Raw genomic sequence first — 57,511 nt, forward strand, 5'->3', positions numbered from 1 at the left:
AGCCCACCACTCCAAACTTAAAGAACTTGAAGAAAAGGTTCTGTAAACTCTCTGACATCCAGTTAATGCTTTGCGTTCTGCACCGGCTACAGCACAGGCGCTACAAAAGTAACAGACTTATGGCAAGAGACAAATCCTTCCGCTTTTGAATCTGTGCCTGAACACTGAATATCACCAGGCACAGGCCACTGGCCACGTTCGTTTCTGTCGACAAAAGGCCTTGGTTGGTATAGTTTATTTTTATATTCGATTTGTATTAACTTACTTCAGAAGGTGCATTTCTAACGCATAACATCAACATCTATATGGAATTAGTTATACAAAACCTCTCCAAGACCTATCCGAACGGAACAAAGGCGCTAAAGAGCATCAACCTGACCATTCCGAAAGGCATGTTCGGTTTACTTGGCCCTAACGGTGCCGGAAAATCATCGCTGATGCGCACCATTGCCACCTTGCAGGAGGCCGACAGGGGCAGCATTATGCTGGGTAGTATGGATGTGCTGCGGGAGAAGGAGGAAATGCGCAAAGTGCTGGGCTACCTGCCCCAGGAGTTTGGCGTTTACCCAAAAGTATCGGCAGAGGAAATGCTGGATCATTTTGCTGTACTCAAAGGCATCAGTAACTCCAAAGAGCGCAAAGAGGTGGTGCAGGCGCTGCTGCAGCAAACAAACCTGTACGATGTGCGCAAGAAGAACCTGGGCGGCTACTCCGGCGGTATGAAGCAGCGCTTCGGCATTGCACAGGCCCTGCTCGGCAACCCGAAGATCATCATTGTGGATGAGCCAACCGCTGGCCTCGACCCTGCCGAGCGCAACCGCTTCCATAACCTATTGAGCGAGATTGGCGAGAACATCATCGTTATACTTTCCACCCACATTGTGGAGGACGTGACAGACCTTTGCCGCAATTTTGCCATCATCAACAAAGGTGAAGTGCTGCTGGAGGGCGACCCGCTACAAGTGATCGACAGCATCCGTGGTCGCATCTGGCGCAAGTTCATCAACAAAGACGAGCTCGTACAGCACCAACTGCAACATGAGGTAATCTCCTCCCGCCTCTTCGCTGGCAAAACTATTATTCACGTGCTCTCCGAAGTACAGCCAGGGCCAGAGTTCGAAGCCGTGGCACCAGACCTGGAGGATGTATACTTCAGCAAGATACACGAGACAGCGCTGCGCGACCAGACTTCGTCTGCCCACGCAATTATGAATTAGAAATTATGAATTATGAATGGACTTGGTGGTGAGCAGGATGCTGCTTAGAAGCTTTTTCAGTTCAATCGCATCCTGATGTACGGATTCGAACGAAGCAGCAGAAATAAAGTCACTGTCTTTTAGCAGCCTTAGCCAGTAAATGGTCTCCCTGGTTTCTTTTGCCGCAATGTTCAACTTGTTGATGAAATCAGCTCTGGAACTGGCAGCAACAGCTTCCTCCACATTGGCTCCGATGGATGTACCGCTTCGCAGCACCTGCTTTGAAAGAATAAACTCCTTCTTTTCAGAACAGAGGTGCTTGTAAAGCTTCACAACGCGAAGCGCAAAGGCATACGATTTATCCGCCACAACATTTTCTTTCATACTTCATCATAATTTGAAGCAAGACACAAATTAATAATTCATCATTCATAATTATTAGAAGATGTTCAAAGAGATATTCCTTTTCGAGCTGAAGTACAGGCTCAAGCGGCCTGCGACTTATATATACTTCGTGCTGCTGTTCCTCATGGCCTTCCTGGCGATGATCAGTTTAGCGGGAGCCTTTGGTGGTGGCGTAATTATTGGTGATGTGAGTGGTGGCAAGGTATTCGCCAACTCACCTTACCAGATCAACTGGATCGTGACGGTGCTAAGCTGGTTTGGCGTGCTGATTACCTGCTCCATGATGGGCACACCCATTTTCCGCGACTTCGAGCATAAAACACACTCACTCTACTATACCACACCAATAACCAAGGCAGGTTATTTATTCGGCCGTTTCTGGGGCTCTTTTCTGATCACGCTGCTGGTATTCCTGGGAGTAGCCGCAGGTGCCATGGCGGGCACGATAATGCCAGGAATAGAGGCCGAGAAGATCGGGCCGTTTAACCTGATGTGGTACCTGCAGCCCTACCTGACCATCATTATCCCGAACCTGCTGCTCACCGGTGCCATCTTCTTTACGCTGGCAACGCTTACCCGCAGCGCGCTCTCCATCTATGTGGGCGGTGTGATTTTCCTGGTACTCTACGGTGTCTCCAACAGCCTCACCGGCGACCTCGACAATGAGATGCTGGCCAACCTGCTGGACCCGATGGGCGCCTCTGCCATTTACTACACTCAGCGCTACTGGACCACAGCCGAGCGCAACACGCTCATGCTTCCGTTCAGTGAGCACATTCTGCTTAACCGCGCGCTTTGGGTAGGTATTGGGGTGGCCTTGCTGGCATTCTGCTACTTCCGCTTCAGCTTCTCGTTTGCGAACAAGGGATTCAAGCTTTTCCGCCGCCGTAGCAGCGCCGAAGAGGTGGGCGCCATCCTTCCTTCCGAGCGTCTGAAGCTGCCGAAAGTACACCAGCATTTCTCCTTCAACCTTAGCTTTAAGATGTTCCTCAAGCTCACCAAGCTGGAGTTCAAGGGCATCGTAAAGAGCGTTTACTTTATTGCGATTGCCGCTGCCGGGGTGCTTTTCCTGTTCGTGGCTGGCGCACAGGTAGGCGAGCTGTACGGTACCACGGTTTACCCCGTTACCTCGTCGGTGCTGATGGTACTGAACGGTACCTTTGCCCTATTCTTCCTGATCATCATCACCTTTTACGCCGGGGAGTTGGTGTGGCGCGAGCGCGACAACCACCTAAACCAGATCTACGATGCGCTGCCGATCCCGAACTGGGTTCCCTTCGTCTCAAAACTGACGGCACTCGCCCTGGTACAGGTGGTGCTGCTGTTCGTTATCATGCTGTGCGGCATCATTATCCAGACCACCAAAGGCTACTACAACTACGAGTTTGGCATCTATTTCAAAGGACTGTTTGGCATACAGCTGATTGACTATGTGCTGCTGTGCGTGCTGGCGATGCTGGTGCAGGTGATCGTAAATAACAAGTACCTTGGCCATTTTGTGATGGTGGTGTACTACCTGCTCAACATCTTTAAAGGCCAGTTGGGCTGGGAGCACAACCTCTACTCTTTCAACTCCGACCCCGGCATTACTTATTCCGCCATGAACGGCTACGGGCATTTTGTATGGCCCTTTACAGTGTACAAAATCTACTGGGGCATATTTGCGCTGCTGCTGGCGGTGCTGGGCAACATGCTGTGGGTGCGTGGCTCTGAGTCGATGCTGAAGTGGCGCTTTAAGTTGGCGGCCCTACAGCTCAACCGCCCTACTCTTACCATGACGGGCGTGGGCATGGCACTGTTCCTGGTAACGGGCGGCTACATTTTCTACAACACCAATATCCTGAACAAGTATCAGACCTCTGATGAGCAGGAAGAGCAGCAAGCTAATTTTGAGAAGACTTACAAGAAGTATGACGGCATTCCGCAGCCACGCATTACAGGTGTAAAGCTGAATGTGGACATTTACCCGGAAGAGCGCAACTTTGCGTTTGAGGGGCACTTCTGGCTAAAGAACAAAAACCAGCAGCCCATCGACTCCATCCACATGATGCTTAGCGACAGAGCCGGTGTGAAGCGGCTGGAGTTTTCAAAAAAGGCAAAACTGGTGCTCCACGATGAGGACAACAACTACTACATCTACAGGCTGGCGAAGCCGCTGCAGCCCGGCGACTCCCTGCAACTGAACATGGACCTGTTTTATGAAACAAAGGGCTTCCGCAACAGCGGCTCTAACACCGGCATCGTGTACAACGGCACGTTCATCAACAGCGAGTACCTGCCGAAAATCGGCTATCAGTCCGGATTTGAGCTGAGCCAGGACGATGTACGCAAGGATTATGGTCTGGCACCTAAGCCACGCATGGCTGATGTGGCAGACTCCACTGCCCGCATGAACACCTACATCAGCAGCGAAGCCGATTGGATTGACTTTGAGGCCACGGTAAGTACGGTGGAGGACCAGATTGCCATTGCGCCCGGTTACCTGCAGCGTGAGTGGAAGGCAAACGGCCGCCGCTTCTTCCATTACAAAATGGATGCGCCCATACTTAACTTCTACGCGTTTCTTTCGGCAGATTACGCTGTGAAGAAGGATAAATGGGTGGGCAAAGACGGCAAGGAAGTCGCCATCGAGATTTACTACCACCCGGGCCACGAGTACAACCTCAACCGCATGATCAAGGGGGTGAAGAAGTCGTTGGATTACTTTACCACCAACTTCAGCCCGTACCAGCACCGCCAGGTACGCATCCTTGAGTTCCCGGGCTACCAGACCTTTGCGCAAGCATTCCCGAACACCATTCCGTTCTCGGAGGCCATCGGCTTTATTGCCGATGTGGATGACAAAGATCCGGAAGATATTGACTACCCTTTCTATGTAACCTCGCACGAGGTGGCGCACCAGTGGTGGGCGCACCAGGTAATCGGGGGCAACGTGCAGGGCTCGGTGCTGATGTCGGAAACGATGAGCCAGTACAGCGCCCTGATGGTAATGAAGAAGGAGTATGGCGAGGAGAAGATGAACAAATTCCTGGAGTACGAGCTCAACACTTACCTGACCGGAAGAACAAGCGAAACGAAAAAGGAACTGCCCCTGTACCGCGTCGAGAACCAGGGCTACATCCACTACCGCAAAGGCAGCCTCGTGATGTACGCGCTGGCCGACTACATTGGAGAGGAAAAACTGAACGCCGCCCTGAAGCAGTATGTGCAGAAAGTCGCCTTTCAGGAGGCGCCTTACACCAACTCGCTTGAGCTTATGAAGTACATCCGCAGTGCCACGCCTGATTCGCTGCAGTACCTTGTCACCGATATGTTCGAGAAAATCACCCTTTATGAGAACAAAACAAACGAGGCGACTTACGAGAAACTGAAGGACGGCAGGTATAAAGTGAAGCTAACGGTGGATGCCAAAAAGTGGTACGCCGACAGCCTGGGCTCTGAAAGCGAAGCCCGCATGGACGACTGGGTGGACATTGGCGTGATTGCCCGCGAGAAAATAAACGGCGAGTGGCAGGACAAGCCGCTTTACATGCAGAAGCACCAATTGAAGTCAGGCGAGAACACCTTTGAGTTTATCGTGAAGGAGAAGCCGCAGAAAGCCGGCATCGATCCATACCACATTTTGATAGACCGCAACCCGGACGATAATACAAAGACATTGACAGCTAGCTAACAAACACCCCCTGTCAATTTAGGCGCATGAATTAAGGTGAGAGTTAAACGTGTCGCCTATCAAAAGCAGAAGCCATACCCGGTGGGTATGGCTTCTTTTATACTTATCTGTATCAGTTTATACTTGCTCTTTACTTGAACAGGCCACCTAGTCCTTTGCTTAGCGAGTCTTTCAGCCCGCCGCCCATCAAGCCGCCTAGCAGATCGGTTTGGCTAACGCCTCCTGAGCTCACCTTGCCGGTTACTTTTTGCATGATGAAATTGATGACGAAAGGCGCTACCTGTTGGGCAACGCTCGCCGGAATTCCCAGTTTGCCCGTCAGGTCAGAAACATACTTGCCGATCATCCCGTCCACGGCGCTGCTTTCGCCGGGTGCCTTGTTGCCCTTGAACACGTCCATCAGGCCTCCGATGTCGCCGCTGGCGGCACGCTGCTTCATTTCGTCCGTGATGTTGTCCTTTGCCAGGTCAACGGACTTGTTGGCGGTGTCGGGCTGTAGGTTATACTTGCTTTGCAGTTCTCCGGTAAGTTGTCCTTTCAGGTTATTGATAATGTCGTTTATCATAGCTAGTGTAATTAGTGAGCTTAAAATCTGTTGTGTATACTTAGCGGGGCCTCAGCGTTGCCCCACTTATATAACGGAGATGCGCGGTATAAGATATTTTTAAAGGCATTTCTGAACGAACTACAAACGGGCAAATGTTTGGCAATAAATTTGCACTTAAGGCCGTAACCGCCACATTGTGCCCGGGATTTTATAGCTTTGCCGAATCAAACACATGAATATGCGATACATTGCCTTTTTAGCTATTATTCTGATTGCCGGAGCCGCTTTTGGCCAGGGAAAACTGAAGAAAACACAGATCAGCAAGGAGGTGACGGTGCAGTTGCCAAAGGATTTCCTGCCGATGCCGGACGATGCTATTGCGCGGGAATACCCGGCCACGACCAAGCCGCTTGCCGTGTACACCAGCCCCAATGGCGAGGTCGACTTTAGCGTAACGCAGAAACGCTCTCAGTTCAAAGAAGCCGACCTGCAAATGCTGCGCGAATTTTATAAGGCAAACCTAATGGAAACCTTTACTCAGGTTGATTTTATAAGACAGGAAGTGAGCCAGATCAAAGGCAAGGATTACCTGGTGTTTGAGTTTGTGAGCAAACTGGCCGATGAGCGCGGCGCTTCCATCCAGAAACCGGTGAATAAGTACAGCATTGTGCAGTACACCATCAAAGGCAATCAACTGTACATCTTCACGATGCACGTGCCTTTTGCCATGAAGAACGACTGGCAGGAAACTGCGCGGGAGATCATGGCCTCTGTCAGCATTAAATAAACCACTACTACCTACCTATCTATTTTGCAGAAGCCCCTCCTATCCGGAGGGGCTTTTTGTTTTATACTTGCCGGCGCGCCTATTTCTTCCTGTTACCTAGCCCAACCAGGTAACTTAAAGTCAAGGCTATGTTCGGATTTTTAGAAGACGACAAACCTTGCGGTTCTACGGCATCAAACAAGTTACTTAAACTATGCGTCACCCTGCTCTCCAGTTGAAAAGTGCCCAGGCCGGTTTTCTGTGCAACGCCAATTCCCAGGTTCAGGCCATACATAAACGAATTAACGACATCTTTATACAGGTAGCCGGTACCCTCTCCACTAACAATGTTCCCGTCTACGCTGCTCTTTTCAGACAGCATATAGGAGGCGTATGGGCCCAGGGTGAGGATGAATCTGGTATTTCTGCTGCCAAGGGCAACCCGCGTCATGAGCGGCAGCTCCAGATAGTTCAGCCTTCTGGTGTAGGAGGTGGTGGAGTCAAGCGTTTCCTCCCATCCACGCTGCACGTAGTTGAGCTCTACCTGAACTCCCAGCTTAGACTGTGCCATGTGCGTGAAGACCAGCCCTCCGGTGGGGGCCAGTATCATTTTATTTTCTATGGCAGGACTAAAGCTAAAGCCTGTGTAGTTCAGGCCACCCCGAATACCAACGGCTGACTCCGGCACAAAAGGCTTTTCAGCCACGCTTATGATGTCCTGGCCCTTAGCGGTGAGGGCGAGCAACAGCAGGGGAATTGCCAATATGTTCTTTAGCATCTTTTAATTTTTATTAGGGCTGATATCGCATATAACGTATAAACCTACACCCTCTGCCTTTCAGCCGAATACGAACTAATGTACTAATTTATGCCGCCCCCTGCAACTGGCGCAGCTGGCGCTCCGACTAATCTGCAGCCCCTGGCACGTCTGTTCAGGAGTATGCTGCTTCGCCTGCCATACTTGCATTTCTGACCTGTTATGGCCAAATTTACTTTATGGCAACAGACTTTTTATCCATCCACAGCGATGAACACTTTATGCAGCAGGCATACCTGCAGGCGCAGTACGCTTACGAAGAAGGGGAGATTCCGATTGGGGCAGTGGTGGTGAGCAACAACCGCATAATTGCCCGGGCCTATAACCAAACCGAGAAACTGAATGACGTGACCGCCCACGCAGAGATGCTGGCGATTACGGCCGCCGCCGAGTACTTGGGCAACAAGTACCTGCACGACTGCTCCCTTTTTGTAACCGTGGAGCCCTGTATTATGTGCGCCGGCGCCAGCTACTGGGCACAGCTAAAACGGGTGGTGTACGGAACATCGGAGCCCAAACGCGGTTATAGAAGAGTAGGCAACCTGCTGCACCCCAAAACCGAGATGGTGAGCGGGATAATGGCGCAGGAGTGCGCTGACCTGATGGCCTCCTTCTTCTCAGCTAAAAGAAATTAACTAACTTTGAAACCAAGACGTACACCCTATTAAGTGTACGAACATCATTTTTCAACCTATAAACCACATAAAACTATGGCTTTCGAACTTCCGAAACTACCTTACGCTTACGACGCACTGGAGCCGCACATTGATGCGCGCACCATGGAAATACACCATACAAAGCACCACCAGGCTTACACGACCAACCTGAACAATGCCATCCAAGGCACTGACATGGAAGGCAAGTCTATCGAGGAAATCATGCGTAGCGTGAAAGAGGACAACAAAGCGGTGCGCAACAACGGCGGTGGCTACTACAACCACAACCTGTTCTGGACCATCCTTTCTCCAAACGGTGGCGGACAGCCATCCGGTGAGTTGGCGGATGCTATCAACTCAGCTTTTGGCTCCTTCGACCAGTTCAAGGAGAAGTTTAACGCAGCTGCTGCCACACGCTTCGGGTCAGGCTGGGCCTGGCTTTGCGTAAAAGACGGCAAGCTGGAAGTATGCTCTACACCTAACCAGGACAACACCCTGATGCCATTCGCTGAGGGCTGCGGCGGACAGCCGATCCTTGGCCTGGACGTATGGGAGCATGCTTATTACCTGAACTACCAGAACCGCCGCCCGGATTACATCAGTGCCTTCTGGAACGTGGTGAACTGGGATGAGGTAACACGCCGCTATAACGAGGCAAAGTAAAATTGGACGCTAGATTTTAGACACAAGACATTAGACTTCTAATGTCATGATTTAAAAAGCCCTGCCGGAAACGGCGGGGCTTTTTATTTAACTGCCTCTCAACAAGACCTCGCAGCGTGCGCAGCTCCTGCGAGCGTCTGGGGCTACGGAGCAACAGACTTTTGAGTGCTCAAATCCTTTCCTGTCAACTTGGAAATATCTTGGTGGCTAAGTATAAAAGCTGTTGCAGCTCGCCCACAAGATCCTTTCAGGATGACAAGAGGGAAAAAAGGAAAATGGGCAAGTATAAAATTCACTCAATCAACCACGCATGTAGCGCTAAACAGACACACGCAGGAGCTGCGCACGCTGCGAGGTCTTTGCAAACTGGCAAAAAGCCCTGCCGGAAACGGTAGGGCTTCTCTGTTAAGAGCCGTGCAATTTTAAAACACGTTGGAAATTTGTAATATAGACGCTGCAACTTAACGCTACCCATGGAAATCACCCTGCTCCTCCTGCTCGTCTTTTTAGTTATCTGGTTTGCCAGCCGGCACTCCGAGAGCCTCCGGGAGCATGGCTATAAAGTACACAAACTGCAGGAAGAGGTGCGCCAGCTCCGGGAGCAGCTCGAGAAGCAGCCACCAGCGGTGGCGGCTCCTACTAGCAAGCGCACAGAAGTATCCAGGGAAAGCATAGAGGAGGTAAAGCAACGCATACAACCCGCTCCTACGCCACTGCCAGCACCTGCTCCTCCTGCTCCAAAGCCATTTATACCTGAGCCGCCACAACCTGTGCGGGAGCGCGAACCGATGGCTGCCTTTTACGCGCCTGCCGAGGAGCCCGCGGAACCTGTAATGCCGGAACCTTCCTTTTTCCAGCGCAACCCAGATTGGGAGAAGTTCATCGGCGAAAACCTTATCAACAAACTGGGCATTGCCATCCTGGTGCTGGGCATCGGCTTCTTTGTGAAGTATGCCATCGATCAGGAGTGGATAAACGAGGTAGGGCGGGTGGCTATCGGCGTACTGGCGGGCGGCGTGCTGGTCGGTATTGCGCACCGGCTGCGGCAGGCGTATCAGGCCTTCAGTTCCGTGCTTATCGGCGGCGGACTGGCCGTTTTATACTTTACCATCGCCATTGCCTTCCACGAGTATGCGCTTTTCAGCCAGACGGTGGCGTTTGTGCTGATGGTGGGCATCACGGGCTTTACTATCTTTCTGTCGCTGGCCTACGACCGGATTGAGTTGGCCGTGCTCGCGCTGATCGGCGGTTTTGGCAGCCCGTTTATGGTGAGCACCGGCGAGGGAAACTATGTGGTGCTTTTTGTTTTTGCTTTAATCCTGAACGTGGGCATTCTGGTGCTCGCCTACTTTAAGAAGTGGAACCTGCTCAACATCATCGCCTACGTTTTCACCATTACGCTCTACGGCGGCTGGCTGAGCACGCGTGTGGTCGGTGTTCCAAATCCGCCATACGTTGGCGCACTTGTTTTCGGTACGCTCTTCTACCTGGTGTTTTTCCTGATGAACATCATCAACAACATAAAGGCGCAGCGCCGGTTTACGGCCCCGGAAATTATGATGCTGCTCAGCAACACGTTCCTGTACTACTCCGCAGGCATGTTTATTTTGGATAACATGGCCAGCGGTGCCTACAAAGGCGTGTTCACGATGGTGCTGGCGATTTTTAACTTTGCCTTTGCTTACCTGCTCTACAAGAACCCGAAAACCGACCGTAACCTGGTGTTCCTGCTCATCGGGCTGGTGCTTACCTTCCTTAGCCTAACGGCGCCGGTACAGCTGGAGGGCAACTACATCACGCTTTTCTGGGCGCTGGAGGCGGTGCTGTTGCTGTGGCTGTCGCAGAAATCGGGCATCAAACTGATTCGCGTAGCCTCGGTGCTAGTGCTGGGCCTGATGGTGTTCAGCCTGATCATCGATTGGCGAATCTACTCCTTCTCGGACATAGCGCTTGCCGTGGAGCTTCCGGTTATATTCAATAAGCTATTCATTACGGGCGTGGTGGCAGTGGCTGCCCTCGCCGCTACCAGTCACCTCCTGAAGAAGGAACAGGAGCAAATCCTGGTGACGCTGCTGCAGGCCGACACGTACCGGGCCTTTGTGCAGGTGCTACTGTTTGTGCTGCTCTACCTGGTGCTGCTCCTAGAGTTGAACTACCAGCTCATCCACTCCACCGCCACCTACGGCACGCGCGCCTTTATACTTGGTTTCTACAATTATTTATACTTGCTGGGGATGATAATCTGGGCCATGCGGCAGCCGAACACAGGCATCAAAAAAGGAGCTGCGGCAGTGGCGGCTGTTAGCTTGGTTGTTTACCTGCTGGTGCTGCACCCGCTCGTCACCGAAAACCGCGACCTGTACGTGCTGGGTGCGGCCGATGCACTCGCCGATTTCTGGTGGCATTACCTGCCACTGCTGCTGGTGCTGGCCGTGCTTGTGCTGTTCCTGCGGCTGATGCACCAGCTGTACAGCTTTAAGCACTCTTTTGGGAAGCTTAGCCTGTGGTTTGCCAGTTTTATACTTGTGTTCGTGGCCAGTGCCGAACTGGAGCACCTGGCGCTGCTCTCCTCTTTCGAACCGGGTAGTCGGCTGGAGGCACAGCTCTCGCAAATCCGCAAGATCGGCTTCCCTATACTTTGGGGTGTGAGCTCTTTTGTGCTGATGATGATTGGGATGCAGCGCAAGCTGAAGACACTGCGCATTATATCGCTCACGCTGTTCTTCCTCACGCTACTCAAGCTGTTCCTGTTTGATATCCGGGGCATCTCTGAGGGAGGCAAGATCGCGGCGTTTATCTGTTTGGGCGTGCTGTTGCTGGTGGTATCGTTTATGTACCAGAAGCTTAAAAGCCTGATCCTGGAGGATGAAACATTGACTGAAAACACACCGACCGATGCTGTGTAGACTACTGTTGTTTTTCCTGTGCCTGTGCGCAGCGCCGGTGGCCGCGCAGCAGGCGTATGAGTGGCAGGCTACCGTGCCCTCCCCGGCGCAGGGAGGCTATCACCGCATCCTGCTGCCTCCGGAAGTTACCGGCCGCCTGCAGCCGCACCTCGGAGACATCAGGCTGTACAATGCGCAGCAGCAGGAGGTGCCGTACCTGCTGCAAAAGGAACAACCGCTAACGTATCGGCAGCTGTATCGCCCTTATACTATCCTGCACTACAAACGCCAGTCCGGCTGCTGCTCTGAGCTGCTCATCGAAAACCCGGAGCAGCGGCAGATCAGCAACCTTAGCCTGCTCATTAAGAATGCCGCTGTGCGGAAACAGGTAAGCCTAAGTGGCAGCGACGACCGCGAAAACTGGTTTGTGCTGAAGGCACAGGATGTGCTGCACCCCATCAACAGCACAGAAAAAACCACCACGCTCAAGCTGCTGGAGTTCCCGCTTAACGATTACCGCTACCTGCGCCTGCAGCTCGACGACTCCTCCAGCGCCCCGCTCAACATTCTGCAGGCTGGCAGCTATTACGGCACACAAACTGCCAATGGCGCCTACACCCTCATTCCGGTGCAGCAAACCACCCGCACCGACAGCGCCGCCACCGAGCAAACCTACATCCACCTGAAATTCGCGCACCCGGTGTACCCCGAGTTGCTGGAACTCGATATCACCGCACCTGAATTATACTTCCGGAACGGGCACATTATACTTGGCAAAGCAACTACCCCCTCCCGCAAAAGACGCCGGAAACGCGACAGAGAGGAGTTGGTACAGGTGCCGTTCAGCATCAGCTCGAAGGAGGCAGCCCGCATAACGCTTCCGCGGCGACAGATGCAGGAGCTGACGCTGGTAGTGGAGAACGCCGACAACCCGCCGCTGGAAATAGCAGCCATCAGGGTTTTGCAACTCAACCGTTACCTGGTGGCAAACCTGGAGGCAGGCACGCCCTATATCCTCCGTTTTGGAAACGCAGAGACAACTGCTCCTACCTACGACCTCACTTTTTTCCGTGACAGCATTCCAAATGAACTTCCTGTGCTGCCGGTGAAGCAGGTTGATGCGGTGCAGGAGCGCCAGAAACCCCAAGGCTCCTCATCCAAAGTATGGTTGTGGGTAGCTATTGGGATAGTAGTGCTGGGATTGGGTTACATGACGGTGCGCCTGCTAAACGAGATGAACAGCAAAAAACAGCCGTAAAGACATCGCAGTGTCCGATGGTCCCACGAGCGTCTTTTATAGTTTTGAATTATTGAATAACTGAATATTGAGTGAGGAGTGAGCAAGTGTAGCCTATGTCATCCTAGAAGGATCTTGTGGGCGAGCTTCATCTACCTTTGCGCTCCGCCACCAGGATCTTTTCAGGTTGACAAAAGGGAAGGGCCAAGTATAACACTCATCCAACATTCGCTCAATCACTCATCCACTCATTCAAAACTCAGTTATTCAAAATTAGCCCAGGAGCTGCGCACGCTGCGAGGTCCAGGCTCTGAAATCCTCCTAAAGTAAAAATCCCTGCTGCAGCACATGGCCACAGCAGGGATTTTTATTTTATACTTAGCTTAACTTACTTCTGTGCTACGCGATCGTGTGTTGCTTTGTAAGCTGCGACACCGGCATCGAGGAAGTTGACAAAGTTCTCCACGCTCAGGTCGTAAGCGATGGGTTTTACCAGCACGTTTTCCTGCGCATCCATCAGCACATAGTAGGGTTGGGCATTCACGTTGAACTTAGTGATCTGGTAGTCCGCATACTTCTTCCCAAGGGTCTTCTTCTCTTTGCCGTCGTAAGCGCTGGTGTACCACTCGCTTTGCGGCAGCTCGGTCCGGTCATCCACATACAGCGCGGCAATCACGTAATCCTTGCGCAGCCGCTTCAGCACCGCCGGGTCCGACCACACGTTGGCTTCCATCTCGCGGCAGTTCACGCAGCCGTGGCCTGTAAAATCAATAAAAATGGGTTTGCCCTGGGCCGCAGCACATGCCTTGGCCTGCTCCAGGTCGAAATAGCCTGTCAGGCCGTGGGGCAGGTTCAGAAACTCATCATACTTTGCAGGTTCACACAGCTCATTGGTAGCCAACACAGCGGTATTTCTACCATTGTTCTGGTGGATAATGCTATTCAGATCGAAATCGTGGGTGGTTTGGGGGGGCAGGTAGCCGGACAGGGCTTTGAGCGGAGCGCCGAACAGGCCCGGAATCAGGTATACCACAAAGCCGAAGGTGGCGATGGCAAAGAATAGGCGCGGAACGCTCACATACTTCAGCTCAGAGTCGTGCGAGAATTTTAGCTTGCCCAGCAGGTAAAAACCCATTAAAGTAAAAATAACAATCCAGAGTGCCAGGTAAATTTCCCTGTCCAGAATGCCCCAATGGTACACCTGGTCGGCCACGCTTAAAAACTTCAGCGCCAGCGCCAGCTCAATGAAGCCCAGTACCACTTTTACCGCATTCAGCCAGCCACCTGACTTAGGCAAGCTGCTTAGCCACGAGGGAAAGATGGCGAACAGGGTAAAGGGCAGGGCAAAGGCCAGCGAGAAGGCGAACATCCCCACAACCGGGCGTATGGTTTCGCCGCCGGCGGAGGCCACCAGTATACTTCCCACTATGGGGCCGGTGCAGGAAAAGGAAACGAGCACCAGCGTAAAGGCCATAAAGAACACCCCGATCCACCCGCCTTTGTCGGCTTGGGCATCCACTTTGGTGAGCCAGGAGCTGGGCAGCGTAATCTCGAACATCCCGAAAAAGGACATGGCAAACACCAGGAACACCAGAAAGAAAAGCAGATTAGGCAGCCAGTGGGTACTGATGAAGTTTGCACCATCAGCACCAAAGAGTTTGGCCACTACCGTTCCGATGATGGTATAAATGGCTATGATCGATAAGCCATACACAAAGGCCTTCAACACGCCTTTTGCGCGGCCGCCGCTGTTTGTAAAAAAGCTCACCGTCATGGGCACCATCGGGAACACGCAGGGCGTGAGCAGCGCCATCAGACCCGCTCCAAACGCGATGAGCATAAATCCCCACAGCCCCTCTTCGCCGTCAGTCTCTGTTACGGGTAAGGGTGCAGCTACAGCTTGCTCAGTAATGGTGGCGGTATTGTCAGAAAAAGCGATGGGCAGTACGGTAGCGGTATCCGTTGCCGCGGAGGTAGTGGCAGTATCCGTTGTTACAGCAGGTGTTTCAGTTGGTTGCGGAGCCGTTGGTTGCTGGCTGGTTGTGGGCTCCCTAGATGCAGTGGCAGGCTTGGCGGCAGGTGCTGCGGCGGCTGTTATATTAATATGTTTATTGGTGAAGGTGAACTCATCATCAAACGGAATGCAGCGGCCGTCCACATCGGTACAAACCTGGTACTCGTAGCTGCCCTTCACCAGCAGGTCGGGCTGCAGCACGCGTATTTTCTGGCGGAACTGAGCTGTGCCGGTAAAGTACGTATACTCTCCGCCCCAGATGTCGTCGTACTTCTTCTTGGGTTTAACCGGCACTATTTTGCCCACCAGCTCGTAGGACGGGTGCTTCTGAAAGGTGAACTCGGTGACCATCGGCCCCAACTCCGGGTCGAAATCGGAGGAGTAGAGGTACCAGTCTTTGTCGATTTTCACGTTAAAGATCAGTTCCACCTCCTCGCCTACAGTCACTTGCTTTTTAGACACGTCGTAGCTCCAGGTAGCGGGCTTAAGTACCTGTGCCTGTGCTGCAAAGCTTAGCGTAAACAGCAGCCACACAATAATTGCCAGCTGCCTTAGGGTGTTTTTTTCGTTCATGGTGATATGTTACTGGCGCGCGGACGGCAGGCCGCCTGCGGCGATGCATTCTCTCTGCAAAAGCACTACAAAAGTATGCAAATTATCGTTGGCACGGCACCCCTGCTTCCGAATGCTTGTCAAACAACAACGCTGGCTTCCTTTATGTTACTGGCCGCACGCTATATAACGTTTCCTACTGCCTGTCTTGTATTTGATGTTTGTCTCACTGTGCCTGCTGCTCATCCAGCTGTTGTCTCCTACTTACACCGTATTTGCTCTCTGCTACTTGGCCTGCTGTTGTAACCCGTGTCAAAAGCAGCCATTTTAGCCAATTGACTAAATAATTAATTATTTTAATATTTTTTAACAAATTTCAAATAACAACGTTAAAATAGCTTAACAGCGATATTTAGATTGTTTACCCTTAAATTACTGGTTTTCACGGATAACCGGAAAAATCTGAAACAAAACAGGAATCTTTGCGGCAGCCAGCTTGTAGACATGTTAACTACCTGAAAATCCCTCTATTTCTTTGCTATGGCTAACAACTTACGCACCTCACACGAGCAGACGATTCGCACCGAATGTGGCAGAACATTCGGGTGCATGTTTCGTGCCATCAAGCTCATGCGCGATGAGAAGCACTGGTTTCATATGATCTACAGAACCTTCGAGAATGAGTACATATACGCAGTGTGCAATCCTTTCCTGGACTCTGATGCTATCACCTATCACTTAATTTCTGAGGCGGAGGCGAAAAGGATATTTCTTCCGAAGCTTTCTGCCGACAATGCCCGCGAATTGTTTCCTGCCCCCACTGCTACGGTGGCTCCAATCCGCCTGTAGGAATACTAAATTTAACGCTGCGTTAAGGTGCTCTTGTGGCACCTTTTTAATTTACAAGCCTTCTCAAATCATGCCAAAACACGGTAATTCAGGCATCCGATACCGGATATAAGTACCAGGACATATACATGTGTAGCAAGCGTACGTATTTTAGTTAATTTTACAGCGCTACCGGAGCACGCGGTATGAAATTAAACTATGGTTCTAGATATACTCCTGACAATATTCCTTGTTTTACTCAACGGCTTTTTCGTGGCAGCAGAGTTTGCCATCGTAAAAGTGCGTTCCTCCCAGATTGAGCTAAGGGCACAGTCAGGCCATACCATGGCGAAGCTGGCGCAGAACATGCTCACCCACCTGGATGCCTACCTTTCGGCCACACAGTTAGGCATAACGCTCGCCTCACTGGGCTTGGGATGGATTGGGGAAAGCGTTGTTTCCCAGATCGTAATCAACATCATGGAATCCTTTGGCTTTACGGGTGGCGAGGTACTGGCCCACCGCATCGCGCTCCCAATCTCGTTTGCCATCATTACCGTGCTGCACATTGTATTCGGTGAGCTGGCGCCAAAGTCGCTGGCCATACAGCGCCCCGAGTCCACTACCCTGGCCACAGCCCTTCCGCTGCGCTTCTTCTATATCTTGTTTAGCCCATTTATCTGGATGCTGAATGGCTTGGCGAACCTTGTGCTGCGTGGTTTTGGCATACAGCCCATGCACGGCGCCGAGGTACACAGTGCCGAGGAGCTTCGGCTGTTGTTTGAACAGAGCGTGGAGGGCGGCGCTATACAGGACGCGCACCACGAGCTGATCGAGAACGTGTTCCATTTTAATGAGCGCATGGTGAAGCAGATCCTGGTGCCCCGCACTAAAATGATTGCCATCGACGTGCACATCGACGACAAGGAGTTGATGGAGATTATCTTTAACGAAGGCTACTCGCGCCTACCCGTGTACGATGGCAACATCGACAACATTGTGGGCATACTGTATGTGAAAGACATACTAAGCGTGATGCGACTCGGCGAGCCGGTGGTAATTGACAAACTCATGCGCCCGGCCTATTTCGTGCCGGAAACAAAAAAGATCAATCTCCTGCTGAAGCAGTTCCAGCGCCGCCACCTGCACATGGCTGTGGCCACCGATGAGTTTGGCGGTGTATCGGGCATTGTCACCATTGAGGATATTATCGAGGAACTGGTGGGTGAGATCCAGGATGAATATGATGAGGAAGTGCCGCTGGTGGAGCGTATCAGCGATTATGAGTATAAAGTGAACGGTTCTGCCGCTATTCCGGATGCGAACGATTTTCTTCCTTTCGCTCTGCCCGAAGGAGAGGATTATGAAACCGTGGGTGGCCTGATGAACGTGATCTACGGCCAGATCCCCGAAAACCTGAACGAGATGGCCACCTTCGACAAGTATGAGGTGCGGGTACTGGAGAAATCAGACCGACGCGTGGAATGGGTGCTGCTTACGGTACGTGAAGAAAACCGCGAGGAGATCAGCTAATGCCTATCAAGCGCCATATAAGCCTCCAGCCGATTTCCCGCCAACACCATGCCGGGCTGCTGACGGCGAGACTGCTGCAACATGGCGCGCCGCCCTATAAAGGCATGCCCACCACGCCAGCCGCAAAGCGCGATTATGTCCTGCAGTTTCTGGAGCGAGAGCTGCTGCCGCATTTTGAGCTGGAAGAAGAAACAGTGTTTATACTTGCCTGTGAGGGCTCAGAAGACCTGCAGCAACAGGCACAGGCACTACAGACTGAGCACCAACTATTGCAGCAGCTTATACTTGGTCTACCTCAAGCCGAAGAAAGCACCCTTCCCGACACACTGCACGAGATTGGCAAGCTGCTGGAGCGGCACATTAGGCAAGAAGAGCGTGTGTTCTTTGAGCAGTTGCAGCAGGCATCAACCAAACAACAGCTACTACAATTACAGGAGCAAATAGCGCAGCACCTGGCTTAGGCTCTACTTTTCTTCTGTAAACCAGCCGCTATACATCACATAGTTGTTGGCTACTTTTTCCAGCCCCGCCACCTGCTCTGCACTTAGCTGCTTTACTTTTTTAGCGGGAATGCCGGCATAGATCCACCCCGACTCACATACGGTATTTTCCAGCACAATAGCGCCTGCCGCCACAATGCAGTTCTTCTGCACCACCGCATTGTCCATCACTATGGAGCCCATTCCTATCAGCACATTGTCTTCCACGGTGCAGCCATGCACAATGGCGTTATGCCCGACAGAGACGTTGCTGCCAATCGTAGTGGCGGCTTTCTGGTAGGTGCAGTGGATCACGGCACCGTCCTGTATGTTTGTTTTGTCGCCGATGCGGATGCTGTTCACGTCGCCGCGAATTACGGCATTGAACCAGACAGAGCAGGCACTGCCAAGAACCACGTCTCCTACAAGCGTAGCGTTTTCAGCCACCCAACAATCAGCGCCTAATTGTGGCGCCACACCTTTTACCGGAAGTACAACAGGCATACTTTAGAATTATGAATTAGAAATCATGAATTAAGAATGGAGAGTAGTTATGAATCCAAAGCATGGTACTAGCACAGCATCAACTACTGGATCATCAGTTGTTAAACGGGAGCAGCCTTTTCCAGGTGCCTTTCAGGTAGTTATACTTGAGGGTGCTGGGCAGGGCTTTCCAGAAGTACTTGTTTAGCTCTACGGCAAAGCTGGGCTGCATGTAGCAGTTGATGGTGCAGCCTTCGCAGGCAGGCAACCGCCCTTCCAGCCGCTTCAGCGCCTCCACTTCGGTGCTCTGGTACAGTTCGTACAGTTTGCCCTGAATAGGAAAGCTTTTGGTGCCGAGGTGGTAGCAGGGCAGCACCAGTTCATTCTCCGGCGAGATAACCAGGGTGGTGCTGGCGGCTTTGCATACGGGTTTGTCGATATGGTTGCCCCCATCGCGGCGCAATTCCACAAAGCCGTCGTTCAGGTACACATACTTGCGCTTGCCAAAATTGCTTAGGAAAGTCAGTTCCTCCTCGGTTAGCTGCTCGCCTGTCTCCACCTCGTTGTAGGCGAAGGCGGGGTTAAGTATGAGCAGCAGCTTGTTCGGAAGTATGATATTCTGGTACAGCTCCTCCAGTTGGTGTAGGTTATGCCGGAAGACGGTGAATAAGATGTCAGGCCGCTCCCCTAGTGCCCGCGCCACTTTAATCGACTCCATCACGAAATCATAGCACGCCACGCCGCGGCCCGTATCATGCTCCTCCCGGTCCGGGGAATCGAGCGAGAAGTGCAGCATGTCCACCTTGCCTTTCAGGCGCTCTGCCAGTTTGGGGTACAGCATGCCGTTGGTGGTGAGCGTGGTAATGAAACCCATGTCGTGTGCCATGCCCAGCATCTGGTCTATCTGGCGGTGCAGCAGCGGCTCGCCGCCCGTAAAGTCAATCACCTCCACGCCCAGCCGCTTCAGGTCGCGCAGGTTCTGAGCAACGTCGTCGAGGGTGATGTAGGGCGAGGGGCGCTCCCAGATGTCGCAGAACGAGCACTTTGCGTTACAGCGGTAGGTAACGTAGTAGTTGCAAAGCACTGGTTTTGATCTGATGCGCATGAGGTAGCAAAAGGTAAAAACCAAATTTAGCCATTATGGCTGGGAAAAGAAGCAAAAGTTTTCCCATTGCTGGACTGTTCTGCCATCCCCTCATCAGGCCAAAGTGTTTTTATACTTTTGGGAACAGCTAAAAAGTACCCGTATCCGCGTAAAAGCTACGTAGAGGGAACATTTATATTTGTATCTCCCTCTGAAGTACGATATATCGAATCTGGCACTTAAGTACCCCTTCTCTCTAAAAGCTACTGCTTTCAGTGCCTGGCGAGAAGCACTACTGAAAATCTAAAAACGCATGATGCTCAAAACTAACGGGTTTTAAGTAACCGCCTCTATTGGCCATGCCTGTGTGCTGTTCTGGCTGCCATTCCGCATGGTTCGTTTTCTCCTGAAAACACGTTCCGCGAAGAGCGCGCTTTCTTCCGCCTGGCCGAACTGTGGTTTTGTCTAGAGAAATTGACTTATGGCAAAGCAGAGGTGGCAGTTTGTATAATTTAACATTGTGGTATTATTCTTGTGCTTACTTTTGCATCAGCTACTTGAAGGGATAGTTTGTTTAAGGTGAGATGTAAATTTGTTATCCCGGATATAACTACTACTTAATACATAAGAAAGACGCCGTGCCACTTGTGCATGGCGTCTTTTTTTATGCCTGTGCGTATAGCTATCTTCTTTTTAACCGTTTACATGTTGCATCAGCACCCACAACCAAACATGTTTTATACTATGAGAAAGATAATTTGCACGTTAACCGCCCTGTTCTGTCTAAGTATGGCAGCGCAGGCACAAACCTTTCAGGCCGGAATCAAGGGAGGCCTAAGCTCCTCAAACGTAACACTGACAGACCTGCAGAACGACCCGATGCAGTACACCAAAGCCGAAAACGTAACCGGCTACCATGCAGGCGCTTTTGCACGGCTGCAAATCCTGGGCATCCTGCTGCAGCCTGAGTTTATACTTGCCACTTCCGGCGGTAAGGTAGAGGTAACCGACAACACAAGCAGCACCAGCGTGCACGTACAGAAGTTCCGCTTTGACCGCATAGATGTGCCGCTGCTGCTGGGTTACAACTTCTTTAAGGTAGCGCGGGTGCAGGCGGGGCCTGTTGCCTCTAACCTGATTACGGCCAAGCAGGAAAGCCGGAACGTTAAAGAGTTCTTTGCCGGGTCAGACTGGGGCTACCAGGCCGGATTGGGCGTAGATATTGGAAACCTGACGCTGGATGTGCGCTATGAAAATATCAACCGAAAGTACACCAATACCGTGCAGCAGAGCGGCGGCAAAGTCAGGAACGAGCAGTTTTTGGTGAGTCTTGGCCTGAAGCTGATCAAGTAAAAAAAGATGCCGCTGGTGTTGTACCAGCGGCATCTTTTTTTACTTGATGTTTATTTTTACTTGTTGCAAGATGCTGTCACCAGCTATGGGGCCTCTAATTTTAAAAAATGTCAGGTAAACTAACGTATCACTTTTAGGAAGACTAAAATAAATCGTTGAGTCTACTGGCGAAGAACCATTAACATCCTTGCTGTTTACTTGAAAATAAAGTGAAGAGGAATGAGACTTAAAATTGTGATGTGCTTTCACTACGTAAAGGATATTGTCTGAATACCCTTCTTTTTGAAACAAGCCTTTGTGATTTATTTTTCTTTCTTGCTCAGACCAGCCTCCAATTAGCATTACACTATCACTGCTGTAGGCAACTATGTCTTCTGAAAACTGCAAGTGGCCTAAAAAGGCTCCGCTTTGTCTCGAGATTGCCGCTGTATCGCTTATCGGTTTAGAATAAATTAACCCAAAAAAACCAAAATAGTAAATGTAAAGACTACCTACTGCAGGAATAAGTAAGCTAGATAGAAAGGCATTCTTAAAATCGTTTTTTTGAGCGAATTTCAATTCAATGAAGATGAGTCCAGTGGCAATAACAAGCCCAAATAGTAAAAAAAGGTTAATAAAGCCAGCACCTGCCATATCATGCGTTCCTCCTGCAAACAGCTTGATAAAAAAGTCATTCAACACGATTGCTACTACAATAAGAAGCACCCTGTATGACAACTTCATTTCAGCCCTTATAAGCACATATGAAACAATCAGAATAACTACTGGAGTAAGCAAAACAGATGCGGGCGCAGCAACATTCCCAATGAAGTTACTGACAGCTATCAAGGCTCCTGCTAAAGTAACTCTAGCTTCGTTTGTCATACTTATAAACTTCTAAATCTCTCACCTATGGCATATACATCTCCGCTCCCGGGCCAATTGGCAGGTCCAGCAGAATCCAGATCACGAGCAGGATTACCCAGCCGATGAAGAATACCACCGTGTAAGGCAGCATGGTAGAAATTACGGTACCGATGCCTGCTTTCTTGTCATAGCGCTGTATAAAAGCCACGATCAACGCGAAGTAGGACATCATCGGAGAAATGATATTTGTCACGCTGTCGCCGATGCGGTACGCTACCTGCGTAAACTCCGGTGTGTAGCCCAGCAGCATGAACATCGGGATGAACACCGGTGCCATGATGGCCCACTTAGCTGAGGCAGATCCCATCACCAGGTTGAGCAGCGCCGCTACAATGATGAAGGTGATCATGAGTGGGATATCACTTAAGCCCAGTGTTTTGAGCACATCCGCCCCGTTGATGGCCAATATAAGCCCGAGGTTGGTCCAGTTAAAGTAAGCTACAAATTGGGCTGCGAAGAATACCAGCACGATGTACGAGCCCAGCGTTTCCATAGACTTGGCCATGCCGCGCATCACGTCGCTGTCGTTTTTGATGGTTCTGGCCCCGATGCCGTACGCGATGCCCGCGATACCAGCCAGCAGGAAAATAAAGGCCACAATACCCGACATGAAAGGCGAGTGCAGGATCTCGTTTGTCTCCGGGTCGCGCAGGTAACCGTTCTCCGGAATCAAGCCACCAAGTATAAAGGCAACCATCAAAAGTATGGCAATGGTAGCGTAAAGTATACCGCGCTTTTCCTGTGGGTTCAGGCGGTCGATGGTCTGTGGTTTCTCATCGCCCTCATACTCTCCCAGCCGCGGTATCACCACCCGCTCCGTAACCCAGGTGCCCAGGCCAGCAATTAAAAAAGTGGATACAAACATGAAGTAGTAGTTGGCGGCCGGGTTAACAGCATACCCCGGATCAATAATTCTGGCAGCCTCGGTAGAGAGGCCGGCCAGCAAGGGATCGACGGTACCCAATAGCAGGTTAGCGCTGTAACCACCGGACACACCGGCAAAGGCAGCAGCCAGACCAGCCAGCGGGTGGCGACCAGCCGCCAGAAAGATAACCGCAGCCAAAGGCACCAGCAGCACATAACCTACTTCGGAAGCGGTGTTCGAAATAACGCCGGCAAATACGATCACAAAGGTGAGCAGGCGCTTCGGCGATGACAGTACCACCATGCGCAGCACCGCACCGATCAGGCCCGTACCCTCCGCAATGCCAATGCCCAGCAACGATACCAGCACCGTGCCTAGCGGCGCAAAGCCCGTGAAGTTCGTCACCATGCGCGTCAGGATCATGTGCAGGCCTTCAGTCGAAAGCAGGTTGAACGGCGTAATGGTTTCGCCGGTGCCGGGGTGCGTTACGGCCATATCAAACTGGCTGGCCACCCACGAAAGGATAACCACCAGCAAGGCAAACCCCGCGAAGAGTGTGGCGGGGTGCGGCAGGGCGTTTCCAATGCGCTCCACCACCGACAGGAATTTATCTACACCCGATTTCTTTTTGTGTACTTCAGTCATAAAAGGCTAAGGTTTATTAGTCACACGTTTTGGAGCCGTACAAATGGGTTATCAGCAAGTATAAAATATGAATTCTTGTTGTTGGCACCTGCTTTAGCCACTTTCCTTTCAAAAGTCTTTTGTATTGCTACCTGTGTCTTGTGTCTTTGTAAAAGCGTGTCGAATTTGGTTAAAAAAAGGCGTGTTCGCAAATCTAGTCTAAAAGCTATATCTTGGCCTATAGCAAACCCACAGGTACACCATGATTCCAGCACTTCGCCCCGGCGATAAAATAGCCATACTTTCCACTGCCCGCAAAATCACCGTACCCGAGATTGAGGTGGCCATCCGTACCTTTGAAAACTGGGGCCTGGAGGTAGTGCTGGGGCAAACGATTGGCGCCAGTTACCACCAATTTGCCGGCGACGATGCCCTGCGCCTGCAGGACCTGCAGCAGATGCTCAACGATGCCAGTATAAAGGCCATTGTCTGCGCCCGCGGCGGCTACGGCACCACCCGCATCATCGACCGGGTGGATTTTACTAAATTTAAGGAGCACCCCAAGTGGCTGGTGGGCTTCAGCGATATAACTGCGCTACACAGCCATATCCATACCTTGGGGCTGGAAAGCATACATGCCATCATGCCCGTGCTGTTCCCGAAGGCCGGCACCGCCGACTCAATCGAAACGCTGCGCCTTGCCTTGTTCGGGGAGGAGCTGACTTACACGGCCGCACCGCATCCTTTTAACCGCAGCGGCACCGGCACCGGGTCTTTGGTGGGCGGCAACCTCTCCATGCTGCACACGCTTACAGGCACCCGCTCCGACGTTAGCACCGACGACAAGGTTCTGTTCCTAGAAGACCTGGACGAGTACCTCTACCACATCGACCGCATGCTGGTGCACCTCGACCGCAGCGGCAAATTAGCAAACTTGGCCGGCCTCCTCATCGGTGACATGAGCGACATGAAAGACAACGCCATTCCTTTCGGCAAAACAGCCTATGAGATCATTCTGGAGCACACCGACAAGTATAACTACCCTGTGTCGTTTGGATTTCCGGTTGGCCACGAGCCACTGAACCTGGCCCTGGTATGTGGCCGTGAGGCGAAACTGGAAGTAAATGAGGCTGGGGCAAAACTAGTTTACTGCTGATATGAATTGGCGGCATGATGCCCTGTAAAGCACTGCTTTCAGGAGAAAGAGTAATGTTTAACGAACTTTCAGATACTGTGCAGATAAGTTGAATAACTCCACTTACACTCTAATTAGCAGCAATTATAAGCCAAGAGAAATGAAAAAGTTAATCTACATGAGCACCACCTTGTTGCTCTTCTCATGTTCAGCGACAAAAAAGGCTGTACCAACACAGCTTCTGGACAATCAGACATTTATATTAACAGAAGTCTCGACAGATCCCACATACGGCGTTTCCGAGAAAAACCCTGTTGAAGTTGGTGGAGTCGATAAAAGTGAAGGGCCACTGAATGAAAGAAGATACCTGAATGCATTGGCAGGACCTAATGGAGAGCGAGTAAGCTACTACAGAGCTGGAAGTTGCTGTGCTGTAAAAAGTAAAAATGGTTTTATGGGAATGGCTATGCTTGACAACTATAGGGTAACCTGGGAGGGCTCAAAAGACACCGTATCAATTTACATAAACATGTACGACTATGGAGAATTGAAAGCTCCTGTTGGATTTACCATAAAAGAATAAAACCTGTGCTTATTGATCTTTTCGGCTTCTACCCAAGAGTGCATGTACCTATACTGCATTTTATAATAGCTGCTGTTGTGACAGAAGAGTTGTAAAAACATTTTTATAACAGCAAAGCTTAGAAGCTCGCCAAAGCCAGCCTTAACCTAACGGTTGGCGGTAGAGCAAACATGCGCTCACCTGATATAACGCATAGTAGGTTGCAATACGTCATCAGTACACTAAATCATTTTTATGGCAAAGAAAATCGAGGAGAGAGTACCGTTAAAGCAACGGGAAGAACTGCTAAGCGTCCTGAAGGTGCGATTTGAGCAAAACATGAACCGCCATGAAGGTTTTTCGTGGGCTGAAGTACAATCAAGGATCGAGATGAAGCCTGAAAAAGTCTGGTCGCTTAGCCAGATGGAAGAAACGGGTGGTGAACCGGATGTGGTGGGTTATGATAAAGACACAGGAGAGTATGTATTCTACGATTGCGCTGCAGAAAGCCCGAAAGGCCGCAGAAGCGTTTGCTACGACCAGGCAGCACTGGAGGCAAGGAAAGAACATAAACCCAGGAGCAGTGCCATAGGTATGGCGGCCGAAATGGGTATTGAGTTACTTACAGAAGCACAGTATCGCGCTTTGCAATTAGTCGGAAAGTTCGACTCGAAAACATCCAGCTGGATTGCAACACCAAAAGACATTAGAGCGCTCGGGGGTGCCTTGTTTGGTGATTGGCGTTATGGAAATGTTTTTATATACCACAATGGTGCGGAATCTTACTATGCTGCCAGAGGATTTCGTGGCTCGCTAAGGGTTTAAGCTTTGAAGAGAAAGGACAATAAGCGTTAAGAGAGCCTGCCTTTGTGTAACAAATTCATTGAGTGAACACAAGTATCCAAATATGAGAAGAACATTGAACGTACTAACCGTGCTTTTTCAGACGGGGTTAACTCTTGTCTTCTCGTTTTGTGTGTATATGCTTTTTGCTCTTTTCGACTACAAAGGCGGGATAGCAAACTTTGTGGGAATCGTCTTGTTTCAGCCACTGGCCGCATTGCTTGCCGCAGGATCTACGCTTGTATTTAGCTTTATAGTAGGTCTACCAATTCGAATAAACCGCCAATTGAATATCTGGTGGAGAAAGCACTTCTATGTTTCTCTATTCTTGGCTTTGTTGGGCTTAGGCTTTTGCGCTGCATCTTTAACCCCACTACTTATCGAAGCAATACCATATGGAATGGACGGAATGGATTTAGAATATACAGTCCCAAATAAGTTCCTATCCATAACAGGCTGGTTTATTCTCTCCTTTGGATTATTACACTTGTTCCCGCCATACTGGCTTCAGCAGAAAGTCGATAATCTATTTACAAAGTAGATTCAATAAGAAATAGCAATCAAGCCTTTAGGTGACGGGTAGGAGAACCCGAAACAGCAAAGGAGTCAAACCACAGACGATCTGACTCCTTTGCTATTCAGGATTGGAAGGCGTATAACGCTATTGTTTCTTTGCCTCCTTAGCCTCTACTTCATTGTCGCCCAACTCCTGTCCAAAATCAGGCATACCGTCTTCTGTCCACTTCAATACACGGGCACGGGTATGGCGGTTTGGATCGTAAAGTGGCTCGCCCTCAATTTCTTTGTAGTCGCGGGCATGGTAAATCATCACATCTGTTTTGCCGTCCTCAGCCACTGTAAAGCTGTTGTGCCCCGGCCCGAAACGCTTCAGCGCTTCGTTTGAAAAGAAAACCGGCTCAGGCAATTTGTTCCAGGAAGCAGGATCAAGCAGGTCGGCATTTGCATCGGCCCAAAGCAGGCCAATGGCATAGTTGGCATCGGTGGCACTGGCCGAGAAAGTTACAAACACTTTCCCGTTGCGGATAAGTACAGCCGGGGCCTCATTTACATTATGCCCCTGCCTTTCCCACGCATACTCAGGCACGGAAATAACCACCTGCTTGTCGCCTAGGGTGGTGGGGCTGGTCATCTCTGCAATGTACAAGCCTGTGTTTATCTCCTTGTCAGATGCCCTGTCGGTCCAGATCATGTAGCGCTGGCCTTTGTGCTCGAAGGTTGTGGCATCAAGGGAGAACTCATTCCTATTGCTTACAATCTCACCTTCCTCTACCCATTCGCCTGCTGTCGGATCCTCCGACGCGTTTGACAAAGCATACTTGCGTATCGCCCATTTATCCTCGGCTGAGCCGGCTGCAAAATAAATGTACCACTTGCCATCTATCCTGTGCATTTCAGGAGCCCAGATGTGGTTTCCCATGGGTCCTTCGGTATGTTTGCGCCACACCACCACCGGTTCTGCCTCTTTAATACCGTTAATCGTTTGTGCCTTGCGTATCTCGATGCGATCATACTCGGGTACGGTGGCTATAAAGTAATAAGTGCCATCGGCCGACCTGGTTACATGGGGGTCTGCCCGCTGCAAGGCAATGGGGTTGTCGAACTGGATCTTCTCCGACTCTTGCGGCGTGTTTGTGCATCCACTGATAAGAAGGAGCACCGCAAGCATGAGTTTCAAGCGTTTTATAGATTTCATGTCGTTTTATTTGATGGTTCAAGAATAGTGATCTATAGCTAACATCGCATTGTTAATTATAAATGTAAAAACTACATTTATAATTAACAAGTATAATTCCTGCTACTTCATTGCCTCTCCTTTTCAAAGTCTTTGTGGTATGATGCCGCACAAGCCCCCCGAACAGTACCAGCGCCCGTTGCACCCTACAGGAAAGCGTTGTATATTCACTTAGCAACAAGCCAATTCACGATGCAAACAGGAAAAGTTATACTTGTAGTTGGAGGCACCTCCGGTATCGGAAGCGCCACGGCGCAGTTAGCCGCTGAAAGAGGATACACTGTCGTTATAGCTGGCAGGGACCCGCAAAAGGCTGCACAGGTAATGAAAGCCATAAAGGAAAAAGGAGCTTTAGCACATTTTCTTCAGACCGATATCTCAGACAGCAGGCAGGTAGCGCATCTGGTGGATGAAGTTGTCAGGCTTTACGGCAGGATGGACGCTGCCTGCAACAGTGCCGCGCTGGATGAAGGCGTGGGCGTTGCTTTGGCGGATGTGGAAGAGGAGGCTTATGATTACCAGATGGGCGTAAACCTGAAGGGAATCTGGCTGTGCATGAAGTACCAGATCCGGCAAATGCTGAAGCAAGGCGGCGGAAGTCTGGTGAATGTGTCGTCCATCAACGGGCTGGGTGGCGCACAGGGCGCTTCTATCTATTCTGCGGCAAAGAGCGGCATGCTGGGCCTCACCAAATCGGCTGCCCAGGAATATGCCACCGCTGGAATCAGGATAAACGCACTATGCGCAGGTGCTTTCAAAACACCGATGCTGGAGAATGTTTTTAAAAAGGCCAATCCGGACAACCCCTCCCAGGTAGAGGAGCAGTACAAGGCTTTTATCCCGATGCAGCGCATTGGGCACCCTTCTGAAGCGGCGGAAGCGATACTCTGGTTGCTCTCTGACCAGGCCTCCTACATAACGGGGCACTCCATGATTATTGACGGCGGCTTCAGTTCCAGCTTCCGATAGACTTTTGCAGGGTAAGCCACACATTGCCCAATAATCACCAGCAGCACCTTGAAACATAACCGCTCTATACTTGTAAAGAAACAGTAGCTGTGGACCAGAAGCCAGGTGCTTTGGTTCTAAGCAAAGGTTTCATTTTTTCCATCTACATAGCGCATAGCGTATGGAAAACCGGCATTGGCCTGAACTGAACTACAGCGAGGCAAAGGAGACTTACCAGACCATCCATTTATGGTCGCAGATAGTTGGCAAAATCAAATTGGGGCTACTGCCGTGGATAAACCATTCGTGGCATGTGGCGCTGCTGCTTACTCCACACGGGCTAACAACCGGCGACCTGCCCGCCCCCGGGAAGCATTTTCAAATTGACCTTGACTTTATCCACCACCAGCTACGGGTACAGACAAGCCAGGGAGAAAAGCGTGAAATTAACTTGGCCAGCTTATCGGTTGCCGCCTGCTATACTGAGCTACTGGCCTTGCTGAAAGCGTTGGATATTGAAGTGACAATTTACCCTATACCCTCCGAAATGAAGGATCCTACGCCCTTTCCGGAGGACGAGCAGCACGCCACGTATAACCCAACCCATGCCACAAACCTGCACACAGCCATGCTGTCGGCCAGTAAAGTATTCACCCAATTCCGATCTGAATTCAGTGGCAAATGCAGCCCGGTCCATTTCTTCTGGGGCAGCTATGATTTAGCAGTTACGCGCTTTTCCGGACGTGAGGCCCCGCCGCATCCGGGCGGTATCCCGAACCTGCCCGACTGGGTGGCCCGGGAAGCCTACTCGCAGGAGGTGAGCAGCTGTGGCTTTTGGCCCGGAAGTGAGGCCTTACCGTTTGCCGCCTTTTACAGCTATATGTATCCGGAGCCAGAGGGCTTTAAGCAAGCGTCGATAAAGCCTGAAGCAGGATATTATACTACCGATTTAGGAGAGTTTATACTTCCCTATGCAGCCGTGCGACAGGCCGAAAACCCAGAGGAGCTGTTACTGGAGTTCCTGCATAGTACCTACACGGTCGGCGCCGATTTGGCTAACTGGGACAGGGCGCGTTTAGAACTGCAACTGGGAAAGTAGCCAAACCCGTCTTCTGCTCCCTCAATTTGGGCAGGGCCTAACCGCTATCGCTAATCAAATGCGCTTAAAACGACTCTTCCTTTGATAACCTATTTGCTCTAATTATATTAGCTAAAGGTTATACTTTGCGGGCAGCAAAAGCGGATCATACTTCAGGAGAAAACGTTTGCCGCAAAGTATGGCCACTGCCCTGGTGAAGCAGTTGAGTAAATATGATACACCAGTATGACGCATACTACACACTTCCTTACATAAGCATATAGAAAGCATGAAAACATTTACTCTGACGCCGGTACTGCTCCTGTTAGCTGCCACAGGCTATGCCCAGACCTCTACTTAAAAGCCAGCACAATTTCCTTCTATTGATTACAAAGCGCTTCACCTGCAGTACATTGGAAAAGATTCCACGTCGGTGCTGGAGCGTATTGGTTACAATGGGCTGGGCAGCAACTCACTTCAGCAGCCTTCTGTTGCTGGTCTACCCGCAGAAGTGGAAGCAGCACCAGACCTGAATTATAAAATGCCCATCATGCGGCCAAACCCTGCCACTGACTTTCAGCTGCTTGCGATCAAACCAGATTCTTCCATCCATTACCACCTCCTGATTATAAAACCGGAATAGGGTCGCTTTTTCCCCTTAGAAAAACAAGTATACCTGCGTTTGCCCAGCTCCACAACTCGCAAAAACCCCGACCTCAAGCATCAAGCGATGAAAACACCCTACGCCTGTCAACAAGCGGGCAAGCAGCTTCTCTTTGTTTTAGCGCTCCTTTTGGCTAACCACATCGCCCAGTCACAAGGCTCCCGCGCCGTAACCCAGGATATTCAGCAGCATTTCATTCCTCTGTCTGGCTCACCCGAAATACTTCCGCCAGCGTTCCTGCAAAAGCTGGAGGGCAAGCGATTAGTTGGTTTGGGAGAAGCAACCCATGGCACTGCCGAGTTCGAGCAAATGTTCTCCCTCCTGGCCAGGAGCTTGGTGCTGGAGCGGGGTTTCAACGTCGTTATACTTGCAGAGGCCAACTTTTACGACACGCGCGCCCTGAACGATTATGTGGTGTACGGTAAGGGGAATGCGGAAACAGCCGTCCGGCACATACGCCACAGCCCTACTTTACTCGTGGATGATGAGGAAGCCAGAAAGCTTGCCGAATGGATTCGCGCGCACAACAGGACAAAAGTCGTAGAAGACCGGGTGTGGATGCTCGGAATAGATGCCATGGCTCTTGGCGGGGGAGCCTACAATGCTTTGAAGCTGTGCCGTGAGCGAAACATCCCGCTGCCACCAGCAACGCACCAGTACCTAAGCGAGCTCGCTTCCCTTTCGGCTGACATGTATGAGAACTATGCCAGAACGCTCCCGCTGGATACGGCCCTTGCCAGGTTAGCTCCTTTGCTACGGGCTGTGCAGCACCAAAAATACAAGCCTGATTTAAATGAAGAACAGCAATGGTTGCTGCAGAGTGTGATGACGCTGGAAAAGGCAATCAGTTTCCTATACGACCACCATGTAAAGCACGAATGGTCTAAGCAGCAGTTCCGGGACGAAGCCATGCTTGCCAACATTAAATGGGTGCTTGAAAGAAGGCCTGCTGCCAAAATGATAATTTATGGGCATAACGGACACATGGGGAAAGAAGTAGGCTATCAGTTCTTCAACGGCTACACGCACCTGGGTGGCTTGTTGCATAGCACTTACGGAAAAGACTTCTATGCTATCTGCACCGAAGCCCATGCCGGTAGCTTCTGGGCCGGAAAAGACAACCCAACCAGCAGCATAGCTCAAAACAAGAAAAAGATTGGCCTTGCCATCGGACAGGCTGTTGACGCCCCTGCCGGCTTGCTGGAATTAAACGCCACACCTGCGCTTACAGCATACTTCAACAGCCCCTTGTACATGACCTTCGGCAACCTTACCGGCACCAATTATTCTCCTGCCAGCACAGTAAATCTCGCGTCGGCTTTCGACGCTTTGCTCTTTGTGAGGGAGTCCACACCGAAAGTGCCTGTCAAACCAAAATCTGCCTTAAAAAGATTCTCCTTCAACCTGGTAATGCAGCCAGCGCAACTAGCACAGTTGGCAGAGAAAGAAAGCATTTCTGTTTCTGTCCAGAGCGGGCACACGCCATTAGGAACATCGTTGTCGGGTGAGGGAGCCTATGTGAGTCTGATGTTTTTAGACAGCCAGAACCAAATAGTAGGCTATCAGGCGACGTGGTTAACGGCGGACATGAAACTGCATGAACAGCACTACCCGCTTCCACCGGGTTCAGCCAGAATGATGCTGACCGTGACGGGCAGTAACGTGGCAGAACTGCACCTGGCTGACCTGCAGGTGAACGGCATCAAAATAGACCTTAGCAAAATGAAATACTATGGCGAGGGTTATGACACAAGTATAGCGGCAGGCAGAATCGTACTCAAAGAAAGAGGATAAAAGTTAATTTCCCGCACTGGAGCGGGTACTGCCGCTTTCCCTGATGCCCCTTCCTCAAAGTATGCTGCAGATGCTTGCAGCTGTACTGGCTGCCTTATGTTATACTTGCGCCGGGAGCAAGGAAGCTGCAAAAACAAAAGAGGCAGAAAACGAGGCTTATCGCCCTGCTTCCTGCCTCTTTCTGGTGTTCAGCTATACTAGTTGTTGATCTTGATATCTACTTTCTTGGTTTCGAGTGATCCTCCGTCAGGCCCGATCTTTATGGTTGTTCCCTTCTCCTTCTCCACAACAACCTTCTCAACCGGTGCCTCCACCTGCACCACTTTCACGGTTTCTGTTTCGGTGGCTTTTTCTACTACCTCAACCTGTTCCGCTTCGGGTTGGTTGTTGCAGCCAACAGTTAGGAATAGGGCACACGCACTTAGGGCATAAATAAACTTCATACTATTACGATCTTATAAAAGTGACGACAAACAAAAATAGATAAAGCTTAAAGTCCTGATTCGGACCAGAGGGGATAGTACTTTCTTGCCTTGTACAAGGTAAGCATTTAAAGGCAGAGTAACTAGCTGTGCACTATATATTAAATGTTTATTTAAAGGGGCACAGACAAAAACGTTATCGGGAAGTATAACCGTCAATTGCATGCCTGCCTGGCTTTACCGGCACCTGCAGGCCGGCTATGCCCACATTGGTTGCCAAAGCCTGAATTATGCCTATATTCGTAAATCATGCGTAATGTACTCGGGCTATATTTTCCTTTGCGCCTGCACAAAACGCTTCTGCATCCTTAACTTCACTTCTATGACTAGAATTATACTTATCTGCCTGGGCCTTGCTTTTATACTTGGTAGCTGCCAGCGCACTAAAAACGGAACCGCTGCCCGTGCGGAAAAGGAGACCTACGACCTGCTGCTGCTGAACGCCACTGTTGTGGATGTCGCGTCTGGCTCTCTGACACCCGGCCAGCTGATCGCCATTTCCAACGACACGATCCGGATGGTGGACGCTACAGCCAACCGCGACAAGTATGAGGCTCAGCAGGTAATAGACGCCAGCGGCAAATACGTGATGCCCGGCCTTTGGGACATGCATGTGCACTTCAGAGGCGGCGATTCGCTTATCGCTGAAAACAAGAACCTCCTTCCCCTGTACCTGGCCTATGGTGTTACTACCGTTCGGGATGCCGGCGGCGACATAGTACCCAGCGTACTCAGCTGGCGCGAGCAGATCAAAAACGGAAACCTGCAAGGTCCTACCATTTTTACGCCCGGTCCGAAACTGGATGGCGCCGCCCCGGCTTGGGCAGGCTCCATCGAGGTAGTGAATGCAGGTGATATTGAAGCTGCTCTCGATTCGCTGGAGAAGCTGCAGGTAGACTATGTGAAGATGTACGACGGCAGCCTGACCAAAGAGGCCTTCTACGGCATTATACAGGCCGCCGAGAAGCGCGGCATGAAAACAACCGGGCACATGCCCCTGTCCGCCGATATTGTGCAGGCCATTGACTACGGCCTCGACGGTTCGGAGCACATGTACTACACCCTGAAGGCCACCTCGCCGTTGGCCGATAGCCTCACCAAACTGAACCTGGGCTACGGCATGATGAACCAGATAGTAAATTCGTTTGACCCGCAGCTTGCCCGCGAGGTGTACGCGAAGATGAAAGCAAACAACGTATATATCACCCCTACCTTGCACATCGGGAAAGTGCTTTCTGAGCTCCTGGACACCGACCACAGCCGGGATACGCTATTGCCTTACATGGGCAGCGGCATACAGCAGACGTACCAGCGAAGAATAGAGGGCGCCAAACGGGCGGGCAGAAGTGGCAGCGACGCGCGGCAGAAGATGGCCCAGCTCAACATGGACATGATCGTGCCGATGTATGAAGCAGGTGTGAACATTGTTGCCGGCTCTGATGCGGGCCCTTCCAACTCGTATGTGTACCCGGGAGAATCGCTGCACGGCGAACTTCAAAGTTTGGTGAAGGCGGGGCTCTCCCCGCAACAGGCTTTGGTTACCTCTGTCATCAACGGCCCTAAATTTTTCGGTTTGGAGAACTCCTACGGAAGCATCGAAAAAGGAAAAGTGGCAGACCTGCTCCTGCTGAACGCAAACCCACTCCAGAACATCGCCAACACCAGCAACATAGCAGTGGTGGTAAAAGGCGGCAGGGTACACGACCAACAGGCAATCAACCGGATGCTGCAGGCGGTGAAAGCTAATAACAGGAAGTAATATACTTGTCTGCTATTTGCCACTGCTCGCAAGTGAATATATAAAAAATGGACTCTAAGAATATCTATATTGCATACATGCACTTTTCTAATAATATAGAATGGAAAATGCACAGAGAAACTGAATGGATGTATTTAGGAGTCGGAAAAGAGTTCAGAGAAGTCGAGGCCGTTGAACTAGTTAACTCTTTCTTCAGCGAAAACGATATATTCTTTATTACCGACAGACATAATTCATTTATGATCGGCAAGAGCGAGGCAATATTAAAGGTTAAAGAATATATAGCGGAAAATGATCCAGTTCTTGCCAACAAAGACTTTAGCAAGATGATAGAGTACAACAAAATAGGAGTTGTAAGAAAAGGACAAAGAAGTCTTTAACTTTAAAAAAGTATGATGCTTAATCATTTTCAAGTAATCAATCAGATGCTGCAGGCGGTGAAGGCTAATGACGGGAAGTGAGTAGGGATTGTTTATACTTGACAACAAGGGTATAGGTGGAAAACAGGGAAATGCTTTGCTTCTCTGCTATACTTCCAACCCTGCACTAACTCTGATTTAGAATTAAGCTTTCCACTATCTTCCGCTTCCTTACCTTTGCAGCAAACACTTAGGCCTGATTAATTTGTTTATGCCTCCCACACCAAGTATGAATCAAGCCCAGGAACATTACGCTACCGGCTACAGTGATTTTTTAGAAATTAAGGGAATTAGCTTAGCGGCAGAACGAGGCCCTGTGCTGCAAGACATTAACTTTACGCAGCAGGAGTTCCAGCGCGTGGCCATTGCCGGGGAAACCGGTTCCGGTAAAAGCACGCTGCTGAAAGTGATCGCAGGCCTGGCACAGCCTACAGCCGGCCAGGTTTTTTTTGAGGGAGATGAAGTGGAAGGCCCGGCCGAAAAGCTGGTTCCCGGCCATCCGGGCATCGCCTACCTCTCACAGCACTTCGAGCTTCCTAAATCGCTGCGGGTAGAGCAGGTGTTGAAGTACACCAACACACTGCCTCAGGAAGATGCGGAAACGCTATACGACGTGTGCCGTATCACGCACCTGCTAAAACGCAGAACAGATCAGCTATCGGGCGGTGAAAAACAGCGCGTGGCCGTAGCCCGGCTCCTCTCCTCCTCTCCCCGGCTGCTGCTGCTTGACGAACCCTTCTCGAACCTCGACATGGTCCACAAAAGCACCCTAAAAGCTGTGATCCAGGATATTGGGGAGCGCCTGCAAATTACCTGCGCCATGGTATCGCACGACCCGCTGGACTCGCTTTCGTGGGCAGACCAGATTCTGGTGATGAAAGCTGGGCAGGTGCTGCAGCAGGGGGCTCCGGAGCAGGTTTACAGGCAACCGGGCAATGAGTATATAGCTGGCCTGTTTGGCAAGTATACCTTACTCTCTCCTGCTCTGGCTAAGGCTTTCGCTGTTCAGCCTAGTGAGGGCATGCAAGGAAAGAAGGCGCTTGTACGGCCAGAGAGCTTTAAGCTGGCAACGGGAAATTCTTCAGTTGAAGGAAAAGTAAAGCAGGTTGCCTTCTTCGGCAGCTATTACGAGGCAGAGGTTATACTTGCAGCTGGCACAGTAACAGTTAGAACCGCTGACAGCAGCGTGTCTAGTGGCGATGCTGTTGCTATCTCGCTCCCGCCTGGTGCGGTTTGGTTTGTGGAGGCATAGCCTGCTGAATCCACCACTGAAGCACCCTCACGTATCAATCTTCTTCAACCGCACACCCTGGTAATAATTGCAGATGTGCTGCAACACGCACTCCTCGCACTTGGGGCTGTAGAAGGTGCAGACGCGCTGGCCGTGCCAGAACAGGTGCTTGTGAAAGTTAAACAGCTCCACCGGATCTTTGGGGAGCATGCTCAGGAGCAGGGCGTGCGCCTTGTTAGCCGTTACGCTTGCCCCAATCAGCCCCACCCGCTGGCTCACCCGAAACACATGCGTATCTACGGGCAGCACGGGTTTCTTAAAGTTGAAGAGTAGCAGCAAGGTTGCTGTTTTCAGGCCAACGCCTGGCAGGCTTGTCAGCCACTCCATCGCCTCCTCCACGGGTATGTCCTTCAGGAAATCTATATTTATCTCTCCCTGCTTTTCCTGTATCCGCCGCAGCGTCTGCTGTATCTGCGGCGCCTTTTGGCCGGGGTAGCGGGTGGTCTGGATGGCATCGGCTAGTTCATTCTCATCAGCCTGCATCACGCCCTCCCAATCGCCAAAGCGCTCCAGCATAGTGTTATAGGCCTTCACCTCGTCGGCATGGTTGGTGCGGTGCGAGAGCATGGTGGAAACGAGCTCGTGCATGGGCGTACGGCGGCTGTCGAGCGTGAGCCGCTTGTATGCCTGGTTCAGCAGCTCATGCGTCTGTTGCGTTTTCTCGGCGGCGGGTAATTGGTGAGCATCCATTCTAAAAACGTTAGTGCTCTGGTTGTACGGCCTTCCCCACTACGCTGTTAAGTATAGCATTTTTATATGTTGTGAAGCACCGGTCAACTGATTAAGCTTCAGCAACTGCAGCAGCAGCAATGTAACTTTACACACAACTATTTTACTTTTTCAACGCTATACAGCAAGGCTATCTGTTTTTTACGGCCTTCAGGGTCTCTACTTTTATGACAATTAAATTTTTAGGTACAGGCGGCGCATTCGATACCGACTATCTGAACTCATCTGCAATAATGGAGTTTAACGGGATGAACCTGTTAATCGATTGTGGCTTTACAGTTTTCCCAACACTAGTAAGAAAGGACCTGGTACGGAAAATAGACCATATTTTACTTACTCACCTGCACAACGACCACAGCGGCAGCCTGGCCAACCTGCTGCTCTATAAAGGCATTGTGGAAAAGTCCGAGCGCCCTGTTATACTTTACCCATCAGAGCAGTTCAGGCAGCAGCTTTACCGCTTCCTGGAAATACAACTGAAGGAGCCTGACACCTATGCCGAATTTGTGCCACTGGAGCAGTTTGAGGGAATCTCGTGTGTAGACACATATGGCCTGCACTCTGAGGGCCTGCAGACGTACGCGTATGTGTTTGACAATGAAGAGAGCCGTATTGCCTACTCAGGCGACCTGGCCCGCCCAGAAGTGCTTTTCGATAAGCTGGAGAAGATGCCGGATAAAAAGACCTGCGTTTTCCACGACATCACCTTTAACTCGGAGAATAAGGGCCACACGTACTACAAAAAGCTGCTGCCGTACATGAACGGCGTGGAGATGTTCGGCTACCACTGCGATCCTACGCTGAGCCCGGCGGACAATCCCATCAGGCTGGTGTTTTTTCAGCAGGCTTTTATGGCCTGACCTTTCGCTGGTACTATCACACAGGCAATGCCTATGGGTGCGCGTGCAAAAAGCGCTTTATTCAGAGCAACTAAGGCATATCTCCTAAACTTTCCGTATACAGTCGCAGTTCCAACTGCGGATTAAGCTGCTATACACCTGCCGCGCGCGTACCAAAGTGCAACCATGACGACCAAACCCGACGCTAAGAAACCTTACTTAAAACAGCCGCTACACCTTTTTTACAGCGCGCTTCTCCTGATCTTCTGGGTTTACACCGCCATCACCACACCCAACTTCGATAACTGGATAGCGGAGAATATCCTGACCGTTTCCCTCATTATCATTCTAGGGGCTTTTTACAACATCTTCCGCTTTTCGAATACCAGCTATACCTGCATATTCCTGTTCCTGCTGCTCCATATTTACGGCAGCCAGTACCAGTATGCCAACAATCCATTTGGTGATTGGCTGCAGCAACAGTTCAGCCTGCAGCGCAACCACTACGACCGCCTGGTGCACTTTGGCTATGGTTTGCTACTGGCATATCCTATTCACGAGGTACTAGCCAGGGGCTTCCGCGTCAGGCGTTTCTATAGTTACCTGCTCCCGGTGGAAATTATCTTATCGACGGGTGCGCTGTATGAACTGCTGGAGTGGATTGTAGCCGACTGGGTGTACGGCGGTGGAGAGAAGGCCAGGGCTTTCCTGGGGATGCAAGGCGATCCGTGGGATGCCCAAAAAGATCTGGCATTGGCTGTTGCAGGTGCCGCTATCACCATGTCTGTAGCTTTTGTGTTCTCGAAGAAAAAGAAGGATAGCTAACGCTGTTTAGAAGTTAGTGATAAACAAAAGGTGTAGCAGCTTCATGTAAAAGCCAGGTGAGTCCGTCGACCGAAGTATGGTTTTTACAGAATGCTAGCAAATGTATTTCTTTCAATATGGCTGAAAAGTATACACCTCTTGAAATTCATATCCATTGATATAACTTCTAACTTTCAGATTAATTTTTTGATCGTGTTCAATGATTCCTTCATACACGACTAGTCCTGACTGAGTTTTAGTTACAAATTTTATACTATCATCTGTCACCTTAAACTTGCCTTTTCCTATATGAATAGAGGGAGACTCAAGCAGCTTTCGTACTTTTTCCAATTTATATGGCGAACTGATCGCAAGTACTGTACTGTCATCATGGAATTTTAAGTAATGTTTCGAATTTTCCATGCCATGCGTTGGCAAATCAGTAACATAAACACCATCTGTATGCAAGATGTATTCCGCCTCTTTGTGCTGACAGGCAGTTAATAATATGAACGCTAAAATTAAAGGCACCAAAATTTTCATGATTACATCTACCCGTTAACGTGTGGCTTTCATGTGCGATAAACTTCACCTTGAATTTATTTCGTGCTGCCAATTTAGTTTGAGCGCATCGTGTTCTTATAAGTATGGCTTAGCTATATTAACCTACACCAAAGGGCAAAAAAAACCAGCCGCACCCCCGCGCGGCTGGAAAATCACCAATAATCCAATCAATCTACTACTTAATCTCTTATAGTTCTCCGCGTTGAGCGGCTTTCTTCATTTTCTCGTTGGCGAAGATGGCAATCTCTACACGGCGGTTCTGCTGACGGCCAGCAGCTGTGCTGTTATCTGCAATCGGCTGATCATCGGCATAACCGGTAGTGGTCATACGGCTGCGGTCTACACCTAGCCCTGACAGGTAATTAGCCACGGATTGTGCACGGCGCTCAGACAGCGGCTGGTTGATAGAACGGTTACCCGTGTTGTCAGTATGGCCTTCAATCAGAATTTCCGTGTCAGGGTATTTCTTCAATGTCTCGGCCAGCTGCGCGATGTCGGTTTTGGCACCAGCCTGAAGCTCAGCAGAGTTTACAGGATAAAGTATACCGGCATCAAAGGTAATTTTGATACCTTCACCGATACGCTCTACGTTAGCGCCTTCCAGGTCGCGGCGAAGCTCTTCCGCCTGTTTGTCCATTCTTCTGCCAATAAGGGCACCAGCCGTACCGCCAACAGCGGCACCAATGATAGCACCGGCAGCAGTGTTGCCCGCAACTCTACCTACCACGCCACCTACCACGGCTCCAGAGCCGGCACCAATGGCACCGCCTTTCGTCGTGTTGTTCCATCCTGAGCAGGAAGAGAACAGAACTGCTATAACTATCAGTATTGAAAAGTTAATTCTTACGTTTTTCATAATTTCCATAATTTATACATCTGAAAATAAGAGATCAGATTATGAGCCTTGTACTCCTTATATACAATAAATGTTATATTAAATTCTTTCAAATATATTGCACTTTCCGCAGCAACCACTCCCTGTATCGCTGCTTTATACGTGATGTACAGGATTTTATACGCACTTTCTCCCTCGAGCAAGAATAAAAGAAATTCTCTTTTATTCCTTAAAACAACAGCGCCGGCCCCAAAAGGAGCCGGCGCTGTTTTATCAGATTACTGAATGGTTACTTTACTTCGCCTTTTTCGGCGGCTTCTTTCAGTTCCTCGTTCGCAACAATAATCACCTCCACACGACGGTTTTTCTGACGTCCTTCTGCAGTGGTGTTGTCAGCGATAGGCTGGTCGTAGCTATAGCCTTTGGCCTGCAGTCGCGACCCATCCACACCCAAGCTACGGGCATAAGCTGCCACGGCTTCGGCACGGCGCTCAGAAAGCTTCTGGTTCAGGTCGTAAGAACCAGTGTTGTCGGTATGGCCTTCGATGATAACGTTGGTTCCTTGATAATCCTGCAGCGTTTTAGCCAGTTTCTGTATGTCCTGCTTTGCAGCGGCGCTAAGCTCGGCGGAGTTTACCTGGAAAAGGATACCAGAATCGAAGTTCACGCGGATGGCCTCCCCCACACGCTCCACATTCGCATTTTCCATAGACTTCTCCAGTTCCTCGGCCTGCTTGTCCATGCGGCGCCCGATAACGGCACCTGTTGCGCCACCTACGGCAGCACCCACAATGGCACCTGCGGCTGTATTACCTAACCTGTTTCCGATCAGGCCGCCGATCACGGCACCACCACCGGCACCAATCAGGCCACCTTTGGTTGTTTTATTCATTCCCTCTTTCTCCTGCGTCTTGGCCTGAGTAGTAGTTTCTGTATTACCCGAGCCTGCCACAGGCGCTGCCGTCTGGCAAGAAGAGAACAACAGCGTAGCGGCTAGCATTGAGCTCAGAGATAGTTTTATTACGTTCATGGTAGAAAAAATTTGTAAGTGTTTAATCCGTTTGATGTTGCTGTAAAGTATAAAAACGTTTGTCTCCACAGGTAACGCAAGACCTGTGCCAAACTGTATTCTCATACTTCAAAATATTTTACGGCTGCTATATAAGCTAATGCTATACACAGCGGTGGCACATAAAAAAAGTCTGCCGGCGCAACACCAGCAGACCTCTTTATACTTATACGGTCTCTATTAAGATACCTTAGTTGCTTTTTTTACCTTAGGCGCGGTGGTGACATCCTCCGGCAGCAGCACCATGCTCAGCAGTTCGCCAAGCTTGCTCTTCAGCTGTTTACGGTCTACTATGAAGTCCAGAAAGCCGTGCTCCAGTACGAACTCCGCACTTTGAAAGCCCTTCGGAAGATCCTTTCCAATTGTCTCCTTAATCACGCGCGGACCGGCAAAACCGATCAGGGCACCCGGCTCTGAAATGTTAAAGTCTCCGAGCATGGCATACGAAGCCGTTACGCCACCTGTCGTTGGGTCTGTCAGCATGGAGATGTAAGGAAGCTTCGCCTCAGACAGCAAAGCCAACCTGGCAGAGGTTTTGGCCATCTGCATCAGCGAGAAACCAGCCTCCATCATACGCGCACCACCCGACTTGGAGATCATCAGGAAAGGCGTGCGGTTTTTGCGGGCGTGGTCTATAGCGCGGGCTATTTTCTCGCCTACCACCGAACCCATGGAGCCGCCAATAAAGGCAAAGTCCATACAGGCAATGGTCAGATCCTGGCCGTTTATCTTTCCCTGGGCTGTGCGCACCGCGTCCTTCAGGCCAATAGCCTTCTGAGTGGCAGCAATTCGCTGCGGGTAGGCTTTGGTATCCACAAAGTCAAGGGGGTCAGCCGAGGTCATGTCCGCATCCAGTTCAGTGAACTCGTTGTTGTCAAACAGTATGGCGAAGTACTCTTTCGAGCCGATGCGGTCGTGGTAATCGCACTGCACGCAGGTGTTCAGGTTCTTGCGGTGCTCGGCCATACTTGTCACGGTCTTGCATTCAGGGCACTTATACCACAATCCATCCGGGGTTTCCTTCTTCTGCTCAGTAGGGGTGTGAATTCCTTTGTCTGCTCTTTTAAACCAAGGCATCATAGTTAACAGCGTGCATTCCGCACTTTAAAGTTTATTGGCGCTTCGCCACATGGCAAGGTGCATCATGTAAATGACCTGCCCTGGCCATCCGCAAGCGGGTAAGCTAAGGCAGGTCACAAAAATATGTAATAATCAGCAGTTCTGCTACAAATTAAGCCAGTGTAATCTCATTTGCCAGATACACACCCTGAATGGCGTTCAAAAGCTCCACACCCACTTTCATGTCTTTCTGGAAAGCCTTGCGGCCGGAAATCAGCCCCATGCCGCCCGCACGCTTGTTTATCACCGCCGTACGCACGGCATCCACCAGGTCGGATTCGCCCTTGGATTCGCCTCCGGAATTAATTAATCCGGCACGTCCCATATAGCAGTTGGCCACCTGGTAGCGCGTCAGGTCGATCGGGTTGTCGGAAGAAAGGGCGCTGTACATTTTCTCGTGTGTCTTGCCGAAGCCGATAGCCTTGAAGCCGCCGTTGTTCTCAGGAAGTTTCTGCTTGATGATATCAGCCTGGATGGTAACGCCCAGGTGATTTGCCTGAGCCGTAAGGTCGGCAGCCACATGGTAGTCGGTGCCATCTTTCTTGAAGGCGTTGTTGCGGGTGTAGCACCACAGGATGGTAGCCATGCCCAACTGGTGTGCCCGCTCAAAGGCCTCGGCTACCTCCACTATCTGGCGCGATGACTCCCCAGAACCAAAGTAGATGGTGGCGCCTACAGCCGTTGCGCCCAGATTCCAGGCCTCATCCACGGAGCCGAACATGATCTGGTCATACTTGCTCGGGTAAGTCATCAGTTCGTTGTGGTTGATCTTTACAACAAACGGAATCCGGTGCGCATACTTCCGCGACATCATCGCCAGGTTGCCAAAAGTAGTGGCCACCGCGTTGCAGCCGCCTTCCATGGCCAGTTTGATGATGTTCTCTGGATCGAAATAGATAGGGTTCGGTGCAAAAGAGGCTCCGGCCGTGTGCTCAATGCCCTGGTCTACCGGCAGGATGGACAGGTAGCCCGTGCCCCCCAGGCGGCCGTGGTTGAATAGCTGCTGCAGACTGCGCAGCACTTGTGGTGAGCGATTCGACTGCACAAAAATGCGGTCCACGAAATCTGGCCCCGGCGCGTGCAGCTGCTCTTTGGCAATGGTTTGGCATTTGTGCTGCAGCAGGTTCTCTGCTTCGGAGCCGAGCAACGAAACGATGTTATCGTAAGTCATTGGCTTTGTTCGTTTTTAGGAAGAAATGTGAAATGAATGAAACTTGAAGTATAAGCTTAAACGCAATTTCAGATTTGATTCCTCTACTAAATACCAAAGCGGCAAAGCCCTTTCAGGCTTTCGTACCGCAGTGTTTTTCATAGCATGGCAGGCACCTTTATTGGTGTCGCAGGCTTTTAGGCTTGCTCCAACCTATACTTCAGCCAGCAATAAAAAGTTTTGCAGCGCGGCCTGCTGCCGTATTTTATACCTGAGTTAAAGTATGGCCACTGGCGCAAGTACACCTCTGCGCCAGTGGCCAGGCCTGGCGCTACTTACAGGTGTTGTTCACCACCTTGCCGTCTATAATCACGGCACACACATGCGAAGTATATTCAAACGGGTCACCATCGTACAGCACCAGGTCCGCATCTTTGCCCTTCTCCAGCGAGCCAACGCGCTTATCCTGCCCAATGATTTTGGCAGGTGTGGAAGTAACAGCCGCCAGCGCCTGCTCGGGTGTCATCCCGTTGGCCACGGCAGCACTGGCCTCAAACAATAGCACGCGCGCCCGCGGTACATACTGCTCAAAGCCGCTCTGTATCGCCACCGGAATGCCTGCTTTGGCAAGTATGGCCGCCGTCTCGAAGGACATGTTCTTGTTGTCGCCGTTTGCCCGGGCCATGGTAGGGTGAAGGATAACGGGCACACCCGCAGCCTTTATCTCATCCAGCAGCAGGTAAGCCTCGGCAGCGCCGTCCAGCACCAGATCCAGCTTAAACTCCTTTGCCAGGCGCAACGCTGCCATGATATCCTGCGAGGTGTTGGCCGTAATAAGAGATTTATACTTGCCGTTGAGCACGCCCACCAGGTAATCCATTTTCAGGTTCCGGTCCGGGCGCTTGCTGGCGTCTGAATTACCGGATTTCTTCGCGTAAGCCTGTGCCGCCTGCAACTCGGAGCGCAGCATTGCCATGCCTTTCGCCGATGTCTTGGGCGAGTTGTAGTTCTCCCCAACCGACGTACCCAGCGTAAAGGTCACCATACTTGTGGTGTCCATCAGGGTGGCAAAGCCATCCGGCGATGTTTTAATCGTCATGGTCTGTCCGCTGATCAGTGCGCCCGGGCCATGCCCCGTGTTGATGGTGGTCACGCCATGGTCGCGCACCCACGCCACCAGCTCCTCCTGCGGATTGTAAGCGTCCAGGGCACGCAGCTCTGGTTGAATGGGAGCGGTTTTTTCGAGCTGCTGCTGGTCGGCCGGAATATTGTAGATACCCGCCAAGCCTACTGTGGCATGCGCATCTACCAAGCCGGGCGTCACGACTTTGGCGATGTACACGGTGTAGTTCTGCGGTACCTGCAGGTTGGCTCCCACGGCCTCTATTTTACCGTCTTTCAACAGCACCACCCCGTTTTTGATCGGCGCACCGGCCATGGTATAAACCGTTTCGCCTTTCACAGCGATCTGCGCTTGTGCCTGTTGCCCACCAAGTATGGCAAGCCCCGCAAGTAGGACCGCAGCAAAATGTATCTGTTTTTTCATGTTGATCTTTTTGGGACATAAGACGCAAGACTTTTTATTAGGGAAGACTTTCTGCTCCCTTTCTGAAGTCCAGCTTTGCTTATCTATTGTGCTGAAAAAGTCTTGTGTCCTGTGTCTATAATCCTGTGTCTTTCTTAATGTGCGTGATAATGCAAAATGCCATCGTAGGCGCGGAAGCCGCCGGTGGCGTAGGCCTTGTCCTCTGGGTTGGCGAGGTCGAAGCGTTTCTGGCCCTCTACCCACGTCTGCTCTATTTTGGTGTACACACTGAAGGGCTCGCCGCTCAGCACGATAAAATCGGCATCCTTGCCCTTCTCCAGTGACCCGACGCGCCCATCCAGTTCCAGCATTTTAGCACCGGCTATGGTGAGACCCTCGATAGCTTTTTCGCGGCTCATTCCGGCACGCACGGCCAGGGCCACGTTGCGCATGAACAGGCGGGAATCTGTGATACCGTCATCGGTGTGGAAAGCGGTCAGCACACCGGCTTTTTCCAGTGCAGCCCCATTCGTGTTGCTTAGCTCCACTGCCTCCGACTTGCCGCCCGGCGAGTCCAGCGTAATGATGGAAGCGGGCACACCGGCTTTTGCAATTTCATCGGCGGCTTTCCAGGCTTCGCTTACGTGGTGCAGCACCAGCTTAAAGCCGAACTCCTCTTTCAGGCGCAGGGCCGTCAGGATATCGTCGTAGCGGTGCGTGTGGAAGTGCACGATGCGCTTGCCCTCCAGTATCTCCACCAGCGGCTCCAGGTTTGGCTTACGCTCCGGCATTTTGTCTGCCTTGCCTTTGGCCGCCTTTATTTTCTGGTTGTAGGCCTGCGCATCCAGGAAAAGCTGCCGCGCCATGGCCGCCGATTTGGCGCGCGTGCCTGGGAAAGGCGCCGGCCGCATTGGATTGGTGCCGTTGGCCATTTTCATGCCGCCGCAAATGCCGTTAATCACATCGTCGCAGAAGGTCAGGTCGCTTATGGTGTTGCCCTCGCGCATCTTCAGGTACACGGTCTGGCCGCTCATCAGGTGGCCGGAACCAGGCATCACATTCACCGTGGTAATGCCGCCTGCCAATGCCCGCTTAAAGGTGTCGCTGATGGGATTGATGCCGTCGATGATCTGCACGTCAGGGTGCAGGGCTGCGGAGCCGTCGCCGCCGGAGCCTTCGCCCAGGTGCGAATGCGTATCCACCAGGCCCGGCATCAATACTTTGCCCGTCATATCAAACTCCTGCGCGTTTTTGGGGATGCGCACTTTGTCGGCAGCGCCCACGGCGGTGATCTTCCCGTTTTGCACCACCAGCACCCCGTTTTCTATTGGCTGGCCCACCACCGGGATTATTTTAGCGCCACGGAAAACATGCGGCTGCTCCTGTGCCAGCGCCGTGCCCGAGCTAAGGAGCACCGAGAGGCCCAGTGCCGCCAGAAGCTTTTGGTTGAGTATCATAAAAGTTCAGGGTGATAAAGTGTAGATCAGTTTAGCTTCACAACTTAGGCATTTCTAAGTATAAAAAAAACACATCCAGCCGATACAAGCGCCTAAAGGCTCCTTCTAAACCATTTGCCCGTGTTACAGTTAAATAAGTAAGACACCAGAAATCAATTGCAACTATGAAAACACGTAACAGAACATCAACCACCAGATTATTTTACCTTCTTGGCTGCCTGCTGATGGCAGCTGGCATTTACGGCTGCGTACCCTCCACACAAATAACAGGCACCTGGAAAAGCCCCCAGGCTACTGCCAAAACGTTCAACAACGTGGTAGTGGCCGCCATGACGGATGACGTGCAGGCGCGTCAGACCATTGAGAACCAGTTAGAGGAGCAGCTACAGGCGCGAGGCATCAAGGTAACCAAAAGTATAAACTTGTTCCCGCCAAGCACGATGCAAGGCACCGAGTCGCCTGCTGACATGATGCTGGACCGCATTACGAGCGACGGGTATGACGGCATTCTGACAGTGGCTGTGGTAGACCAGGAAACGGACACGCGCTATGTACCGGGTACCACGGCGTATGCACCGATATCGCGCTTTGGTTATTACAACACGTTCAGGGGGTACTATGGCTATATGTCGCCGACGTTGTACCGCCCGGGCTACTACACGAAGGAGAAAATATACTTCCTCGAAACCAACCTGTACGACACCAGCAACGAAAATCTGGTATGGTCTGCACAGTCTAAAAGCTACGACCCGGCCAGCCTGACTTCTTTCGCTGACACGTTCTCCGAAATAACCGTGAAGCAGATGGCGAAGGAAAACATCATCAACTAAGTATAGCAACAAGTATAAAAGAAAAGGCCTCCTGTAACTGGGAGGCCTTTTCTTTTATACTTGCAGTTTAGACATATTACTCGTTATAAAGCACCTGCAGTACAGTTTGCTCCTGCGCTTTCAGGACGTTTTTGCTGATAATGCCCACAGAATAGGTGTGGTGAAACATCCTAAGTAATCGCTCGGGTTCTGCTGGTTATAATTGAGCAACTTGCTTCGCTGGGCTTCATTTCCTCTTGGGGAACCGCAGCCGGAAAAAGAGGGCCGCAGAAAAGATTGCCGCCACCTTCAGGCTATTCCTCATACGCCCAGTCAATCCCGGTTTTCATGTCCTTTATCACGATGCCCTGCTTCTTCAGTTCGGCACGAATGGTGTCTACTTTATCGTACGCCTTCTGCTCCTTTGCTTCCCTGTAAAAGTTCAGCACCAGGTTCAGCACTTCCTCCATATCACCAACCGGCTCCTCTTGCAGGCCCAATACCTGCAGCACCAGTTCCTGGTAGGTGTCGCGAATGGTATCGAAAGTGCCGCGCGCCAGTTGCTCCATCGGTATCTGGCCCAAGTATAAACTGTTGATCTTTTTGAGCAGGTTGAACAGCGAGGCGATGGTGCGGGCCGTGTTCAAATCATCGTTCAGGCCACGGAAGCAGTCCTGCGTCAGTTTCAGCAGTTCCTCGTTCAGTTTTACATCGGGTTCAATCGTGGATGTATCGGCCGGGTACGTCAGCTTCTTGAGCACACGCAGACCGTTCATCAGCTTCGTGTAGCCTTTGCGTGCCGCCTGCAGCGCCTCGTTGCTGAAGTCGAGGGTGCTGCGGTAGTGCGCCTGAAGTATGAAGAAGCGGATGGTCATGGGGCTGTACGCCTGCTCCAGCATCTCGTGGTTGCCGCTGAACAGCTCGCTTAGGTTGATGAAGTTGCCCAGCGATTTGCCCATTTTCTGCCCGTTCACCGTGATCATATTGTTGTGGATCCAGTAGCGGGCGGCATCGGTGTGGCTGCTGCTAGCCTGGCTCTGCGCGATCTCGCACTCGTGGTGCGGAAACATCAGGTCCAACCCACCTCCGTGAATATCGAAAGTGGTTCCTAGGTACTTGCGGCTCATGGCCGAACACTCCAAATGCCAGCCCGGAAAGCCATCGCTCCACGGCGAGGGCCAGCGCATGATGTGCGACGGTGAGGCCTTCTTCCAGAGCGCAAAGTCAACCGGCGAACGCTTCTCCGCCTGCCCATCCAGCGTGCGGGTGTTGCCGATCAGGTCCTCAATGTTGCGGCCGGAGAGCTTGCCATAGTTGTTGTCCTTGTTGTATTTCTCCACATCAAAGTATACCGAACCGTTTACCTCGTAGGCAAAGCCGTTGTCCAGGATTTCCTGTATCATCTCCACCTGCTCTATTATATGGCCGGAGGCGCGGGGTTCGATGTCGGGCCGCAGCACGTTCAGTTTCTCCATCTCCTGGTGGTAGATGTTGGTGTAGTGGCTCACCACCTCCATCGGCTCCAGGTGCTCCAGTTTGGCCTTCTTCTGAATTTTATCCTCCCCTTCGTCCGCATCGTTCTCCAGGTGGCCCACATCGGTTACATTGCGCACGTAACGCACTTTATACCCTTGGTTCTTTAGGTAGCGGTACAGCACATCAAAGGTAACGGCGCTGCGGGCATGGCCCAGGTGGGGCTCGCCGTATACCGTTGGCCCGCAAACGTACATGCCCACAAAGGGAGCGTGCAGCGGTTCGAAGACTTCTTTTTTGCGCGAAAGTGTATTGTATAGGTTTAGTTCTTGTTGCATGTTTTACCAGGTATGAACACCGTAAAGGTGTTGCATTTGTAGATAGTCAGCCGCCCTTCGGGAGCTGCCATATTTGTTTCAAAGCTAAAGATATTGCCCTTTTTCTCCTAACGCTCTTCCCTTGCCTTAGGCTTCAGCACGTACGTGGCAGATACCGGAAAATGGTCAGACAAATCCATTTCGTAGTGCGTTTCAAAGTTATAGGCCTCCAGTCCTTCACTGTAGAACTGGTTGTCGATGCGCAGGAAAGGGAGTATGCCGTTGTATGTGCTTCCCAGTCCGCTACCGGCCTCCACAAAAGCATTATCCAGCTCTTCAGCCAGTTCGTTGTAAGTATAGCTGAAGGGAATATCGTTGAAATCGCCGCAAACAATAACCGGGTAGGGAGACGCCCTTACATGGTCCAGCAGCATCTGCACCTGTGTGGCCCGCGCTACAAACCCGCGCTTCAGGCGGCGCGCCAGGTTACGGCCTTCCTTCTTGAAACTCGCTTCATCACCAATCGCGGAGTAGGTGTTTTCTATATCTTCCGCTTTGATGCTCATAGACTGCAGGTGCACCGCAAAAATCCGCACCGTATCTCCCTCCACATCAATATCAGCCCAGGCTACTCGATTAGCGGTCCGCACAGGGGTGTTTGAAAAATGGATAGTACCTCCTTTTACAATAGGGTATTTAGAGAAAATAACGATGCCAAGGTTGGCTTTTATTCTGTCCGTTTCATCAGTGGAGGCGAATTTATACTTGTTGTAGCGCGTACCTATCTTATTAAAGTTGTTATGCTCAATGGAATTTACCCGGCTATAGAATTCTTGCAGGCAGAATACATCGGCAGGGTGGGTGGCTACCCATTCTATCATGTCATCAGAAACCTGTGGCACTCCTTCCGATATTTTATCATACGCATTGAACACATGCGTATTAAAGCTTAACACCTGCAATGTCTTTGCTCCCTTGGGCACTTCCTGCTCAAAGTTGATGGCGATGAGGCGGGCGTAGTAGCTCCACCCAAGTATAAGCACGGCAAACGGCAGCACCACAAGCCAGGAACGCCGTAGCGCCCAGTATATCAGGAAAAAGAAATTGAGCACCAGCGGCACCGGCATAGAGAAAGCCACAAAGCCTGCCGGCCAGAATTCGCTCGGCGGCACCTGCAGGCTGTACACGCCCGCTAACAGCCAAAGCACCACCACGATGTTGATGATGAGCCAAACGCGCCGCCGTATTTTTTTGAATGTTCCTGACACAAAAGCAAACTTACAAATTATGAGGCTATCTCTACCAACCCGCTGCCATAATATCTGCAACGCGGCACCCTAAAACGCACAGCAGTTCAGGTCGAACTATTAATTACAGGCTTTTGTTACAGCTTACAGCTTTTACAGGAGTGTATAGTTGTTTTAACACGTTGGCGCCGGCTCCAAAGTATCGCGGAAATTCAGGATGTAATAATTTAATAAAAGTCATGTAGACATAAAGAGTTGTGTATATAATGATTTTGTAGTAAATTTGCAGCAATATTTTTCCAAAGAGCTGAGGGGACAAGAAGTCCCCTTCTTTATTTCTTAACCGTTCGCTATGGAACTTACAGCAAAGAACATAAGAGAAATGGCGCAGGCGGGCCTGCCGGACAACGACCTGTTCATCGTGGACGTTTCCGTATCAGACTCACCGGCCAGACCTAAAATTATGGTATTGGCAGACGGAGAGCAGGGTATTACCATAGACCAGTGCGCCACCATCAGCCGCCGCATTAACAGACGGATTGAGGAGGAGTTTGGGCCGGACATGTCTTACGTGCTGGAGGTAAGCTCTCCGGGGGTTGATTTTCCGCTTACGCAGCCGCAACAGTTTAAACGCAACACCGGCCGCAGCCTGAAAGTAAAACTACAGGATGGCACCGAGAAAATCGGCAAGTTGGAGGAGGTAACCGAAGCGGGCCTTAACATGCTGGAGGAAGTAAAACAGAAAGGCAAGAAGGTAACGTACGTGCCTGTGCAGATACCCTTTGGGGACATTGTAAAAGCAAATGTTGTAATCTCTTTTAAATGATAAAATAATGAACAGTTCAATCCTGATCGAGTCGTTCGCCGAATTCGCGAAATTCAAGAACATAGACCGCCCGACCATGATGCGCATCCTGGAGGATGTGTTCCGCACCATGATCCGTAAAAAGTGGGCCACCGATGAGAATTTTGACATCATTCTGAACGTGGAGAAGGGTGACCTGGAGATCTGGCGTAACCGTGAAATCGTTGACGACAACTCTGAAGACATCTGGGACTACGATAAGATCAGCCTGTCAGACGCCCGTAAAATAGAGCCTGACTTTGAGGTGGGCGAGGAAGTGTCTGAGGAGGTGAAGCTGGAGGATTTCGGCCGCCGTGCGGTGCTTACCGCACGCCAGACGCTGATCCAGCGCATCAAGGATATGGAGAAGGAGTTGCTGTTCCAGAAGTATAAAGACCAGGTTGGCGAAATCATCTCTGGCGAAGTATACCAGGTATGGAACCGCGAAGTGTTGTTGCTGGACCAGGAAGAAAACGAACTGATCATCCCGAAAAGCGAGCAGATCCCGAAAGACCGCTACCGCAAAGGAGACCAGGTGCGTGCTGTGGTGCAGCGTGTGGAGATTGTAAACGGTAATCCGAAGATTATACTTTCCCGTACCTCCCCTTCTTTCCTGGAGCGCCTTTTCGAGAACGAAGTTCCTGAGATATTCGATGGCCTTATCGCCATCAAGAAAATTGTGCGTGAACCGGGCGAACGCGCCAAGGTTGCCGTAGAATCGTTTGATGACCGCATTGACCCGGTAGGTGCCTGTGTGGGCATGAAGGGTTCCCGTATCCACAGCATCGTGCGCGAGCTGGAGAATGAGAACATCGACGTGATCAACTACACCGAGAACCTGGAGCTTTACATACAGCGTGCCCTGAGCCCTGCAAAGATCAGTAGCATGAAAATTGACGAGGAAACAGGCCGTGTGTCTGTGTTCCTGAAGCCGGACCAGGTATCGCTTGCCATTGGTAAAGGCGGTCAGAACATTAAGTTGGCCAGTAAGTTGGTTGACCTGGAGATTGACGTGTTCCGTGAGTCTGAGACGTATGAAGAAGACATCAGCCTGGAAGAATTCACAGATGAGATCGAAGATTGGGTAATAGCAGAACTAAGACGCATTGGCCTCGACACAGCAAGAAGCGTAATGGCAGTAAGCAAAGAAGATTTGCTGCGCCGCACTGAGCTGGAAGAGGAAACCATTGACGATGTGCTTTCCATACTTCGTGAGGAGTTGGAAGAGGAAGAAGAAAATCAATAGTTGCGAATTGTGCGTTGTTGCGCTAATTTTGAATAGTATAAAGCAACGCACTCTCTCTAACCTAAATGGAAAGCTAATGATGTAGCAGCAACTATAATAATAGACAGAACTAAAGACAGCATATTAGAATAAAATGGCAGAAGAAAAAACAAGGAGGCTTAAACAGGTTGCGACAACTTTAAACATTGGTACTTCCACTATTGTGGATTACCTGTCTGCTAAAGGGGTTGAGGTGGAGAACAAACCTACCACCAAGATCACGGCAGATCAGTTCAATATGCTGGCTAAAGAATTTGCTTCCTCTATGCAAGAAAAGCAGGAGGCAGACGAGATACACATTGGCAAAAAGCCACAGAGTAACCAGGTTATTGAGTCGGAACCAGCGCATGAGCCCAAAAGGACAAGTGAGCCTGAGCAGGAAATCCTGATCAAGAACGCGAAAGCACCTGAGGCGGCGGCTCCCAAGCAAGAGGAGAAGCCTGTTGAGAAAATTTCATCCAGCTTACCAGGCATCAAAGTACTGGGCAAGATAGACCTGGATGCAAAAGGCAGACCTGTGCCGAAACCAGCCGAGCCGAAGGCGGAAGCTGCGCCACAGCCAACCCCAGAGCGCGCACCGGTGCCCCCACGGGAAGAGGAGAAACCAGCTCCGGCACCTGAGGCCAAGCAGCCAGAGGCCCCGAAAGCAGCGGAACAGCCTGCGCCTGCCCCTGCGGCAGAAACGCCTGCTGCGCCAAAAGCAGCTCCGGCACCCGAGCAACCTGTAGCCAAAGCACCTGAGGCACCTGCCAAGCCTCAGCAGCCGGAAGCACAGGCTTCTCAGCAGCCGGAGGCGGCGCCAGAAAAGCCAGCCGCACCAGCAACAACCGAAGCAAAAGCAACTCCACAGGAGCCTGCTGCAGAGAAGGCGCCACAGCAACCGGCCACTCCTGCAGCTGCAGAAGCAAAAGAAAGTACCGAAAATAAAGAGGATATAGAAAAGGTAACACCAAAAGCGAACCAGCTGAAAGGGCTTACTGTACTGGGCAAGATTGAATTGCCGGTAGAGTCGCGAAGGAAAGGCTCTAAGCCTGTCGCATCTTCTGACGACCGCAACAAGGGTAAGAAGAAGCGCAAACGTATTATAGTAGCCACCGAAGGTCAGCAGCCAGGTACCGGGCAGCCGGGACAAGGCAACCGCACGCCAGGCGCGGGCCCTCAGGGCAACCGTCCGGCTGGCAGTCGCCCGGTTGGACCACCGCCAGGCAGACCAGGCGGCGGAGGTGCCCCAGGCAATCGCCCAGGTGGCAGACCAGCCCCTCGGGGTACTGCGGCACGGCCTATCAAAGCCGAGGTTACAGACAAGCAGATACAGGAGCAGATCAAAGCCACGCTTGCCAAACTTAGTGGTGGCAAAGGCGGTGGCGGCGGCAACCGCTCCAAGTACAGACGCGAAAAGCGCTCAGCCATTGCTGATGCCACGGAAGAACGTAGAATGCAGGAGCAGGCAGAGTCTAAGACTCTGCGTGTAACGGAATTCGTATCGGCCAACGACCTTTCATCGCTGATGGATGTGAGCGTGAACGACGTGATCAAGGTGTGTATGCAGTTGGGCATGTTTGTTTCCATCAACCAGCGCCTCGATGCAGAAGCCATTACGGTGATTGCCGATGAGTTTGGCTACAATGTGGAATTCATCACCTCAGAAGATGAGCAGGCACTGGAGGATACTATAGCCGATGATGAGGCTGACCTGATAGAGCGCGCTCCGATCGTAACGATCATGGGACACGTTGACCACGGTAAAACTTCCCTGCTCGATTACATCCGAAACGCAAACGTGACTGCCGGTGAGGCCGGTGGTATCACCCAGCACATTGGCGCCTACAGTGTTAAAACTGAAGGAGGCCGTATGGTTACCTTCCTGGATACACCGGGTCACGAAGCCTTTACGGCCATGCGTGCCCGAGGTGCCAAGGTAACGGACGTTGTAATTATTGTGGTAGCGGCTGACGACTCGGTGATGCCTCAGACAAAAGAGGCCATCAACCATGCACAGGCAGCAGGCTCACCAATCATTATCGCTCTGAACAAGATCGATAAGCCGGGAGCCAACCCGGATAAGGTTCGTGAGGAACTGGCCCAGATGAACATTCTGGTAGAGGAATGGGGCGGAAAGTACCAGTCGCAGGAAGTATCGGCCAAAACTGGCCAAGGCATACCAGACTTGCTGGAGAAAGTATTGCTGGAGGCTGAATTACTTGAACTGAAAGCCAACCCGGATCGACAGGCGGTAGGAACTGTGATTGAGGCATCGCTTGACAAAGGCCGTGGTTATGTGGCTACTGTTCTGGTACAGACAGGTTCACTGAAAATCGGTGACGTAGTACTGGCCGGAGCGCATTACGGTAGAGTAAAAGCCATGACAGACCATCGTGGCAAGAAAATGAAGGAAGCAGGACCATCCACGCCGGTTCAGCTACTTGGCCTGGACGGCGCACCACAGGCTGGTGACAAGTTCCTGGTGATGGAGTCTGAGCGCGAGGCACGTGAGATCGCTTCAAACCGCTCTCAGGTACAGCGCGAGCAAAGCCTGCGCACACGCAAGCACATTACACTGGATGAGATCGGCCGTCGTTTGGCGATCGGTACGTTCAAGGAGCTTAACGTGATTGTGAAAGGTGACGTGGACGGTTCGGTGGAAGCACTTGCCGACTCCCTGCTGAAGCTGTCGACACCTGAAGTGCAGGTAAGCATCATCAGCAAAGGCGTGGGTGCCATCTCAGAATCCGACGTGTTGCTGGCCTCGGCCTCCGATGCGATCATTATCGGCTTCCAAGTGCGTCCGTCGCAGAACGCGCGTAAGTTGGCAGAGCAGGAGCAGATTGATGTGCGCCTGTACTCGATTATCTACGACGCGATCAATGAGGTGAAAGACGCCATGGAAGGCATGCTGGCCCCAACCCTGAAAGAGGAGATTACAGGTAACGTAGAAGTACGTGAGGTATTCAAGATCACGAAGGTGGGTACCATTGCAGGTTGTATGGTGACAGATGGCACGATCCAGCGTAACGCCAAAGTTCGTCTGGTACGCGATGGTATTGTAGTGCACGATGGCGAGATCCAGGCCCTGAAGCGTTTCAAAGACGACGTAGCCGAGGTAAGACAAGGGTACGAGTGCGGTATCAGCCTGAAGAATTACAACGACATCGAGATTGGTGACATTGTGGAAGCCTACATCGAGAAGGAAGTGAAGCGTACGCTGTAGAACGTAGCGTCAAGTATAAACAACAGAAATCCCCCGGTGGCCCAAAGCTGCCGGGGGATTTCTGTTGTTTATACTTGCAGGATCGTGTAATCTGAAGTTGCTCTTGCGGGGCTTCTTACACTAGTTGATTGGCCATACTTACATTTGAATATGGAAACTAAGTTGATTTAACAGGCCTTTTACGTCGTCATCCTGAAAGGATCTTGTGGGCGAACTAGAATAGCTTTAGTGGAGCGCATCTACCGCTCGCAACCAAAATTCTTTCAGGATGACAACATAGTATAAAGTAATTCTGACTTTATACTTAGCCGCGGCAAACATAGAATCTGGGGACAGCTGAAAAACGAACGGGCTGCCCTGGTGGGGCAGCCCGTTCGTTTTTTATGTGCTATATAATTGCCTACTGGAGTAGCCCCTGACGGCGCAGACGGCGCTTATCGCGCTTGCGCTTTTTGAGCATTTTCTCCTCCTTCTTCAGTATCTCCTTCATGCGCTTGCTGTTTGCAATTCTCCGCTTCTCAAAGCTCTTGCGTTCGCCGCCCTCGTAGGTATTGTAGCGAGTATCTAAACCCACGGCGCGCTGTCCAACAGCATTTGCGTTAGAACCTCGTGTTTCACCCTTGGCAGTCCCCCAATATTCATCTTTGGCAGCATCGCTGCTAAGAGATGATTGCGCATTGGCTTCCTGGGCGAAAAGTACAAATCCAAGAGAAAACAGCAGCAGAGTTAGTTTCTTCATAACGTATTGTGAATGTTCTATGTATACAACGCAAACACGCTCTAAAAGTATACATTTTTCTTACAACAAAAAGAACCTGTAGGAAATTCCTTCTATTTAAACTTGTACGAAATGCCTATTCCCAGGGTCTCCTTGAACTGCAAGCGAGGGCCTGTTCCATCTATCGCGCCGTCCCCGTTCCTGTCCACGTTAATGTTGATGTCATCATCGTAAATAGCGTGCAGGAACACACTTGCCGAGATTATTTCATTTACTTTAAAGTTCACCTGGTTCTCCCAGTTCACATCCACATTCTTCGCCTTGCGCAGGTAATTGGTAAATAAATCCAGCTTTGATTGCAACGTGATATTTTTAAAGATCTCATTGTTATAGCGCACATTCACATACCCACCGAACTCTCTTCGGAAATTTTCTCCGGTTCCCGAAATGATATTTCCCTCTATGTCCCTATCGGCAGGCTCCACACCAAAAGATCCCCTGTCAGCAAGCTCCTCGTTTTGCACAATCGTGAACTTACCTGTTAAGGGAGATATGAACACAGACAACTTGTCGTTTGGTTTATAGTCCATACCCAGGGAGGTCAGGATGTAGGCCGGAGAGAAAAAATTCGACAGCAGCGTATCGCGTGTAACGGAGTAGGTTGGTGTGAGCTGAGTCTTTAAATTAACTTGCGCCGTATAGTACCACTTCTCCGAAGCCTGGTAGCCATACTTCAGGTTCAGCTCTACCTTATCGTCGCTTTTCTGCATACGTCCTCCTTCCAGCTTCACCAGGCCATAGGTAAAGTCGAGCGAGTTGTTCCAGGTATTCCTGCCCTTGCGGTAATCTGCGCGCGCACCGGCAACACTAAGCACCGAAAGCGAGTTCTGTCCGCCGGCTGCCCAATTCGACAAGCTTACCTGGCTGAAGTTAAGGGTGCCGATACCACTGATATTCCAGCCCGACAGGGTATCCGGGGGAGCCTGAGCAGAGGCAGCAGTCACAGAAAAAAGGGCAAGTATAAAAATGAATGTTCGGGTAAAAGTAGAATGCATAGCTATGGAAAACTGGTTAAACAACTTTGTCTTGCGGGCTTGAAGCGGCATCCGGGTGCTCTCCTTTCAACAAATCGCGAATTTCAGCGAGCAGCACTTCTTGTTTGTTCGCAGGGGCCGCAGGCTTGGCCGCTTCTTTTTCGCGCAACCTGTTCACACCGCGCACCAGC

The 57,511-nt window shown here is 51.0% G+C and carries 52 protein-coding genes (2 of these 52 running past the window's edge); 28 read left to right on the forward strand and 24 right to left on the reverse strand.

Going from position 1 to position 57,511, the window contains the following annotated elements; all coding sequences use genetic code 11:
- Positions 1-58 carry the 5' end (the start) of a GtrA family protein gene (locus tag A0W33_RS05470; RefSeq protein ID WP_068837225.1) on the reverse strand. The gene continues 338 nt to the left of window position 1, outside the view, so the window shows 58 of its 396 coding nt (coding positions 1-58); the start codon lies at positions 56-58; its stop codon lies off the left edge, out of view.
- Between the two features lie 247 nt (positions 59-305).
- On the opposite strand from A0W33_RS05470, the gene A0W33_RS05475 reads away from it, so the two are divergent.
- Positions 306-1,217, forward strand: coding sequence for an ABC transporter ATP-binding protein (locus A0W33_RS05475; RefSeq protein WP_068837226.1), 912 nt, complete (start codon positions 306-308; stop codon positions 1,215-1,217).
- Between the two features lie 3 nt (positions 1,218-1,220).
- On the opposite strand, the gene A0W33_RS05480 is transcribed toward A0W33_RS05475, so the two are convergent.
- The gene (locus tag A0W33_RS05480) at positions 1,221-1,580 is read right to left on the reverse strand and encodes a four helix bundle protein (protein WP_068837227.1); all 360 of its coding nucleotides are present in this window, start codon (positions 1,578-1,580) and stop codon (positions 1,221-1,223) included.
- 61 nt (positions 1,581-1,641) lie between these two features.
- On the opposite strand from A0W33_RS05480, the gene A0W33_RS05485 reads away from it, so the two are divergent.
- Positions 1,642-5,274: a M1 family aminopeptidase gene (locus A0W33_RS05485; RefSeq protein ID WP_068837228.1), complete on the forward strand. Its 3,633-nt coding sequence runs from the start codon at positions 1,642-1,644 to the stop codon at positions 5,272-5,274.
- Positions 5,275-5,404: 130 nt separating this feature from the next.
- On the opposite strand, the gene A0W33_RS05490 is transcribed toward A0W33_RS05485, so the two are convergent.
- Complete coding sequence (locus A0W33_RS05490) at positions 5,405-5,839, reverse strand: hypothetical protein (protein WP_068837229.1); 435 nt, start codon at positions 5,837-5,839, stop codon at positions 5,405-5,407.
- A 214-nt stretch (positions 5,840-6,053) separates the two neighbouring features.
- Between A0W33_RS05490 and A0W33_RS05495 the strand changes: the two genes are divergently transcribed.
- Complete coding sequence (locus tag A0W33_RS05495; RefSeq protein WP_068837230.1) at positions 6,054-6,608, forward strand: hypothetical protein; 555 nt, start codon at positions 6,054-6,056, stop codon at positions 6,606-6,608.
- Positions 6,609-6,687: 79 nt separating this feature from the next.
- On the opposite strand, the gene A0W33_RS05500 is transcribed toward A0W33_RS05495, so the two are convergent.
- Positions 6,688-7,365, reverse strand: a complete 678-nt coding sequence (locus A0W33_RS05500) for a porin family protein (protein WP_068837231.1) — start codon at positions 7,363-7,365, stop codon at positions 6,688-6,690.
- 218 nt (positions 7,366-7,583) lie between these two features.
- Between A0W33_RS05500 and A0W33_RS05505 the strand changes: the two genes are divergently transcribed.
- The 4 genes from A0W33_RS05505 (at position 7,584) to A0W33_RS05520 (ending at position 12,866) form a co-directional block, all read left to right on the forward strand.
- Positions 7,584-8,039, forward strand: coding sequence for a nucleoside deaminase (locus A0W33_RS05505; RefSeq protein WP_229802223.1), 456 nt, complete (start codon positions 7,584-7,586; stop codon positions 8,037-8,039).
- A gap of 75 nt (positions 8,040-8,114) precedes the next feature.
- Complete coding sequence (locus tag A0W33_RS05510; protein ID WP_068837232.1) at positions 8,115-8,723, forward strand: superoxide dismutase; 609 nt, start codon at positions 8,115-8,117, stop codon at positions 8,721-8,723.
- A gap of 473 nt (positions 8,724-9,196) precedes the next feature.
- A complete protein-coding gene (locus tag A0W33_RS05515) occupies positions 9,197-11,629 on the forward strand; it encodes a DUF2339 domain-containing protein (RefSeq protein WP_068837233.1) in 2,433 nt (810 codons plus the stop codon).
- Positions 11,619-12,866, forward strand: coding sequence for a DUF3999 family protein (locus A0W33_RS05520; RefSeq protein WP_074937260.1), 1,248 nt, complete (start codon positions 11,619-11,621; stop codon positions 12,864-12,866). Before A0W33_RS05515 ends, A0W33_RS05520 begins: the two co-directional genes overlap by 11 nt.
- A gap of 367 nt (positions 12,867-13,233) precedes the next feature.
- On the opposite strand, the gene A0W33_RS05525 is transcribed toward A0W33_RS05520, so the two are convergent.
- The gene (locus A0W33_RS05525) at positions 13,234-15,432 is read right to left on the reverse strand and encodes a protein-disulfide reductase DsbD family protein (RefSeq protein WP_068837235.1); all 2,199 of its coding nucleotides are present in this window, start codon (positions 15,430-15,432) and stop codon (positions 13,234-13,236) included.
- Positions 15,433-15,951: 519 nt separating this feature from the next.
- Between A0W33_RS05525 and A0W33_RS05530 the strand changes: the two genes are divergently transcribed.
- From A0W33_RS05530 to A0W33_RS05540, 3 genes are all read left to right on the forward strand, one after another.
- A complete protein-coding gene (locus A0W33_RS05530; protein ID WP_068837236.1) occupies positions 15,952-16,260 on the forward strand; it encodes a hypothetical protein in 309 nt (102 codons plus the stop codon).
- A 198-nt stretch (positions 16,261-16,458) separates the two neighbouring features.
- The gene (locus A0W33_RS05535) at positions 16,459-17,772 is read left to right on the forward strand and encodes a hemolysin family protein (protein ID WP_068837237.1); all 1,314 of its coding nucleotides are present in this window, start codon (positions 16,459-16,461) and stop codon (positions 17,770-17,772) included.
- Positions 17,772-18,233 (forward strand): hemerythrin domain-containing protein, encoded by a 462-nt coding sequence (locus A0W33_RS05540; RefSeq protein ID WP_068837238.1) that lies wholly within the window; start codon positions 17,772-17,774, stop codon positions 18,231-18,233. The genes A0W33_RS05535 and A0W33_RS05540 overlap by 1 nt, the downstream gene beginning before the upstream one ends.
- Before the next feature lie 3 nt (positions 18,234-18,236).
- On the opposite strand, the gene A0W33_RS05545 is transcribed toward A0W33_RS05540, so the two are convergent.
- Together A0W33_RS05545 and A0W33_RS05550 are read right to left on the reverse strand one after the other, a co-directional pair.
- Entirely contained in the window at positions 18,237-18,755 is a 519-nt protein-coding gene (locus A0W33_RS05545) for a gamma carbonic anhydrase family protein (protein WP_068837239.1), read from the reverse strand.
- Positions 18,756-18,849: 94 nt separating this feature from the next.
- Positions 18,850-19,839, reverse strand: coding sequence for a radical SAM protein (locus tag A0W33_RS05550; protein ID WP_068837240.1), 990 nt, complete (start codon positions 19,837-19,839; stop codon positions 18,850-18,852).
- Between the two features lie 723 nt (positions 19,840-20,562).
- Between A0W33_RS05550 and A0W33_RS05555 the strand changes: the two genes are divergently transcribed.
- Positions 20,563-21,171 carry a porin family protein gene (locus A0W33_RS05555; RefSeq protein ID WP_068839954.1) on the forward strand — a complete coding sequence of 203 codons (609 nt, stop codon included), beginning with the start codon at positions 20,563-20,565 and terminating at the stop codon, positions 21,169-21,171.
- A 39-nt stretch (positions 21,172-21,210) separates the two neighbouring features.
- On the opposite strand, the gene A0W33_RS05560 is transcribed toward A0W33_RS05555, so the two are convergent.
- Positions 21,211-22,035, reverse strand: a complete 825-nt coding sequence (locus tag A0W33_RS05560; protein WP_068837241.1) for a hypothetical protein — start codon at positions 22,033-22,035, stop codon at positions 21,211-21,213.
- A 25-nt stretch (positions 22,036-22,060) separates the two neighbouring features.
- Positions 22,061-23,587 (reverse strand): AbgT family transporter, encoded by a 1,527-nt coding sequence (locus A0W33_RS05565; protein ID WP_068837242.1) that lies wholly within the window; start codon positions 23,585-23,587, stop codon positions 22,061-22,063.
- A 241-nt stretch (positions 23,588-23,828) separates the two neighbouring features.
- On the opposite strand from A0W33_RS05565, the gene A0W33_RS05570 reads away from it, so the two are divergent.
- The 4 genes from A0W33_RS05570 (at position 23,829) to A0W33_RS05585 (ending at position 26,647) form a co-directional block, all read left to right on the forward strand.
- Positions 23,829-24,722 (forward strand): S66 peptidase family protein, encoded by an 894-nt coding sequence (locus tag A0W33_RS05570; protein WP_068837243.1) that lies wholly within the window; start codon positions 23,829-23,831, stop codon positions 24,720-24,722.
- Between the two features lie 139 nt (positions 24,723-24,861).
- On the forward strand, positions 24,862-25,284 hold the full coding sequence (locus A0W33_RS05575) for a hypothetical protein (protein WP_068837244.1): 423 nt from the start codon (positions 24,862-24,864) through the stop codon (positions 25,282-25,284).
- A gap of 234 nt (positions 25,285-25,518) precedes the next feature.
- Positions 25,519-26,088 (forward strand): DUF4256 domain-containing protein, encoded by a 570-nt coding sequence (locus A0W33_RS05580; RefSeq protein WP_068837245.1) that lies wholly within the window; start codon positions 25,519-25,521, stop codon positions 26,086-26,088.
- Between the two features lie 82 nt (positions 26,089-26,170).
- Positions 26,171-26,647: a hypothetical protein gene (locus A0W33_RS05585; RefSeq protein ID WP_068837246.1), complete on the forward strand. Its 477-nt coding sequence runs from the start codon at positions 26,171-26,173 to the stop codon at positions 26,645-26,647.
- A 120-nt stretch (positions 26,648-26,767) separates the two neighbouring features.
- On the opposite strand, the gene A0W33_RS05590 is transcribed toward A0W33_RS05585, so the two are convergent.
- Entirely contained in the window at positions 26,768-27,820 is a 1,053-nt protein-coding gene (locus A0W33_RS05590; RefSeq protein ID WP_068837247.1) for a glycoside hydrolase family 43 protein, read from the reverse strand.
- Positions 27,821-28,051: 231 nt separating this feature from the next.
- Here A0W33_RS05590 and A0W33_RS05595 point away from each other — a divergent pair, with 231 nt between their 5' ends.
- The 4 genes from A0W33_RS05595 (at position 28,052) to A0W33_RS05610 (ending at position 32,343) form a co-directional block, all read left to right on the forward strand.
- The gene (locus tag A0W33_RS05595; RefSeq protein ID WP_068837248.1) at positions 28,052-28,828 is read left to right on the forward strand and encodes an SDR family oxidoreductase; all 777 of its coding nucleotides are present in this window, start codon (positions 28,052-28,054) and stop codon (positions 28,826-28,828) included.
- Between the two features lie 160 nt (positions 28,829-28,988).
- Positions 28,989-29,906, forward strand: coding sequence for a DUF5996 family protein (locus tag A0W33_RS21190; protein ID WP_068837249.1), 918 nt, complete (start codon positions 28,989-28,991; stop codon positions 29,904-29,906).
- Between the two features lie 412 nt (positions 29,907-30,318).
- Positions 30,319-30,528: a hypothetical protein gene (locus A0W33_RS05605; RefSeq protein WP_068837250.1), complete on the forward strand. Its 210-nt coding sequence runs from the start codon at positions 30,319-30,321 to the stop codon at positions 30,526-30,528.
- A gap of 87 nt (positions 30,529-30,615) precedes the next feature.
- On the forward strand, positions 30,616-32,343 hold the full coding sequence (locus A0W33_RS05610) for an erythromycin esterase family protein (RefSeq protein ID WP_082815140.1): 1,728 nt from the start codon (positions 30,616-30,618) through the stop codon (positions 32,341-32,343).
- Positions 32,344-32,540: 197 nt separating this feature from the next.
- On the opposite strand, the gene A0W33_RS05615 is transcribed toward A0W33_RS05610, so the two are convergent.
- Positions 32,541-32,786 (reverse strand): hypothetical protein, encoded by a 246-nt coding sequence (locus A0W33_RS05615; RefSeq protein WP_068837252.1) that lies wholly within the window; start codon positions 32,784-32,786, stop codon positions 32,541-32,543.
- 361 nt (positions 32,787-33,147) lie between these two features.
- On the opposite strand from A0W33_RS05615, the gene A0W33_RS05620 reads away from it, so the two are divergent.
- The 3 genes from A0W33_RS05620 to A0W33_RS05630 all read left to right on the forward strand — a co-directional run bounded on the left by A0W33_RS05620 (position 33,148) and on the right by A0W33_RS05630 (position 36,255).
- Positions 33,148-34,584: an amidohydrolase family protein gene (locus A0W33_RS05620; protein WP_068839955.1), complete on the forward strand. Its 1,437-nt coding sequence runs from the start codon at positions 33,148-33,150 to the stop codon at positions 34,582-34,584.
- Positions 34,585-34,631: 47 nt separating this feature from the next.
- Complete coding sequence (locus A0W33_RS05625; RefSeq protein WP_068837253.1) at positions 34,632-34,964, forward strand: hypothetical protein; 333 nt, start codon at positions 34,632-34,634, stop codon at positions 34,962-34,964.
- Between the two features lie 268 nt (positions 34,965-35,232).
- Positions 35,233-36,255, forward strand: a complete 1,023-nt coding sequence (locus A0W33_RS05630) for an ABC transporter ATP-binding protein (RefSeq protein ID WP_082815141.1) — start codon at positions 35,233-35,235, stop codon at positions 36,253-36,255.
- A gap of 27 nt (positions 36,256-36,282) precedes the next feature.
- Here the strand turns inward: A0W33_RS05630 and A0W33_RS05635 are convergent, their stop codons facing one another.
- Positions 36,283-36,984, reverse strand: coding sequence for an endonuclease III domain-containing protein (locus tag A0W33_RS05635; protein ID WP_068837254.1), 702 nt, complete (start codon positions 36,982-36,984; stop codon positions 36,283-36,285).
- Between the two features lie 206 nt (positions 36,985-37,190).
- Here A0W33_RS05635 and A0W33_RS05640 point away from each other — a divergent pair, with 206 nt between their 5' ends.
- Both A0W33_RS05640 and A0W33_RS05645 read left to right on the forward strand, forming a co-directional pair.
- Positions 37,191-37,883 (forward strand): MBL fold metallo-hydrolase, encoded by a 693-nt coding sequence (locus A0W33_RS05640; protein WP_068837255.1) that lies wholly within the window; start codon positions 37,191-37,193, stop codon positions 37,881-37,883.
- A gap of 165 nt (positions 37,884-38,048) precedes the next feature.
- On the forward strand, positions 38,049-38,687 hold the full coding sequence (locus A0W33_RS05645; protein ID WP_068837256.1) for a DUF2238 domain-containing protein: 639 nt from the start codon (positions 38,049-38,051) through the stop codon (positions 38,685-38,687).
- Between the two features lie 111 nt (positions 38,688-38,798).
- Here the strand turns inward: A0W33_RS05645 and A0W33_RS05650 are convergent, their stop codons facing one another.
- The 7 genes from A0W33_RS05650 to A0W33_RS05685 all read right to left on the reverse strand — a co-directional run bounded on the left by A0W33_RS05650 (position 38,799) and on the right by A0W33_RS05685 (position 46,385).
- Positions 38,799-39,209: a hypothetical protein gene (locus A0W33_RS05650; RefSeq protein WP_068837257.1), complete on the reverse strand. Its 411-nt coding sequence runs from the start codon at positions 39,207-39,209 to the stop codon at positions 38,799-38,801.
- Positions 39,210-39,417: 208 nt separating this feature from the next.
- On the reverse strand, positions 39,418-40,086 hold the full coding sequence (locus A0W33_RS05655; protein WP_068837258.1) for an OmpA family protein: 669 nt from the start codon (positions 40,084-40,086) through the stop codon (positions 39,418-39,420).
- Positions 40,087-40,354: 268 nt separating this feature from the next.
- Positions 40,355-41,200, reverse strand: a complete 846-nt coding sequence (locus A0W33_RS05665; protein ID WP_229802221.1) for an OmpA family protein — start codon at positions 41,198-41,200, stop codon at positions 40,355-40,357.
- Positions 41,201-41,314: 114 nt separating this feature from the next.
- Positions 41,315-42,211 (reverse strand): acetyl-CoA carboxylase, carboxyltransferase subunit beta, encoded by an 897-nt coding sequence (accD, locus tag A0W33_RS05670; protein WP_068839958.1) that lies wholly within the window; start codon positions 42,209-42,211, stop codon positions 41,315-41,317.
- A 154-nt stretch (positions 42,212-42,365) separates the two neighbouring features.
- The gene (locus tag A0W33_RS05675) at positions 42,366-43,424 is read right to left on the reverse strand and encodes a class I fructose-bisphosphate aldolase (protein ID WP_068837260.1); all 1,059 of its coding nucleotides are present in this window, start codon (positions 43,422-43,424) and stop codon (positions 42,366-42,368) included.
- 310 nt (positions 43,425-43,734) lie between these two features.
- The gene (locus A0W33_RS05680) at positions 43,735-44,949 is read right to left on the reverse strand and encodes an amidohydrolase family protein (RefSeq protein ID WP_068837261.1); all 1,215 of its coding nucleotides are present in this window, start codon (positions 44,947-44,949) and stop codon (positions 43,735-43,737) included.
- Positions 44,950-45,083: 134 nt separating this feature from the next.
- Positions 45,084-46,385, reverse strand: a complete 1,302-nt coding sequence (locus A0W33_RS05685; RefSeq protein WP_082815142.1) for an amidohydrolase family protein — start codon at positions 46,383-46,385, stop codon at positions 45,084-45,086.
- Between the two features lie 164 nt (positions 46,386-46,549).
- On the opposite strand from A0W33_RS05685, the gene A0W33_RS05690 reads away from it, so the two are divergent.
- The gene (locus A0W33_RS05690) at positions 46,550-47,215 is read left to right on the forward strand and encodes a hypothetical protein (protein ID WP_068837262.1); all 666 of its coding nucleotides are present in this window, start codon (positions 46,550-46,552) and stop codon (positions 47,213-47,215) included.
- A gap of 293 nt (positions 47,216-47,508) precedes the next feature.
- Here the strand turns inward: A0W33_RS05690 and cysS are convergent, their stop codons facing one another.
- Positions 47,509-49,005 carry a cysteine--tRNA ligase gene (gene cysS / locus A0W33_RS05695; protein ID WP_068837263.1) on the reverse strand — a complete coding sequence of 499 codons (1,497 nt, stop codon included), beginning with the start codon at positions 49,003-49,005 and terminating at the stop codon, positions 47,509-47,511.
- Between the two features lie 107 nt (positions 49,006-49,112).
- On the reverse strand, positions 49,113-50,252 hold the full coding sequence (locus A0W33_RS05700; protein ID WP_068837264.1) for an endonuclease/exonuclease/phosphatase family protein: 1,140 nt from the start codon (positions 50,250-50,252) through the stop codon (positions 49,113-49,115).
- Between the two features lie 331 nt (positions 50,253-50,583).
- Between A0W33_RS05700 and A0W33_RS05705 the strand changes: the two genes are divergently transcribed.
- From A0W33_RS05705 to infB, 3 genes are all read left to right on the forward strand, one after another.
- Positions 50,584-51,057 (forward strand): ribosome maturation factor RimP, encoded by a 474-nt coding sequence (locus A0W33_RS05705; RefSeq protein ID WP_229802219.1) that lies wholly within the window; start codon positions 50,584-50,586, stop codon positions 51,055-51,057.
- Between the two features lie 7 nt (positions 51,058-51,064).
- A complete protein-coding gene (gene nusA, locus A0W33_RS05710; protein ID WP_068837265.1) occupies positions 51,065-52,321 on the forward strand; it encodes a transcription termination factor NusA in 1,257 nt (418 codons plus the stop codon).
- Between the two features lie 133 nt (positions 52,322-52,454).
- Positions 52,455-55,568 (forward strand): translation initiation factor IF-2, encoded by a 3,114-nt coding sequence (gene infB / locus A0W33_RS05715; RefSeq protein ID WP_068837266.1) that lies wholly within the window; start codon positions 52,455-52,457, stop codon positions 55,566-55,568.
- Between the two features lie 400 nt (positions 55,569-55,968).
- On the opposite strand, the gene A0W33_RS05720 is transcribed toward infB, so the two are convergent.
- From A0W33_RS05720 to mscL, 3 genes are all read right to left on the reverse strand, one after another.
- Positions 55,969-56,307 (reverse strand): hypothetical protein, encoded by a 339-nt coding sequence (locus A0W33_RS05720; RefSeq protein WP_068837267.1) that lies wholly within the window; start codon positions 56,305-56,307, stop codon positions 55,969-55,971.
- 92 nt (positions 56,308-56,399) lie between these two features.
- Entirely contained in the window at positions 56,400-57,341 is a 942-nt protein-coding gene (locus A0W33_RS05725; RefSeq protein ID WP_068837268.1) for a DUF3078 domain-containing protein, read from the reverse strand.
- A 16-nt stretch (positions 57,342-57,357) separates the two neighbouring features.
- A protein-coding gene (gene mscL, locus A0W33_RS05730) for a large-conductance mechanosensitive channel protein MscL (protein ID WP_068837269.1) crosses the window boundary here: on the reverse strand, positions 57,358-57,511 show its final stretch. Its footprint extends 296 nt past the window's final position; only the last 154 of its 450 coding nucleotides appear in the window; its start codon lies beyond the right edge, outside the window — the gene reads right to left on this strand; it ends in the stop codon at positions 57,358-57,360.

Source organism: Pontibacter akesuensis, assembly GCF_001611675.1.
In the GTDB taxonomy this organism is placed as follows: Bacteria; Bacteroidota; Bacteroidia; order Cytophagales; family Hymenobacteraceae; genus Pontibacter; species Pontibacter akesuensis.

What these genes read in the sequence shown, in the direction of transcription:
- A0W33_RS05475 (WP_068837226.1), top strand. Translation starts at nt 306, where the DNA reads ATGGAATTAGTTATACAAAACCTCTCCAAGACCTATCCGAACGGAACA.
- A0W33_RS05480 (WP_068837227.1), bottom strand. Translation starts at nt 1,580, where the DNA reads ATGAAAGAAAATGTTGTGGCGGATAAATCGTATGCCTTTGCGCTTCGC.
- A0W33_RS05485 (WP_068837228.1), top strand. Translation starts at nt 1,642, where the DNA reads ATGTTCAAAGAGATATTCCTTTTCGAGCTGAAGTACAGGCTCAAGCGG.
- A0W33_RS05490 (WP_068837229.1), bottom strand. Translation starts at nt 5,839, where the DNA reads ATGATAAACGACATTATCAATAACCTGAAAGGACAACTTACCGGAGAA.
- A0W33_RS05495 (WP_068837230.1), top strand. Translation starts at nt 6,054, where the DNA reads ATGAATATGCGATACATTGCCTTTTTAGCTATTATTCTGATTGCCGGA.
- A0W33_RS05500 (WP_068837231.1), bottom strand. Translation starts at nt 7,365, where the DNA reads ATGCTAAAGAACATATTGGCAATTCCCCTGCTGTTGCTCGCCCTCACC.
- A0W33_RS05505 (WP_229802223.1), top strand. Translation starts at nt 7,584, where the DNA reads ATGGCAACAGACTTTTTATCCATCCACAGCGATGAACACTTTATGCAG.
- A0W33_RS05510 (WP_068837232.1), top strand. Translation starts at nt 8,115, where the DNA reads ATGGCTTTCGAACTTCCGAAACTACCTTACGCTTACGACGCACTGGAG.
- A0W33_RS05515 (WP_068837233.1), top strand. Translation starts at nt 9,197, where the DNA reads ATGGAAATCACCCTGCTCCTCCTGCTCGTCTTTTTAGTTATCTGGTTT.
- A0W33_RS05520 (WP_074937260.1), top strand. Translation starts at nt 11,619, where the DNA reads ATGCTGTGTAGACTACTGTTGTTTTTCCTGTGCCTGTGCGCAGCGCCG.
- A0W33_RS05525 (WP_068837235.1), bottom strand. Translation starts at nt 15,432, where the DNA reads ATGAACGAAAAAAACACCCTAAGGCAGCTGGCAATTATTGTGTGGCTG.
- A0W33_RS05530 (WP_068837236.1), top strand. Translation starts at nt 15,952, where the DNA reads ATGGCTAACAACTTACGCACCTCACACGAGCAGACGATTCGCACCGAA.
- A0W33_RS05535 (WP_068837237.1), top strand. Translation starts at nt 16,459, where the DNA reads ATGGTTCTAGATATACTCCTGACAATATTCCTTGTTTTACTCAACGGC.
- A0W33_RS05540 (WP_068837238.1), top strand. Translation starts at nt 17,772, where the DNA reads ATGCCTATCAAGCGCCATATAAGCCTCCAGCCGATTTCCCGCCAACAC.
- A0W33_RS05545 (WP_068837239.1), bottom strand. Translation starts at nt 18,755, where the DNA reads ATGCCTGTTGTACTTCCGGTAAAAGGTGTGGCGCCACAATTAGGCGCT.
- A0W33_RS05550 (WP_068837240.1), bottom strand. Translation starts at nt 19,839, where the DNA reads ATGCGCATCAGATCAAAACCAGTGCTTTGCAACTACTACGTTACCTAC.
- A0W33_RS05555 (WP_068839954.1), top strand. Translation starts at nt 20,563, where the DNA reads ATGAGAAAGATAATTTGCACGTTAACCGCCCTGTTCTGTCTAAGTATG.
- A0W33_RS05560 (WP_068837241.1), bottom strand. Translation starts at nt 22,035, where the DNA reads ATGACAAACGAAGCTAGAGTTACTTTAGCAGGAGCCTTGATAGCTGTC.
- A0W33_RS05565 (WP_068837242.1), bottom strand. Translation starts at nt 23,587, where the DNA reads ATGACTGAAGTACACAAAAAGAAATCGGGTGTAGATAAATTCCTGTCG.
- A0W33_RS05570 (WP_068837243.1), top strand. Translation starts at nt 23,829, where the DNA reads ATGATTCCAGCACTTCGCCCCGGCGATAAAATAGCCATACTTTCCACT.
- A0W33_RS05575 (WP_068837244.1), top strand. Translation starts at nt 24,862, where the DNA reads ATGAAAAAGTTAATCTACATGAGCACCACCTTGTTGCTCTTCTCATGT.
- A0W33_RS05580 (WP_068837245.1), top strand. Translation starts at nt 25,519, where the DNA reads ATGGCAAAGAAAATCGAGGAGAGAGTACCGTTAAAGCAACGGGAAGAA.
- A0W33_RS05585 (WP_068837246.1), top strand. Translation starts at nt 26,171, where the DNA reads ATGAGAAGAACATTGAACGTACTAACCGTGCTTTTTCAGACGGGGTTA.
- A0W33_RS05590 (WP_068837247.1), bottom strand. Translation starts at nt 27,820, where the DNA reads ATGAAATCTATAAAACGCTTGAAACTCATGCTTGCGGTGCTCCTTCTT.
- A0W33_RS05595 (WP_068837248.1), top strand. Translation starts at nt 28,052, where the DNA reads ATGCAAACAGGAAAAGTTATACTTGTAGTTGGAGGCACCTCCGGTATC.
- A0W33_RS21190 (WP_068837249.1), top strand. Translation starts at nt 28,989, where the DNA reads ATGGAAAACCGGCATTGGCCTGAACTGAACTACAGCGAGGCAAAGGAG.
- A0W33_RS05610 (WP_082815140.1), top strand. Translation starts at nt 30,616, where the DNA reads ATGAAAACACCCTACGCCTGTCAACAAGCGGGCAAGCAGCTTCTCTTT.
- A0W33_RS05615 (WP_068837252.1), bottom strand. Translation starts at nt 32,786, where the DNA reads ATGAAGTTTATTTATGCCCTAAGTGCGTGTGCCCTATTCCTAACTGTT.
- A0W33_RS05620 (WP_068839955.1), top strand. Translation starts at nt 33,148, where the DNA reads ATGACTAGAATTATACTTATCTGCCTGGGCCTTGCTTTTATACTTGGT.
- A0W33_RS05625 (WP_068837253.1), top strand. Translation starts at nt 34,632, where the DNA reads ATGGACTCTAAGAATATCTATATTGCATACATGCACTTTTCTAATAAT.
- A0W33_RS05630 (WP_082815141.1), top strand. Translation starts at nt 35,233, where the DNA reads ATGAATCAAGCCCAGGAACATTACGCTACCGGCTACAGTGATTTTTTA.
- A0W33_RS05635 (WP_068837254.1), bottom strand. Translation starts at nt 36,984, where the DNA reads ATGGATGCTCACCAATTACCCGCCGCCGAGAAAACGCAACAGACGCAT.
- A0W33_RS05640 (WP_068837255.1), top strand. Translation starts at nt 37,191, where the DNA reads ATGACAATTAAATTTTTAGGTACAGGCGGCGCATTCGATACCGACTAT.
- A0W33_RS05645 (WP_068837256.1), top strand. Translation starts at nt 38,049, where the DNA reads ATGACGACCAAACCCGACGCTAAGAAACCTTACTTAAAACAGCCGCTA.
- A0W33_RS05650 (WP_068837257.1), bottom strand. Translation starts at nt 39,209, where the DNA reads ATGAAAATTTTGGTGCCTTTAATTTTAGCGTTCATATTATTAACTGCC.
- A0W33_RS05655 (WP_068837258.1), bottom strand. Translation starts at nt 40,086, where the DNA reads ATGAAAAACGTAAGAATTAACTTTTCAATACTGATAGTTATAGCAGTT.
- A0W33_RS05665 (WP_229802221.1), bottom strand. Translation starts at nt 41,200, where the DNA reads ATGAGAATACAGTTTGGCACAGGTCTTGCGTTACCTGTGGAGACAAAC.
- accD (WP_068839958.1), bottom strand. Translation starts at nt 42,211, where the DNA reads ATGCCTTGGTTTAAAAGAGCAGACAAAGGAATTCACACCCCTACTGAG.
- A0W33_RS05675 (WP_068837260.1), bottom strand. Translation starts at nt 43,424, where the DNA reads ATGACTTACGATAACATCGTTTCGTTGCTCGGCTCCGAAGCAGAGAAC.
- A0W33_RS05680 (WP_068837261.1), bottom strand. Translation starts at nt 44,949, where the DNA reads ATGAAAAAACAGATACATTTTGCTGCGGTCCTACTTGCGGGGCTTGCC.
- A0W33_RS05685 (WP_082815142.1), bottom strand. Translation starts at nt 46,385, where the DNA reads ATGATACTCAACCAAAAGCTTCTGGCGGCACTGGGCCTCTCGGTGCTC.
- A0W33_RS05690 (WP_068837262.1), top strand. Translation starts at nt 46,550, where the DNA reads ATGAAAACACGTAACAGAACATCAACCACCAGATTATTTTACCTTCTT.
- cysS (WP_068837263.1), bottom strand. Translation starts at nt 49,005, where the DNA reads ATGCAACAAGAACTAAACCTATACAATACACTTTCGCGCAAAAAAGAA.
- A0W33_RS05705 (WP_229802219.1), top strand. Translation starts at nt 50,584, where the DNA reads ATGGAACTTACAGCAAAGAACATAAGAGAAATGGCGCAGGCGGGCCTG.
- nusA (WP_068837265.1), top strand. Translation starts at nt 51,065, where the DNA reads ATGAACAGTTCAATCCTGATCGAGTCGTTCGCCGAATTCGCGAAATTC.
- infB (WP_068837266.1), top strand. Translation starts at nt 52,455, where the DNA reads ATGGCAGAAGAAAAAACAAGGAGGCTTAAACAGGTTGCGACAACTTTA.
- A0W33_RS05720 (WP_068837267.1), bottom strand. Translation starts at nt 56,307, where the DNA reads ATGAAGAAACTAACTCTGCTGCTGTTTTCTCTTGGATTTGTACTTTTC.
- A0W33_RS05725 (WP_068837268.1), bottom strand. Translation starts at nt 57,341, where the DNA reads ATGCATTCTACTTTTACCCGAACATTCATTTTTATACTTGCCCTTTTT.